Origin of the sequence: Streptomyces sp. NPDC052016 (assembly GCF_044548445.1) — a bacterium.
In the GTDB taxonomy this organism is placed as follows: Bacteria; Actinomycetota; Actinomycetes; order Streptomycetales; family Streptomycetaceae; genus Streptomyces.
The window spans coordinates 115,344-172,286 of sequence record NZ_JBIUBX010000013.1; the positions used below are offsets into that span (position 1 = coordinate 115,344).

A 56,943-nucleotide genomic window follows, 5' to 3' on the forward strand; every position below is an offset into this window, starting at 1 on the left:
TCGCCGGCCGTCTGCGCACCGGCATCGTGCACGTCAACGACCAGTCCATCGCGGACGAACCGCAGGCCCCCTTCGGCGGCGTGAAGAGCTCCGGCTACGGCCGCTTCGGCGGACAGGCCGGCGCCGAGGCCTTCACCGACACACGCTGGGTCACCGCACAGGCCAGGGGCCACGCGCACTTCCCGATCTGACGGGCGAGAGCCTGGCGGGCCCGTCGGCGGACACCGGCGGGCCGGTCGGCGGACCTACCGACCATGACCATCGGTCATGGCTCCGGTGGGAAGGAGCCGCCGTGATGGTGCGGCGGCTCATGACCGCGGCCGTCCGTCCTCCGCCGCGGGACAGTACCGGGGTCAGCGGACGAGGGGGCGAACTCGCGCCACCGGTCCAGGGAAAGGCCGCTGTGGGTGGTGATGGCGTGGAGGGCGACGTCGGCGTCGGCGTCGTGGTGGGCCCTGGATGCGCCGGCCGATGGAGTCGGGATCGCCCCAGGCGACGACGGCGTCGTTGAGGCGGTCGCTGCCTCCGTGTGCGAGGTCGTCCTCCGTGAAGCCCTGGCGCCGCAGGCTGTTGGCGTAGTGGCCCGATCCGATGAGGGGGCGAGGAAGCCCCGGGCGGTGTTGCGGGCGCGCTCGGGGACACGGTCGACGACGACAGCCTGGCAAGGACCCGGCAGGGGGCCGGGCCCAGGACGGCGCGTGCGGTGTGGGTGAGGTCGGGGGTGACGGGGAAGGGTCCCGGCGCTGCGTCGTCCGGCGAGTCAGGGTGAGTTGGGGCCCCATCGCGGCGACGAGGCGTTCGTCGGCGGGGACGGGCTCAGGGGCCTGGTCGCCCTCGCCCGGTGAAGGGCGAGGGCTTCGGGTCCTGCTGACTCACCGCGTCAGGCGAGAGACACCTCCACCGGAAGCTTCTTGATGCCGTTGACGAAGTTGGAGCGCACGCGGGGGACGTCTCCGGCGAGGCGGATGTCCGCCAGGCGCGGGATGAGCTCCTCGAACATGATGCGGATCTCGGTGCGGGCCAGCAGGTTGCCCAGGCACAGGTGGGGGCTGCCCTTGCCGAAGGTGACGTGGTCGTTGTCCCGCCGGGTGACGTCGAAGTCGTAGGGGTTGCCGAAGACCTCCTCGTCGCGGTTGCCGGAGGCGAACCACATGACGACCTTGTCGCCCTCCTTGACCTGCTTGCCGCCGAGTTCGACGTCGCGGGTGGCGGTGCGGCGGAAGTGGTAGACGGGGGAGGCCCAGCGCAGGAACTCCTCGACCGCGGTGGGGATCAGGGAGGGGTCGTCCTTGAGGCGGGCGAGCTGTTCGGGGTGCTGGAGGAGGGCCAGCATGGAGTGGGTGATGGTGTGCCGGGTGGTCTCGTTGCCGGCGACGACCAGCAGCAGGAAGTAGTTGTCGAAGTCCTGGGGGGAGAGCGGGACGCCGTCGCGCGGGGTCTCGTTGACGAGTTTGGAGATCAGGTCCGTGCCGGTGCCGCCGCGCCGCTGCCGGGCCAGTTCCCGGCCGTACTCGAAGACCTCCAGGGAGGCGGGGGAGCGGAACGGCAGGTCGCGGTACTTCTCGCTCTCGTCGCTGTGCAGCAGGACGTCCGCGTAGTCGGGGTCGGTGTTGCCGATGATGCGGTTGCCCCAGTCGATGAGCTGCTGGTTGTCCTCCGGGGGCACGTCGAGCAGGCGGGCCAGGACGTTGATGGGGAAGTCGGCGGAGACCTCGCTGACGAAGTCGAAGGTGCCCTTGGCCAGCGCGGCGTCCAGGGTGGTGGCGGTCAGGCCGCGCAGGAAGTCGGCGTAGCTGTTGATGACGCTCGCGCCGAACTGCCGCTGGAGCAGGCTGCGCAGGGCGCGGTGGCGGACGCCGTCCAGCTCCAGGATGGAGGCGCGCTTCTTGATCTGGTCGTCGTCGACCTCTTCGAGGTTGACGAACCGGGTGGAGGTGAAGGTGTCGGCGTCGCGGTCGACGCGGGCGATGTCGGCGTGCCGGGTCACGGCCCAGAAGCCGGAGTTGGGAGCCTCCTCGGGCTGCCAGTGGACCGGGTCCTCGTGGCGCAGGGTGTGGAACATGCGCCAGGGCGTGACGCCGTCGGCGAAGTGGTCGAGGTCGGCGAGGTCGACCTGTTCGAGCGGCAGCGGCTCGGCGAGGCGGGCGCGCAGCTCGGCGCCGGTGGTGGGCACGACGGGGAGGGTGGGGCTTGTCATGGTGGTTCCTTAAGAATGTCCTGGGCGGTGACGGCGGGGTGATGGCTTCGGGCGGCCGGGGCCTGTCGTTCGGGTCGGGTCGCGGGGAGGCGACGGTGCTGCGGCGCTTTCTCGGTGCCGGGGAGCGGGGCCTGGTGCGGCCGACTGCAAGGGCGGAGGAGGCGGACGAGGCAAGGAGGCGGCGACGCGGGGCATCGACGACCGGCGGCTACGCAGCAGAGGTGCGTGCCGGATCCCGCGTCCGCGGCGTGGCCCGGACGGCAGGCCCTAGAGGTGGTAGGCGTACTCCGTGAACTCCCAGTCGGTGACGTGCCGTTGGAAGCGGGCGACCTCGTCGCGCTTGTACGAGAGGTAGGAGGCGGTGAAGTCCTTGCCGAGCACCTCGGTCAGCGCGGTGTCCGCCTCCAGGGCGTCCAGGGCCGCGGGCAGCGTCATCGGCAGCGCGGCGGCCTTCGTGGTGTCGTAGCCGTAGCCCTCCAGCGGAGCGGGCGGCTCCTCGCCGGCCAGGACGCCCAGCAGGGCCGCCGCGATCGTGCCCGCGATGAGCAGGTAGGGGTTGGCGCTCGCGTCGCCCAGACGCAGTTCGAGGCGGGAGCCGGAGCCGCGCTCGGGCGGGATGCGGACCATGGCGCTGCGGTTGTCCATGCCCCAGTCGATCAGCCAGGGCGCGAGGGTGTCGGGGCCGAAGCGTTTGTAGGAATTGACCGTGGGGTTGGCCAGCGCGGCGAGTGCGGGGGCGTGGGCGAGGACGCCGGCCACCGCGTGGCGGGCGGTGGCGGACAGGCCGTAGGGGGCGGACGGGTCGTCGAAGGCGTTGTCGCCCCGGTCGTCCACGCAGGACAGATGGAGGTGGAAGCCGGATCCGCCCGCGCCGTTGAACGGTTTGGCCATGAACGTGGCGAGGCGGCCCTCCTTGCGGGCCAGTTCCTTGACCGCCGCCTTGAAGCGGAAGGCGCGGTCCGCGGCCCCGACGGCGTCCGAGTGGGTCAGGTTGATCTCGAACTGGGAGCCGTCGAACTCGTGGTTTCCGCTGCTGACGCCGATGTTCAGGTCGCGCAGCCGGCGCAGGGTGCGCAGCAGGTGGTTGTCGTCGTCAGCGCGCAGGCCCGCGGTGTAGACGACACCTTGGGCGTCGCTGTAGCGGCGCCAGCCCGCGGCGGTGTCCGGGGCGGCGTCACACAGGAAGTACTCCAGCTCCGGGCCCACGACCGGGTGCAGTCCGTGCTCGGTACAGCGGTCGATGACGGCGCGCAGCAGGTCGCGAGGGGACTCCGGCGCGGGCAGCCCGGTGGCCGGGTCGGTGACCTCGCCCAGACAGGTGGCGACGCCGGACTCCCACGGCAGGGCGGTCAGGGTGTCCAGGTCGGGGCGCACGCAGATGTCGGGCAGGCCGGCGTCCAGTCCGCCGGCCACGGGGACCACGTCGCCCTGGGGGCTGGTGTGGTAGACGGCGCGGCAGAAGGCGAGGCCGTGGTCGACGGCCGAGGGCAGGTGGTCCAGCAGGACGTCCCGGGCCCGCTCGGTGCCGATGAGGTCGGGATAGGTCACCCGGACCACGTCGATGCCCTCGGCGGCCAGCCACTCCATGTGCTGGCGGACGGTCGGGGTGTCGGATGCGCTCACCGGTGTCTCCTCCAGGGGGAAAGGGGGCGCCTCCCGGAGCGCGGAGCGCTGGGGGAGAGGGAGGGGGCGCGGCTTCGGACTGCGAGGGGAGTGCGCAGGACGCCGTGCTTGTTTGGTGCCAAACGGTATGGACGCCTCCACCTTCCCGCAAGGGGTCTGTCGCAAAAATTTATCCATCCGGATAGCTATTGACCAGGCCCTCGCCGCTTCCTATGTTGTTTGAAGCCAAACGAGTCAGGGGTCGGCGTCAGCCCACCCCTTTGGCCGGGGCCCGGCCCCCGACGGTCCGGGCCCCTTCACCTCTCTCCCCGACGCCCCCTCAGTACCAGGAGGACCGGCCATGAAGGTCGTCGTCGACATGAACAAGTGCCAGGACCACGGCCAGTGCGTCTTCGCCGCACCCGACGTCTTCAGCTTCGACGACGCCGGCCGCCTGGCTTACGTCCCCGACCCCGACGAGGCGCTGCGCGACGAGGTCGAGGAGGCCGCCGACGTCTGTCCGCTCCAGGCCATCCGGATCGAGGACTGAGCCCGTGAGCGCGTCCGTCGTCGTCGCCGGCGCCTCCATGGCCGGCCTGCGCGCCGCCGAGCAGCTGCGCGCCGCGGGCTGGGGCGGGCCGATCACCCTGATCGGCGACGAGCCCCACATGCCCTACAACCGGCCTCCGCTCTCCAAAGAGGTCCTGGCCGGCAAGGCGCCCTTCGAGTCGCTCGCCTTCCGGCCCCGTGCCAGCGTCGCCGACGCCGAGTGGCGGCTGGGGACGAAGGTCCTCCACGCCGACCTCGACCGGCGGATCGTCGAGCTCGACGACGGCGAGGCGCTGGCGTACGGCGGCCTCGTCGTCGCCACCGGCATGCGTCCCCGCCGGTTGCGCTGCCCCGGGCCCACCGCCGGCCGGCACACCGTCCGCACCCTGGCCGACGCCCAGGGGCTGCGGGAGGCGCTGACCCGGCCCGGCGCACGCGTCGTCGTGGTCGGGGCCGGCTTCATCGGCTGCGAGGTGGCCGCCACCGCCGTGGCCCTCGGCGCCGCCGAGGTCACCGTGGTCGACCCGCTGCCGCTGCCGATGGTCGGACCCCTGGGCGACCTGCTCGCCAGGGCGCTGCTCGACCGCCACGAGCACAGGGGCGTCCGCTTCGCCCTCGGCACCGGCGTGACCGGCTTCGAAGGCGACGACCGGGTCACCGGAGTGGTCCTGGCCGACGGCACGGTGCTTGCCGCGGACGTCGTCGTCGAGTCCGTCGGCTCCGTCGCCAACACCGAGTGGCTCGACGGCAACGGCCTCGACCTGACCGACGGCGTCCTCACGGACGAGCACCTCCGGGTCGGCGGCCGCCCCGACGTGATCGCCGTCGGCGACGTCGCCCGCTTCCCCAACGCCCGCTACGACGGCGTGCCCCGCCGCGTCGAGCACTGGTGCATCCCCACGGACACCGCCAAGCACGCCGCCCGCGTCCTCGCCGCCCACCTGAACGGCACGGAGGCCGGCCCCGCTCCGTTCGCACCGCTGCCCACCTTCTGGAGCGACCAGCACGACTTCCGGCTCCAGTCCTTCGGTGCCCCCGCTCTCGGCAAGGAGGACGTACGCGTCCTGGACGGCGACCTCGACGGGGACGTCCTGGTCGGCTACCACGCAGCCGGTCGGCTGGTCGGCGTCGTCGCCCTCGGCGGTCAGGCCGCCGCTGCCGCCGCCGCCCGCCACCGCGCCGAACTGCTCGAGCAGCCCGCCCTCACCGCGTAACCACTCCGCGCAACCACCTAAGGAATCCCAGTGACCCGTGTCCGTGGATACTTCCACCCCAAGACCGCGACGGGTGCCTCGTCGCTGATCCCCTCACCGCCGTGGCGCTACTCCGGCGACCTGCTCACCGTCGAGTACCGCACCGACCCGGCACGGGTACGCGAGCTGCTGCCCGAGCCGCTCCAGCTCGCCGACGAGGACCCCGGCGCGGTGGCGCTGATCTGGGCCGACTGGCAGTCCTGCTCCGCCGCGGGCGACGAACTGCTGGACCCGGTGCTCGCCCAGTACAAGGAGGCCTTCGCGGTCGTCCGCTGCACGTACAGGGGACAGACCTACACGCGCTGCGTGTACATCTGGGTCGACAAGGACTTCGCCATCGCCCGCGGACTGCACCAGGGCTACCCCAAGAAGCTCGGCTCCATCCACCAGACCCGCCCGCACCCCTACGGGCCCGCCCCGCGCATCGAGGCCGGCGCCCGCTTCGGCGCGACCCTCGCCGCCGCCGACCGGCGCCTGGCCCAGGCCGTCGTGACCCTGCGGGAGCCGTCCGAGACCAACGGCTTCGTCAACGGTCACCCCATGGCGCACCACCGCTGGCTGCCCTCCATCGAGAAGGGCGAGGGCCTCGCCCTCGACGAGCTGATCGAATCCGGCGCCGCCTCCTTCGAAGGCGGACAGCCCTGGGTGGGCGACGCCGAGCTGGAGCTGTTCGAGGCGCCCACCGAGGAGCTGGCCCGCCTGGAGATCCGCGAGCCGATCGCCGCGTACTACCGGCAGGTCGGCGTGGTCTGGGACGGAGGCCGGCTGCTGGAGTCCGGCACGTCCGGCGTCGAGTGAACCCGCCCCCCACCACCCCAGGAGCCCTGCGATCATGAGCGAACACCTCACCACCGTCGCCGGCGTCGCCGTCGACACCCGGCACTGGATCGGCGGCGAGCGCGTCGCCTCCACCGAGACCTTCACCGACGTCTCGCCCATCGACGGCAGCACACTCGGCGAGATCTCCCGGGGCACCGCGATGGAGGCGGCCGCGGCCGTCGCCGCCGCCAAGGCCGCCTTCCCCGGCTGGGCCGCCACCCCCCGCGCCGAGCGCGCCCGCATCCTCCACGCCATCGCCGACGGCGTCGAGAAGCGCCTCGAAGAGCTGGCCGTCGTCGAGACCACCGACAACGGCGCCCTGCTGCGCTCCCACCGCCGTGGCGTCATGCCCCGCGTCGCCCACAACTTCCGCTTCTTCGCCGACTGGCTGCTGACGCTGGAGCACGAGGACTTCACGACGTACACGGGCGGCTCCGCCGCGGGGCGCGGGCACACCAACCACGTCAGCTGGGACCCGGCCGGACCCTGCGTCCTGATCACCCCGTGGAACGCGCCTCTCATGCTGGCCACCTGGAAGGTCGCCCCGGCGCTGGCCGCCGGCGACACGGTGATCCTGAAGCCCGCCGAGTGGACACCGCTCACCGCCTCGCTGCTCGCCGACATCGCCGCCGAGGCCGGTCTGCCCGCCGGCGTCCTCAACGTCGTCCAGGGCTACGGCTCCGAGATCGGCGACGCCCTCACCTCCCACCCCGACGTGCGGCGCATCAGCTTCACCGGCTCCGTGCCGACCGCCCAGCGCATCTCGGCGTCGGCCGCCGCCAACCTGACGCCCCTGAGCCTGGAGCTCGGCGGCAAGTCCCCGCTGCTGGTCTTCGCCGACGCCGACCTCGACCTCGCCGTCGACCTCGCCGTCGAGCAGTACGACAACGCCGGCCAGGTCTGCCTCGCCGCCACCCGGATCCTCGTCGAGGAACCGGTCGCCGAGGAGTTCACCCGCCGCTTCGTGGAGAAGGCGGCGCGGCTGCGGCAGGGCGATCCGCGCGACGAGGCCACCGACATCGGCCCCAACATCCACCCCCGCCAGCTCGAGAAGATCGACGGCTTCGTCCAGCGGGCCCTCGCGGCCGGCGCCCGCGCGGTCATCGGCGGCCACCGGGGCGACGGCCAGTACTACGCGCCCACCCTCCTCACCGACGTCGCCCAGGACTCCGAGATCGTCCAGGAGGAGGTCTTCGGCCCCGTCCTGACCCTCCAGACGTTCACCGGAGAGGACGAGGCGGTCCGGCTCGCCAACGACACCCGCTTCGGTCTGGCCGCCACCGTCGCCACCGGCGACCCCGATCGCGCCGAACGCGTCACCGCACAGCTGGTCGCGGGCACCGTCTGGGTCAACTGCTTCTTCGTCCGCGACCTCCAGGCACCCTTCGGCGGCTCCCGCCACTCCGGCGTCGGCCGCGAGGGCGGCACCTGGAGCTTCGACTTCTACTGCGACCTCAAGAACACCGTCACCGCGCCGAAGGGATGGAAGAACCATGGGTGAGATCGTCGGGGCGGGGCTGCTCGCCCACGTCCCCACCATCGTGCTGCCCGAGCAGACCCGGCTGGAGTTGAACGAGGGCAAGGAGATCACCCTCGTCACCGGCCTCCAGCAGCTCCGCGAGGACGTCTTCGCGCGCGACGACTACGACACCGTCGTCGTCCTCGACTCCCACTGGGCCACCACCGTCGAGTTCGTCGTCACCGCGCAGGACCGCCGGGCGGGCCTGTTCACCTCCGAGGAACTGCCGCGCGGCATGTGCCGCATGCCCTACGACTTCCCCGGCGACCCCGAACTCGCCCACAACATCGCCTCCTTCGCCGACAAGCACGGCACCTGGATCACCGCGATCGACGACGCCTGCCTGCCGATCTACTACGCCACGATCAACCTGTGGAAGTTCCTCGGCGAGGGCCTGCCCGACAAGCGCTGGGTGACCATCGGCGTCTGCCAGACCGGCGACATGGAGGATCATCTGCGCCTGGGCCGCGCGCTCGCCGACGGCATCGCCGCCACCCCCGGCCGCCGCGTGCTGCTGATCGCCTCCGGTGCCCTGTCGCACACCTTCTGGCCCCTGCGCGAGCTGCGGGACCACGAGGCCAGCGACCCGGCGCACATCTTCACCCCCGAGGCCCGCGAGGCGGACCACGAGCGCATCGCCTGGTTCAAGGAGGGCCGCCACGACAAGGTCCTCGACACCATGGACGAGTTCTGGAAGTACAAGCCCGAGGCCAGGTTCTTCCACTACCTGATGATGGCCGGCGCCCTCGGCGAGCAGGCGTGCATCGCCAAGGCCCGCCAGTACGGCGCGTACGAGAACTCCATCGGCACCGGCCAGGTCCACCTCTGGTTCGACCGCCCGGCCGACGGCTGGACCGGCAGCAGCACCACCACGACATCCCAGGAGCCTTCCCATGCCTGAGTACCGCCGCATCCTCCTCGACGGCGCGGCCGTGGAGACCGTCCGCGACGGCGACGAGCTGGTCGCCGGCGACGGCCGTCGCGTCAAGATCGAAGACGCCCAGCACCTGCCCCCGGTGGTCCCCTCCAAGGTGATCGCCGTCCACCTGAACCACCGCAGCCGCGTCGACGAGTTCCGGATCGGACTGCCCGACACCCCGACCTACTTCCACAAGCCGACCTCGTCGCTCAACAGCCACCAGGGCGCGATCGTGCGGCCCGAGGGCTGCAAGTGGCTCAACTACGAGGGCGAGGTCGCCATCGTCATCGGCAGGACGGCCCGCAACATCTCCCCGGCCGAGGCGGGGGAGTACATCGCCGGCTACACGGTCGCCAACGACTACGGCCTGCACGACTTCCGCGACACCGACGCCGGCTCGATGCTCCGCGTCAAGGGCTCCGACACGCTGTGCCCTCTCGGTCCCGGCCTGGTCACCGACTGGGACTTCCACGGGAAGCGGCTGCGCACCTACGTCAACGGCGAGGTCGTCCAGGACGGCTCCACCGACGAGATGACCTGGGACATGCACTACCTCGTCGCCGACATCGCCCGCACGATCACCCTTTGCCCCGGCGACGTCCTGCTGTCCGGCACCCCGGCCAACTCCCGGCCCGTCCAGCCCGGCGACGTCGTCGAGGTCGAGGTCGAGGGTCTGGGCCGCCTGACCAACCATGTCGTCACCGGCCCCACCGCCATCCGCACGGACGTCGGCGCCCAGCCCACGGAGTCCGAGGAGGTGCTCTCCACCGCTCTCGGCGGCGACTGGGAGTTCCGGGGCATCAGGCCGCCGAAGCGCTGACCGGAGCCGCCGGTAGGGTCGTCGGCATGACCGACTCCGCCGAGCCCGCCGGTGAGCGCCGTACCCGCAAGCGCGTGACGAACTACGGGACGGGGCGGGCCGCCCTGCTGGACGCCGCCGTCCGTGTGGTGGCCCGGGGCGGTCTGCGCAAGCTCACCTACCGGGCCGTCGCCGAGGAGGCCGGGGTCACCCACGGGCTGGTCGTGCACCACTTCGGTTCGCGGGACGCTTTGATCGAGGAGGCCGTCACCCACGCCGTCCGCTCCTCGCTCAGCAACAGCACCCTCGGGCTCGGCACCGGCAAGCCCGCCGAGTTCGCCACCGGCCTGACGCAGATGGTCGAGTCCGGTCCCGAGCTGCAGGCCTTCCAGTACGAGCTGCTGCTGGAGGCGCGGCGCAGGCCGGAGCTGCTGCCGCAGCTGCGGAGCCTGTACGAGGAGTACTTCGAGGCCACGAGGCGTGAGCTGTCCCGCATGCTGCCGGGACCCGTGGAACGCGGCACGTCGCGGCTCGTCTTCGCCGCGCTGGAGGGCCTGGTCCTGCACCAGCTCGTGTTCGGTGAGCGCGAGGTCACAGAAGAGGCGCTGACGGAGCTCCGGACCCTGTTGGAGAGGCTGGCCGAGGGCCACCACGCCGAGAGCTGAATCAGGACTTCTCCGAAGTCGCTGTCGCGTACCCGCGCCCCGCTGCCGACGTGCCCGGATCACGGCGTCGTAAGGATGCGCGGCGCGGCTGGATTCCCTGTTCCCACCCCCTTGTCAAACGGATAGTTCGGCCCCAGGATGAGGCAACTCGTTTGGCCTGAAACGACCCTTCTCTCTGGCAGGTGATCCGAGTGGACAGTCAGACGGCTTCCGCCCAGCGGACCGTACGGGACGCCCCCACTGCAGCCACACTCAAGCCCAACGCCCTGGGCGTCCTCGGCATCCTCTTCTTCGTACTGTCCGGTCAGGCTCCGCTGACGGGTATCGCCGGCGCCGCCCCGATCTCGGTCGCCATCGGCAACGGATCCGGCACCCCGGCCGCCTATGTGGTGGCGGGAACCGTGATCCTCCTCTTCTCCGTGGGGTTCGTCGCCATGGGCCGGCACGTCGTGGACGCCGGCGCCTTCTACACCTACATCGGCACGGGCCTCGGCCGGGCGGCCGGCGCGGGCAGCGCGAGCGTCGCCCTGTTCGCGTACTGCGTCATCCAGGCGTCGATGTACGGTCTGTACGGCTCGATCGTCAGCGGTCTCGTCGCCGACCACACCGGGGTCGACCTGGCGTGGTGGGTGTACGCGCTGGCCACGATGGCCGTGGTCCAGGCCCTGGGCGCCGCCGGCATCGAGATGGGAGCCAGGATCCTGGCCGTCTTCGTGCTCGCCGAGTTCAGCATCCTGCTGGTCTTCGCCCTCGTCACCCTGTTGGAGGGCGGCGGCCCCGAAGGACTCGGCGTGGCCGACAGCTTCTCCGCCTCGGCGGCGCTCCAGGGCGCGCCCGGGGTCGCCGTGATGTTCGCCGTGGCGTCGATGTTCGGCTTCGAGGCCACCGCCATCTACGGCGAGGAGGCCAAGGAGCCCAAGAAGACGGTGCCGCGGGCCACCTACCTGTCGGTGATCGTCGTCACCGTCTTCTTCGCCCTCACCTCCTGGACGCTCATCTCCGCGCACGGTGCCTCACAGGCGCCCGCGGCGGCGGGCGAGGCACTGGCCGCCGGGGACTCCGCCGGTTTCGTCTTCGCCCCCATCGCCGACCAGTTCGGCGGCTGGGTCAACGACGTCCTGCCGATCCTGCTGGCCACCTCCCTGTTCGCCGGTGTGCTCACCTTCCACAACTCCGCCAACCGCTACCTGTTCTCCCTCGGCCGCGACGGACAGCTCCCCGCGGGCCTGTGCCGCCTCAACACCCGGCACGCTCCCTGGGTCGCCGGCTGTACCCAGACCCTGATCGCCGCCGCACTGGTCGTGCCGTTCGCGCTGGCCGGCGAGGACCCGGTGCTCACCCTCTTCTCCTGGTTCAGCGGCCTGGCCGTCCTGGCGATGATGCTGCTCTACCTGCTGACCTCGGTGTCGGTGGTGGTGTTCTTCCGCCGCCGGCGCGTCGACTCCCGGACGTGGAACACCCTGGTCGCCCCGGTGCTGGGCGCGCTCGGCATCGCGGGCGCGATCTGGCTCATCCTCGCCAACTTCACCACCCTGATCGGCGGTGAGGCGAGCACGGCCGTGTGGCTGGTGCTCTCCGTGCCCGTCGTCATGGCGCTCGGCGTGCTCAACGAACGGATCCGTCGCCGGCGCGCCGCACCCGCGACCGTCTGATCTCCCCGTCCACGGCGCGCGCCCGCACTCCGGGCACGCGCCCGGGCGGAACCCCGTCCCCCTTCCTCTCCCGTTCCCTACCGCTTCACCGACGTGGTCTGGAGGACCGCATGACCACCGCCACCCACGACGACTGGCTGCACCGCGCCAAAACGTTCGCCCCGCGCAGCACCCATCTGATCGACGGTGCCGACGAGCCCGGGGGCGGCAGCACGTTCTTGGCCGTCTCGCCCCGCGACGGCCGGGTCCTGGCCGAGGTGGCCGACGCCGGCGCGGCCGAGGTGGACGCCGCCGTCGCCGCCGCACGCCGCGCCTTCGACCACGGCCCCTGGCCACGCCTGGCCCCCGCCGACCGCGGTCGGGTCCTGACCCGCCTCGCCGACCTCCTCGAAGAGCACAGGCAGGACCTGGCGCTCACCGTCACCCTGGAGATGGGCAAACCGATCACGGACGCCCACGACATCGAACTGCGCGCCGTGACCAACACGTTCCGCTGGTACGGCCAGCTCGCCGACAAGCTCACCGACGAGTCCCCGCACACCGCGCCGGACGCGCTCGCCCTGGTCACCAGGGAACCCGCCGGGGTCGTCGGCGCGGTCGTGCCGTGGAACTTCCCGCTGACGCTCGCCGGGTGGAAGGTCGCCCCGGCCCTGGCCGCGGGCTGCACGGTCGTGCTCAAGCCCTCGGAGAACTCGCCGCTCTCGGCGCTCCTGCTCGGCCGGCTGGCCCTGGAGGCAGGTCTGCCGCCGGGCGTACTCAACGTCGTGGCGGGCGACGGCCCGGTGGCCGGCCGCGCCCTCGGACTCCACCCCGACGTGGACGTCCTGGCCTTCACGGGCTCCACCGCGGTCGGCCGCCACTTCCTGCGCTACGCCGCCGACTCCAACCTCAAGCGCGTCTGGCTCGAACTGGGCGGCAAGTCACCGAACATCGTCCTGCCCGACGCCCCCGACCTGGAGAAGGCCGCGGCCACCGCCGCCTGGGGCATCTTCTTCAACCAGGGCGAGATGTGCACCGCGCCCTCCCGGCTGCTGGTGCACTCGTCCATCGCCGAACAGGTCACCGAGGCCGTCGTGGCGCGCGCCCGCGCCCTGCGCGTCGGCGACCCCCTCGACCCCGCCACCGAGATGGGCGCCCTGGTCGGCCGGGACCACCTCGACCGCGTACTCGGCCACGTCCACGCCGCGGTCGACGACGGCGCCCGGCTGCGCGCCGGCGGCGCCCGCACCCTCACCGAGACCGGCGGCGTCTACCTCGAACCGACCGTCTTCGACCAGGTCGACCCGGCCGGCCGGCTGGCCCGCGAGGAGATCTTCGGACCCGTGCTGTCGGTCCTCACCTTCGACGACCTCGACGAGGCCGTCGCCCTCGCCAACGCCACCGAGTACGGCCTCGCCGCCGGGCTGTGGACGTCCGACCTGTCCACCGCCCACCAGGTCTCCCGGGCCCTCAAGGCCGGCACGGTCTGGGTCAACTGCTACGAGGAGGGCGACCTGACCGTCCCCTTCGGTGGCATGAAGCAGTCCGGCAACGGGCGCGACAAGTCCGCCCACGCCCTGGAGAAGTACACCGAACTGAAGACCACCTGGATCCAGCTGTGACCCACCGCCCCCTGATCGCGATCCCCGCCCGCTTCTCCGCCACCACCTCCGCCCTGCGCTACGCCGCCGAGGTCAACGCCCGTGCCTTGATCGACGCCGTCTGGCGGGCGGGCGGCGAGCCCGCCACCCTCCACCCGCACGCCCCCGGCGGGACCGCCGACCCCGCCGAGGTCGCCGCGCGCCTCACCCGCTTCGACGGCCTCCTGCTCCCCGGCGGCGGCGACCTCGCCCCCCACCGCTACGGCGCCGGCGACACCCACGAGGCCGTCTACGACGTGGACGAAGAGCAGGACGCCTTCGACCTGGAACTCGCCCGGCAGGCCCTGTCCCGCGGCCTGCCGACGCTGGCCGTCTGCCGCGGCCTCCAAGTGGTCAACACGGTCCTCGGGGGCACCCTGCACCAGGACATGGGCGGCCCCGAGCGCGAACACCGGCACGTCCGGCACCCCGTCTCCTTCGCCCCCGGCTCCGCCCTGACCCGGATCACCGGCGCCGACAAGGCCGAGGCGTCCTGCTACCACCACCAGCACGTGGACCGGCTGGGCGAGGGACTCACCGTCACCGCCCGCGCCGCCGACGGCACCGTCGAAGCCGTCGAACTCGCCCACGGCCGGGCCTGGTTCGTGGCCGTGCAGTGGCACCCCGAGGACACCGCGCACGAGGACCCCGCCCAGCAGCGTCTCTTCGACGCGCTGGTGCGGGCCGCGCACGGAACACACTGAGAGCACACTGAGACGAAGGCACCTTTCGACGGCGCTCTTCCGCCGCCGCACCGCCGAAGCCCCCCGTCTGGCGCCGGAGCTCGAGGACGCGGCGCTCGGCCGCGTCCTGGGGGCACTGGCCGGCGCACCCGCCGCGGGTCCCCAGGACATCCTGGTGGCCCGGACCGAGCGGCTTCTGCGAGACGCGGGCGGCGACTGGGACCGGCGCGGCCACCGCGTCACCGTGCTGGCCGGGGCCGCGCCCGCGCCGGCCCGGCGGTGGCGGCTGAAACATCCGCGCAGTGCCGACGCACTCGTCCTGCACGCCTGGGCGGACGTGCTCACCGCGCGTCTCACCGGTCGGCTCGACGCGGCCGCCACGCTGGACACCTGCCGGCGCGCCGCCGACGCGGCATCCGCCGACCCCACGCCCTGGGTCGCCCTGCTCGCGGCCCTGTGCGTCGAGGGCCGGACGAGTGCCGCGCTGACGCCGGTCCGGAAGGAGATCGCGGCGCGTGACCCCTGGAACCGCGAGGCGTACCTGACGATCCTCGTCCACCTGTCGCCGGACGGGCAGGGCAGCCAGGCGGCGCGACGGGAATTCCTCGACGACGTGCTCACGGTCATGCCGCCGCACATGCCGCCCGCTTGTCTGCCGCTCGCGGCAGCCGTCGACCAGTACCACCGCGAGCTCCCCGGAAGCGGGCTGAGCGCGCTGGTCGCCGCCCGCTACTGGGAGCAGCCGCAGAACGCGCGCCTCCCGGACCGGATCGCGGCGCAGTGGCTCCAGCCCGGGCACCTGCGCCACGCGGCCCGCGTCGCCGACCTCAACCTGCTGGCCTACGCCCTCGCGAATGCGGGCCGGACCGAGGAGGCCGGACGGGCTTTCCACGCCACGGAGAACCTGGTGTGCCCCTCGCCCTGGCGACACGAGGGCGACCCGGTGGAACGCTACGCCCACTGGAGACGACGGTGCGGATGACGGGCGGGCGGGGGAGCGGGCGGGGCGGGCCGGGGTGCGCCGTCCGCTGCGGCGAGAGCGAGCGTGCTCACAGGCGGCCCCGTTCCTGCTCGGACAGGACGTGACGGGGATCTCGGTGCACGGTGAAGGCGGCGATCCCTAAGCTGATGCCGCCTGGCGCTCCGGCCGAGAGGAGCCGCACCGTGATCCAGCCGCGGGTCCTGGCCGGCAGGGCGTCAGCGCACTCAGCAAGCGGTCAGCAGCAATGGCTCAAAGACGGCCCCGTCAGCCGAAGACGAGCCGTTGTACGCTGAGGGAACAGCCCTTGACCTGCGAAAAAGCAGGCAGGGAGCCGCATTCAGGGAGCCCTTATGCTGCGCACCATGTTCAAGTCCAAGATCCACCGCGCCACCGTCACCCAGGCCGACCTGCACTACGTGGGATCCGTGACGATCGACGCCGATCTGCTGGACGCCGCCGATCTTCTGCCCGGCGAGCTCGTGCACATCGTCGACATCACCAACGGGGCGCGGCTGGAGACGTACGTCATCGAGGGTGAGCGCGGTTCGGGCGTCGTCGGGATCAACGGTGCCGCCGCCCATCTCGTGCACCCCGGCGACCTGGTGATCATCATCAGTTACGCTCAGGTGACCGACGCCGAGGCACGCGCCCTGAAACCGCGGGTGGTGCACGTGGACCGCGACAACCGCATCGTGGCCCTGGGCGCCGACCCCGCCGAGCCGGTGCCGGGCTCCGGCCAGGAGCGCAGCCCGCAGGCGGCCGTGTCCTTCTGACCGCCCCAGCCACCGCACCCCATCACCGAGGAGCGCGCCCATGAGTGACATCCGGATCCGCGACGACCGGGCGGCCGGCCGCCTCGAAGCCCTCGACGAGGGCGACGAAGTGGTGGGCCGCATCGAGTACTTCGTGCTGGAGTCGCCCGGGCGCGCCCTGGTCCCGGTGCACACCATCGTCGAGCCGGCCCACGAGGGCAAGGGCATCGCGGGCTCCCTGGCCCGTGAGCTGTACGTCATGTCCGCGCGCGAGGAGACCCCCGTCGCGCCGCTGTGCCCGTACGTCGTGAAGTGGGCCGGGCGCCACCCCGAGGAGGCCCCGGCGGCCGACCCCGCGCTGCTCGCCGCCGCCAAGGACTGGCTGCGCGCCCACCCCGGACGGTTCTAGCCGGTGCTGGCCCTGCTGCACACCTCGCCCCTCCACGTCCCGGTCTTCGAAGCCCTGCGCGACGAGGACCAGCCGGGCCTCGAGCTACGGCACTTCGTCGACGAGGACCTGCTCTCCCGGGCCCGGGCGGCAGGCCCCGAAGCGGTCGCGGCCGACGTACGGGGCGTGCTCGACCGTGCCGTGGCCGAGGGGGCCCGGGCGGTGCTGTGCACCTGCTCGACCCTCGGCGCGGTCGCCGAGGCGGCCGGGGCGCCGGTCCCGGTGGTGCGCGTCGACCGCCCGATGGCCGCCGCCGCGGTGGCGGCCGGCTCCGGCGTGGTCGTCCTGGCGACGGTGGCGAGCACCTTCGGCCCGACCACCGCTTTGATCGAGGAGGAAGCCCGCCGCGCGGCCCGGTCCGTCGCCGTCCGCACCGTCCTGGTCGACGGCGCCTGGGCCCGCTTCGAGTCCGGCGACACCGAGGGCTGCGACCGTCTCGTCGCCGACGCGGCCGACGCGGTCCGCGACGCCGACGCGATCGTCCTCGCGCAGGCTTCCATGACCGGGGCCCAGCGGCTCACCCGGACTCCGACACCGGTGCTGAGCAGCCCTCGGCCGGGTCTGGCGGCGGGGGCGCGGGCGGCTCTCGGCGGGGCTGACCCCGCGACCCGAGAGGCCCGGGCGGGCGCACCCACTGCCACCACCGGGTGACTGTCCGCGCCAGCCCCGGGTACGCGGGGGAGTAGTCCAGAGCCACGCTTCATCACTGGCCGGAGGACCCGATGACGAACCCCTACCCCGACCCCGTCCAGCCCCCGCCGACCCCTGGTCCGGAGCCGTACCCCACCCCGGTGCCGCCCCCCGAACCCCCACCGGGTCCGGAGCCCACCCCGCAACCCCCGGCGCCCCCGCACCCGGGTCCGCCACCCCCGGAACCCTCCCCCTCTCCGATCCCGCCGGGCCCCGAGCCGGTCCCGAACCCGGAACCGGGCCCTCCGCTGACCTGAGGGAGGGAACAGAAGGGAAGGGCACAGAGGCGAAAGCGGTGGGCGCCCACCGGAACCGCCCACCGCAACGCCGTAGGGGGCGGGTCCCAGCCGATACGGGGTTCGGCCGTGGGGGTGCGGCCGGCGTCTTTCGACCCCGCACCCCCGACGACCCCCGCACCCGCAGCGGCGACGCCCCCGCACCCGCCCCACGGCCGAGCCGCCCGAAACAGAAACAGAGGACGTTAAGCGGTCACCTCCGACCGGTCCCCGCCCCACAGGGTGTGGAACGCTCCCTCCCGGTCCACCCTCCGGTACGTGTGCGCCCCGAAGAAGTCCCGCTGCCCCTGCGTGAGCGCCGCCGGCAACCGCTCCGCACGCAACGCGTCGTAGTACGCGAGCGCCGCCGCGAACCCCGGCGCGGGCACTCCCTGGAGGGTCGCCGAGACGAGCACCTCACGCCACGAGTCCTGCGCGGCCGCGATCTCCGAGGCGAAGGTCTCGTCGGACAGCAGGCTGGGCAGGTCCGCGCGCGCGTCGTACGCGGCACGGATGCGGTCGAGGAAGGCCGCCCGGATGATGCAGCCACCGCGCCAGATCGAGGCGACGGCGCCGAGGTCGATGTCCCAGCCGTACTCCTCGCTGCCCGCGGCGATCTCGTGGAAGCCCTGCGTGTACGACACGATCTTGGAGGCGTACAGCGCCTGCTCCACCCGGTCCGCGAAGGCCTGCGCCTCCGCCCTGTCCAGCGCGCTCGGCTTCGGTCCGGCCAGCCCCCGCGAGGCCTCCCGCAGCGGCGCGTGGCCCGACAGGGAGCGCGCGAAGACGGCCTCCGCGATGCCGGAGACCGGCACGCCCAGGTCCAGCGCGATCTGCACGGTCCAGCGTCCGGTGCCCTTCTGCTCCGCCTGGTCCATCACCACGTCGACGAACGGCTTCCCCGTCGCCTCGTCCACGTGCGAGAGCACCTCGGCCGTGATCTCGATCAGGTACGAGTCCAGGCGGCCGGTGTTCCAGGTGCGGAAGACGTCGGCGATCTCGGCGGGGGAGTACCCCGCGACGTCCCGCAGGAGCTGGTACGCCTCGCCGATCAGCTGCATGTCGGCGTACTCGATGCCGTTGTGGACCATCTTCACGAAGTGCCCGGCGCCGTCCGGACCCACGTGCGTCACGCACGGCGCCCCGTCCGCCGCCTTCGCGGAGATCCGCTCCAGCATCGGCCCCAGCGACCCGTACGACTCCGTGGAGCCGCCCGGCATGATGCTCGGGCCGTGCAGCGCGCCCTCCTCGCCGCCGGAGATGCCGGTGCCGACGAAGTGGATGCCGCGCTCGCGCAGTTCGCGTTCCCGGCGCCGGGTGTCGGCGAAGTGCGCGTTGCCCCCGTCGATGATCATGTCGCCGGGCTCCAGGAGCGGGGCGAACTCCTGGATCACCGCGTCGGTCGGCTCCCCGGCCTTCACCATGATCACCAGACGGCGGGGCCGCTCCAGCGCCGCCACGAACTCCTTGGGGGTCTCGGCCGCGACGAAGCCGCCCTCGTGGCCGAATTCCTCCACCAGGGCGTGCGTCCGCGCCGACGTCCGGTTGTGCACGGCGACCGTGTAACCGTTGCGCGCGAAGTTCCGGGCGAGGTTGCGGCCCATGACCGCGAGCCCGGTGACGCCGATCTGGGCTGAAGTGCTCATACGGTTGGCTCCTCAAGATCCTGTGTTCGGTAGTGCGGGTCGTTGCCGCCAGTCTCGCCCCGCCGACCATCCTGACGCGCCGGTACGCCGACCGCACGTCCTGGCGGCGCGCCGTCCCGGCAGCGGATACGCACCGCGGGCCCCCTTGTCTCACGCGGGCCCCCTCCCGTCCCGGGGGTCGCGCAACAGGGGTGTGTTTACGGTCGAGTTGAGACAGGGCGGCCGATTGTCGTCTTGTCCCGGCCGGTCGGCGGCCCTTACTTTTGCCCCTCCTGACGCACGTCGAGGGGGATCTTCCATGGCCGTACGCGGCCGGCACCGCCGGTATCAGCCGAACAGGATCAACCGAGCCTCGCTCACCGTCACGGCGGGCGGCGCCGGCATGGCCCTCCCGCTCATCGGTACCGGCACCGCCCAGGCGGCCGACGTGGACACCTGGGACAAGGTCGCCGCGTGCGAGTCGAGCAACGACTGGGACATCAACACCGGCAACGGCTACTACGGCGGACTGCAGTTCACCCAGTCCACCTGGGAGGCGTACGGCGGCACCCGGTACGCGCCCCGTGCCGATCTCGCCACCAAGGACCAGCAGATCGCGGTCGCGGAGAAGGTGCTGGAGGGCCAGGGGCCCGGCGCCTGGCCGGCCTGTTCGGTGCGCGCCGGTCTCACCCGGGGCGGCGACACCCCCGACATCCAGCCAGGCGGCACGTCCGCGAAGCCGGCCAGGAGTTCGCTGAAGGACGTACAGCCGCAGACCACGCCCCAGTCGCGGGCGGGCACCGCCGAGATGTACACGGTGGTGCGCGGCGACACCCTCTCCGGCATCGCCGACGAACAGGACGTCCGCGGCGGCTGGCAGCGGCTGTACGCCGCGAACCGGGCGACCATCGGCGCCGACCCCGACCTGATCATGCCGGGCCAGCGGCTGTCACTGCGCGGGCGGGCCACCCCGGCGCCCACGACTCCGAGCGGTACCTCCGGCTCCCGGACGGAGAAGTCCTCCTCCGGCACCGGCGAGGACACCACGGAGAAAGCCACCGACAAGGCCACGGAGAAGGCCACGGAGAAGGCCACGGAGAAGGCCACGGAGAAGGCCACCGAGAAGAAGACGTCGGCCGGCCGCTCCCTGGTCGCTCCCGTCAGCGCCGGCGCCGGTACGCCGTACCACGCGACGGGCTCCTCCTGGTCGAAGGGCTACCACACCGGCGTCGACTTCCCCGTGCCCACCGGCACGTCCGTGAAGGCCGTGGCGGCGGGCAAGGTCGTGACCGCGGGCTGGGGCGGCTCCTTCGGCTACCAGGTGGTCATCCGGCACTCCGACGGCCGCTACTCCCAGTACGCGCACCTCTCGGCCATCTCCGTACGGGACGGGCAGTCGGTCGGCGCCGGTCAGCGCATCGGCCGTTCCGGCTCCACGGGCAACAGCACGGGCCCGCATCTGCACTTCGAGGTGCGGACGGGGCCCGGTTTCGGCACGGACATCGATCCGATGGCCTATCTGCGGGCCGGCGGCGTCAAGATCTGATCCGCACGCGGTGCCGGCCGCCGGGGACGGGCAGGGGCACGTACGGTCCGCCGTAGAACGGTCCGTACAGATGCAGCGGTTCGGGAGCGGCGGACGATGACGCCGCCGCCACCGCGGTCTCCTCCTGGCTCTGCGCCGGTACGAAGACCTCCTCCCGGGCGTCCGCCCGGACCCGGTCCTCCGCGCGGACGTCCGCGCGGAGGTCTTCGAATGCATCCTCCAGTCGCGCCGCGACCGGCTGCCGCGCGGAACCGCCCGGCCGTTCGGCCTCGCGCTCCGGCTCCGCCGTCGTCCCCGCGGACTCCGGTTCCGGCTTCCGCTGCGGCCGCGGGTCCGCGAGCCGCTCGGTCGTCAGCAGGATCAGGCCACCGGCCGCCACCACACCGCAGCTCAGGGCGAGCGCGGTGCCCGTGCTGCCGTAGCGGAACGTCTCCCCGAACATCGTGATGCCGACCGCGGCCGCCACCACCGGGTTCACCACGGTCAGCGTGGCCAGCGGAGCCGCCAGGCCACCGCCCTTGTAGGAGGCCTGAGACAGCAGCATGCCGGCCGTGGCCAGCACGCCGATCACGGCGAGCGAGGGCAGGTCGGCCGCGGAGACGCCGCCGGTCCAGTCGACCGCGACGGTCTTGGTGAACACCGACGACATGCCGAAGGCGATACCGGACGCGGTCGCCAGCAGCATGCTGCGCACCGCCGGGTGCCGGTGCGCCGCCCGCCCCGCGATCATCAGGGCCACGACCGCGCCGCCGGTGACGAGGGCCGTGCCCACCCGCTGCGCGGTGTTCAGCGACTGCGCGTCGGCCGCGCCCACCAGGGACAGCAGACCGGCCAGACCGACCGTGGCCATGAGGGCGCCCCGCCAGGCCGTCGCCCCGGCCCTGCGCCCCACGAACAGGGCCGCCATCGGCAGCGCGACCACGATGGTCAGCGCGCCCAGCGGCTGGACCAGACTGAGGGGACCGTAGGCGAGGGCCACGACGTGCAGCAGCCCGCCGAGGCCGTTCAGCGCGACCGCCGCCCACCAGCCCGGCCGGCGCAGCGGCGCGTACTGCTCGTCGGGCGAGGACACCGCGACCCGCTCCTGCACGATCGCCCCGGCCGCGTAGGCGACGGCGGACACGAGCGACAGGACCACGGACAACGCGAGGGCACTCATGAGCTGCTCCTCTGCGTGAGGAGGGGCGCCCGGCCCCGGCGCGGCGAACGGTCGGATTCCATGAACAACACGATGCCCTGTCGATCTGTTCCCGTCGTCGTCCCTGAGCACTCAATGCGTCCTACTGCCGATGGAGTACGCCGGGACGCCCCTCCTCCCCAGGGTGGGTGGTTTTCACCGGATCCCGCCGAACACCCGTCCTGCCCTCCTTGGTACTACTGCCCCTCGTGGACCTCGACCCCGACCTCGCCGCCCTCCGCCCGCTCGGCGGCTACTTCGTCCTGCGCACCGCGCCCCCCACGGCCTCGGCACCGTCCCTGCCGACGCTCGCAGAGGCCTACGGTGACCGGCCGCCGGATGCGGACGGATCCCCCCGGGCCCACCCCCAAGCGCCCCCGACCATCCCCGAAGCTCCCCTGACCGTCCCTGATTTTCCCCTGACCGTCCCCGGACCTCCGCTGACCGTCCGCCTGCGCAGGGTCGCCGGAGCCCTGCGCGCGCCCGAGGCGCGCGTCGCCGCCTCCGTGGCCCAGCAGGGCCTCGCCGCCCGCCTGTGGTCGGTGGCGCTCGGCTGCGCGGCCCTGTACGGCGGGCTTCCCGACCTGGACCCCCGGCTGCTGCTCTGGGACCCGGACGGCAGCGCCCCGGACGACCTCTGGCTGACCGAGGTCCGCGCCCGGCCGGGGGACGCGGCGACCCTGGCCGAGTCCGTGCTCCACGGTCACCTCGAACCGCTCGCCGAGGCCCTGCGCGCCCGCCACCCGGTCGCCCCGGGACTCCTGCGCGGCAACGCCGCGTCCGCGCTGGCCGGTGCGGCCCGCCAGCTCGACCACTGGGCGCTCGCCCACGGCCGTACGGACGTCTCCGCGCGCTCCCGCGCCCTCACCGCGTTGCTGTTCACCCACCCCCTGCTCGCCGGGACGGGCACCCTCACCGGCACCGCCTTCCGCCGCCGCAGCTGCTGCTTGTACTACCGCGTGCCGGGCGGGGGCGTCTGTGGCGACTGCTGCTTCACACGGCCCCCGCGCTCTTCCCCGCGCGGCCCGTCTGGGTGACCATGAAGGAACCGGTCACGGAGAATGGGGGGTTCCGGGTGCGAGTGGGACTGCTGACCCGGGAGTATCCCCCGGACGTGTACGGCGGCGCGGGTGTCCATGTCGAGTTCCTCGCCCGCGAGTTGCGGCACCTCGTCGACCTCGAGGTGCACTGCTGGGGCGAGGTCACCTCGGCGGAGCGGGCCGCCGGCGTGCTGCGCCACCGCCCCTGGTCCGCCCTCGACGGCGCCAACGACGCCCTGCGCACCTTCTCCGTCGACCTGGCCATGGCCGCCGCCCTGGAGGGCCGCGAACTGGTCCACTCCCACACCTGGTACGCCAACCTCGCCGGCCATCTGGCCAAGGAGCTGTACGGCGTCCCGCACGTGCTGACCGCGCACTCGCTGGAGCCGCTGCGCCCCTGGAAGGCCGAGCAACTCGGCGGCGGATACGCCCTGTCGGGCTGGGCCGAGCGGACCGCCGTGGAGGCCGCCGACGCGGTGATCGCCGTCTCCGGCGCGATGCGCGACGACATCCTCGCCTGCTACCCGGCGCTGGACGCGGAACGGGTGCACGTCGTGCACAACGGCATCGACACCGTCCTGTACCGGCCCGACCACGGCACCGACGCCCTCGCGCGGATCGGCCTCGACCCGGACCGTCCGTTCGTGCTGTTCGTCGGCCGCATCACCCGTCAGAAGGGCGTCCCCCATCTGCTGCGCGCCGTCCGGGACATCGACCCTGCGGCGCAGGTCGTGCTGTGCGCGGGCGCGCCCGACACCTCCGAGATCGACCGGGAGTTCCGCGAGCTGTTCGAGGAGCTGAGCCGTGCCCGCGACGGCGTGCACTGGATCCCGCGGATGCTGCCGCGTCCGGAAATCATCCAACTCCTCACCCACGCGGCCGTGTTCGTCTGCCCGTCGGTGTACGAACCACTCGGCATCGTCAATCTGGAGGCGATGGCCTGCGGGACGCCCGTCGTGGCCTCGCGGGTCGGCGGTATCCCCGAGGTCGTCGACGACGGCGTGACCGGTGTCCTGGTCCCGGCGGACGACGACTTCGAGGCCGGTCTCACGCGGGCGCTGGACGCGGTCCTCGGCGACCCGGAGGCCGCCCGCCGCATGGGGGAGGCCGGACGAGCCCGCGCGGTGGGCGAGTTCGGCTGGGACGCGGTGGCCCGGCGCACGGTCCGGCTGTACGAGGAGATCCTCAAACAGGCGTAGGGAGCCCCGCACCGGGGCAGCCCCATGGGTATCAACCAGGGTGAGGGGAGCCGGCCATGCGTCGTGGGGGACCTTCGGTGCTCGGGATCGTGCTGGCGGGCGGTGAGGGCAAACGCCTGATGCCCCTCACCGCGGACCGCGCCAAACCAGCGGTCACCTTCGGCGGCACCTACCGGCTCGTCGACTTCGTGCTCTCCAACCTCGTCAACGCCGACATCCTGCGGATCTGCGTGCTGACGCAGTACAAGTCGCACTCGCTGGACCGGCACATCACCACCACCTGGCGGATGTCCAGCCTGCTCGGCAACTACGTCACCCCGGTCCCGGCCCAGCAGCGGCTCGGACCGCGCTGGTACCTCGGCAGCGCCGACGCCATCCTGCAGTCGCTGAACCTGATCTACGACGAGCGGCCCGAGTACGTCGCCGTGTTCGGCGCCGACCACGTCTACCGCATGGACCCGCGCCAGATGCTCACCCAGCACATCGACAGCGGGGCGGGCGTGACGGTGGCGGGGATACGGGTGCCGCGCACCGAGTCGTCGTCCTTCGGCGTGATCACGCCGGGCTCGGACGGGCAGACCGTCGAGCGGTTCCTGGAGAAGCCGGCCGACCCCCCCGGACTCGCGGACGACCCGGAGTGCGTGTTCGCCTCGATGGGCAACTACATCTTCACCACCAAGGCCCTCGTCGAGGCGCTCCAGCGGGACGCCGAGGACGAGAGCTCCGTGCACGACATGGGCGGCTCGATCCTGCCCCAGCTCACCCAGCGCGGCGAGGCCCAGCTCTACGACTTCAGCGACAACCACGTACCCGGCGAGACCACCCGCGACCAGGGCTACTGGCGGGACGTCGGCACGCTCGACGCGTACTACGACGCCCACATGGACCTGATCGCCGAGCGCCCCGCCTTCAACCTCTACAACCGCAGCTGGCCCATCTACACCCACTCCAACCAGCTCTCCCCGGCCCGCTTCAACGCGGGTGGCATCGCCGGCGAGTCGATCATCAGCGCGGGCTGTCTCATCCGCGGACAGGTCACGCGGTCCGTGCTGTCACCGGGCGTCGTGGTCGATCCCGGGGCGGTCGTCCAGGGCTCGGTCCTGCACGACAACGTCCACATCGGACGGGGCGCGGTGGTGCGCGGGGCGATCCTGGACAAGAACGTCGAGGTCCCGCCCGGCGCCACCATCGGTGTGAACCCGGAGCGGGACGCGGAACTGTACTCGGTGTCCAAGGACGGGGTGATCGCCCTCGGGAAGGGCCAGCGGGTGTCCTAGGAGTCAGCGGGTCTCCCAGCGGCCAGCGGGTGTCCTTAGGGGCCGGCGGGTGTCCCTGGGCCCGCCCGTCGGGCTTCTCCGGGGCTCGTCGGGTGCCTGGCCGCTCCGTCGCTTCGGCGCCCTCCCTGCCGTGCGGCCGCACGCACCGAGCCCGCCCCCCGGTGGCGCTCAGGGCGCGCGGTTCCGGGTCGGTCCGAGCGTGGGACACGCCCGGGGCGCGGGCCCACTCTTAATCGACAGTTAACTGTACGTAGCCTGATCGTACTTGACCGTAATCGCCTGGAGGCGATTGACTGCTGCCTCACCCGTCGTCGACGCGAGGCAAGCCCGTGACTCCTGATGATCTGCTGGCACCCCTCGACCTGGCGTTCTGGAACATCGAGTCACCCGAGCACCCCATGCACCTCGGCGCGCTCGGCGTCTTCTCCGCGCCCTCGCCCAGCGCGGGCGCCCACGCCGCCGACCTGCTCGCCGCCCGGGCGGCCGCCGTCCCCGGACTGCGCATGCGGATCCGCGACGTGTGGCAGCCGATCGGCTTCGGCGGCGCGGTGCGCGAGCCCGATCCCGGCTTCGACCCCCAGGACCACGTCCGGCTGCACCCGCCCGCCGCGGACTTCCAGGCAGAGGCCGGCCGGCTCATGGAGCGCCCGCTGGAACGCGGCCGCCCGCCGTGGGAGGCGCACGTCCTGCCTGCGCAGCAGGGCGACCGGTTCGCCGTCCTGTTCAAGTTCCACCACGCCCTCGCCGACGGCCTGCGCGCCCTGACGCTGGCCGCGGCCGTCCTCGACCCCATGGACCTCCCCGCGCCCCGGCCCCGGCCGGCCGAGCCGCCCCGCGCGCTGCTGCCCGACGTACGCCGCCTGCCCGGGCTGCTGCGCGGCGCCCTGTCCGACGTGAGCCGCGCCCTCGACATCGGCGCCTCCGTCGCCGTGCACACCCTGGCCCGGCAGTCGACCACCGCGCTCACCGCCGCGCCCACCGGCACGCGGCGCACCGCCGGGGTGGTCCTCGACCTCGACGACGTGCACCGCGTCCGCAAGGTCGTCGGCGGCACCGTGAACGACGTCCTGATCGCGGTCGTCGCGGGGGCGCTGCGCCGCTGGCTCGACGAGCGCGGCGACGGCAGCGAGGGAGTCGCGCCGCGCGCCCTCATCCCCGTCTCCAAGCGCCGCCCCCGCACCGCCCATCCGCAGGGCAACCGGCTCTCGGGCTACCTGGTGCGGCTCCCCGTCGACGATCCGGACCCGCTCGGCCGGCTCGCCGCGGTCCGCGCCGCCATGGACCGCAACAAGGACGCCGGACCCAACCGGGGCGCGGGCGCCGTCGCCCTGCTCGCCGACCACGTCCCGGCCCTCGGCCACCGTCTCGGCGGCCCGCTGGCCGGCCAGGCGGCCCGCCTGTGGTTCGACATCCTGGTCACCAGCGTGCCCCTGCCCAGCCTCGGCCTGAAGCTCGGCGGGAACCCGGTCACCGAGGTCTACCCCTACGCCCCGCTCGCCCGCGGCCAGTCCCTGGCGGTCGCGGTCTCCACGTACCGCGGCCGCGTCCACTACGGCCTGGTCGCCGACGCGCAGGCGGTCCCCGACCTCGACCGGTTCGCGCGGGCGCTCTCCGAGGAGGTGGAGACGCTCATCACGGCCTGCGGCTCTTGACCTGCGCGGGTTTGGAGGTGTGGCCGGGCGCTCCGTAGACTTCCCCGTTCGAAAGCGGGCGCGGTCCGAGCGCCGCACGGGTGAGCAGGGAACACAGCGCGATGACGGTGACAGAGGACGGCTCGGCGATCACGGACGAGGCCGTGGACGAGGTCGTGTACGGACCCGGCATCGACCCGGAGCGGCTCGCGGTCTGCCTCAGCGTGCTCGAGGAACTCGACAAGCTGGAGGTCGACCACCCCGACGCGATCGCCGTGCGCCGGGCCACCGCCGGCATCTACCGCGTCGTCAAGCAGCGCCGCCGCCAGGAGCGCCGGGCCGCCAAGACCGCCCACGACAAGGCGGTCACCGAAGCCACCGCGACCGGCTCCGCCCAGCGCATCGACGACGAGACCGAGGGCATCCTGCCGTCCTCGATCACCGAGGAGGGGCAGATCGCGGGGATACTCCAGCGCCCCCGCTCCTGCTACACCTGCAAGACCCGGTACGTGGAAGTCGACTACTTCTACCACCAGCTCTGTCCGGACTGCGCCCGCGTGAACCGCTCCAAGCGCGACGCGCGCGCGGACCTCACCGGCAAGCGCGCCCTGCTCACCGGTGGCCGCGCCAAGATCGGCATGTACATCGCGCTGCGGCTGCTGCGCGACGGTGCGCACACGACGATCACCACGCGCTTCCCGAAGGACGCCATCCGCCGCTTCAAGGCCATGGACGACTCCGCGGACTGGATGCACCGCCTGGAGGTCGTCGGCATCGACCTGCGCGACCCGGCGCAGGCCGTGGCCCTCGCCGACCAGGTCGCCGAGGCGGGACCGCTCGACATCCTCGTCAACAACGCCACCCAGACCGTGCGCAGGCTGCCCTCCGCCTACGCCGCCCTGGTCGAGGGCGAGAGCGCCCCGCTGCCCGCCGGCGAGCTCCCCGCCCACCACGTCATCGGCGCCTTCAACTCCGGCGCCGTCGACGGCCTGGCCGCGCTGCCGCCGGGCACCAGCGGTCTCGACGCGCAGAAGGTCGCCGACCTCGCCCTGGTGGCGGGCAACGCCAGCGTCGCCCGGCACCTCGACGGCACCGCCATCGACGCGGGCGGCCTCGTCCCCGACGTCGTCGAGTCCAACACCTGGGTGCAGACCATCGAGCAGATCTCCCCGGTGGAGCTCCTCGAGACCCAGCTGTGCAACTACACGGCGCCCTTCATCCTGATCAGCAAGCTCCGCCCGGTCATGGCCGACGCCGCCCGGAAGGCGGCGAGCGGACGCGCGTACGTCGTGAACGTCTCGGCGATGGAGGGCGTCTTCGGCCGCGGCTACAAGGGCGCGGGCCACCCGAACACGAACGCCGCCAAGGCCGCGATGAACATGGTGACGCGGACCAGCGCGCAGGAGATGTTCCAGACCGACGGCATCCTCATGACGTCCGTCGACACCGGCTGGATCACCGACGAGCGCCCCCACTTCGACAAGCTGCGTCTCGCCGAGGAGGGCTTCCACGCCCCGCTCGACCTGGTCGACGGCGCGGCCCGCGTCTACGACCCGATCGTGCGCGGCGAGGGCGGCGAGGACCTGTACGGCGTGTTCCTGAAGGACTACGCGCCCGGCAAGTGGTGACGGCCGCCCGCCGGGTGTCGGCCGGGGCCGGGCCCGACGGGGCGTGAACGGGCTCGCCGGGCCCGACGGGGCGTGACCGGGGGGCGCTGGGTCCGACGGCGCGTGAACGGGGGGCGCCGGGACGGCGGCGCCCACCGGCCGTCGTACTCCGTCCGGGTGAAGCTCAAGAGGTGTGCGGCCGGGTGAAAAGGTTCAATTCACCTGCGGGGACACATGGGTGACATGCCATGGTTACCCAAAATTTTGAGCCCTATCGAGCGCCCCCCCGCTCATTTGGTTAATCTGTAGCGGACGGACAGCAGCACGGAGTGCCACCCACACCCACCGTCCGTCATGGGACAAGCCGGTTGACAACGGCCTGCTTCCTCGCAGTTACCGGCGCCACCGCGTCCGAACCGCCTTCAGACAGACCCGAGGACGCCTCGAGAGCCGGAGCGCAGAGTGACCGGCACGCCCCGAGGGTGACCCGACACATAAGGAGTGCGCGGTGACACCGGAGAAGACGAATCGCGAAACACGCCCGAAGGAACGCGCGGAGAGCGCGGGCCGCCGGCCCGGGGAGATCGGCAGCCTGGACGTGTGGGCCCGCTCCGCCCCCATCCGCCTCGCCGGCTATGAGGAGGACCTCGCCGAACCCCACATCCTGCCCAGCGTGGACTGATTACCGGACCGCAATCCGCCGGGGTCGCCCACGGCATGGGCGTGCGTGTGACACGCCCATGCGCATGCCGACCGCCCCTCCTCAGGCGAGCGGCGCCGTCCGCCGCCACGGACACAGCTCCTCCAACTGCTCAGCGACTCGCAGCAGTTGCGCCTCCGACCCCGGCAGCCCCACCAGTTGCACGGCGGTCGGCGCGCCCGACGGCAACGTCCCCATCGGCACCACCGCCGCCGGCCAGCCGGTCAGGTTCCACGGCGGTGTCAGCGGCGAGTAACTCGTGTTCGCCAGGAGGTTGCTCAGCCACCCCCGCTCGTGCCACCGCACCGACTTCGGCGAGCGCCGCGCGAGCGCAGGCGTGAGCAGCACGTCGTACTCCGCGAAGAACGGCTCCAGCCGGCGCCGCAGCTCGTCGCGTGCGGTGCCGCCTCGGACCTGGTTCAGAAATCGTCGGCCGACAGCGGCGTGCACCCGGGTGCGCCGGGTCAGCAGCCGCACGTCCAGCCCTCGCGCGTCGACGGCCGTGCCCGCCGTCCAGTGCGCGAGCGCGGTGACGCCCAACGACAGCGGATACGGCGGATCGGCCCGCCGCACCCGGTGCCCCGCCCGCGCCAGCGCCCCGGCCGCCTCGCGCGCCGCGGCCACGTACGGCCTGCCGACGGTGACACCGGCGAGGGGGCTGCGTACGGAGACGGCGATCCGGCGGACGCCGGGCTCCTCCGCCCGTACGACCTCCGTGCCGGCGAGGACCGACAGCATCAGGCGGGCGTCCTCGACCGTCGTCGCCAGCGGACCGTTCTCCGACATGCCGAACCAGTCGCCCTCGCCGATGCCCGCGGGCACCACCCCGTGACCCGGCTTGACGGTGACCAGGCCGCAGTTGGCCGCCGGTATGCGCAGCGAGCCCATGCCGTCGTTGCCGAGGGCGATCGGCACCATCCCGGCGGCGACCGCGGCCGCGCTGCCCCCGGACGAACCGCCCGCCGTGCGCGCGGTGTCCCACGGATTGCGGGCCGTGCCGTGCACCCCCTCGGTCGTCCCGAACACGCACAGCTCCGGCACGTTGGTCAGCCCCACGACCACCGCGCCGGCCGCCCGCAGCCGGGCCACCGTGACGTGATCGTCCCCGGCGGGCGTGTCCGGGGTCGCCGCCGAGCCCACGCGCATGGACTCGCCCCGCACGGCGAGGTTGTCCTTGACGGCCACCGGCACGCCGGCCAGGGGCAGTTCGGCCAGGTCCGCGCGGGCGCCCACCTCGTCCGCCTCGGTGAGCGCCGCCCGCGCCCGCACCGTACGGAACGCCCCCACGCGGCCGTCGAGCCGCTCGATCCGCGCGAGATGCGCGGCCACCACCTCACGGGGCGTGGCCCGCCTCTCGCGTACGGCGGCGGCGATCTCGACGGCGGTCCGGCCGACCCACTCGGTCACAGGTGCTCCTCGGTGCAGGGTGCTACTGGTGAGTACGCAGGGAGAACTGTGCCCGCGCGGAGCGCTCCGCGTCGAGAGGGGGAGCGGGCCTCGTCATGTTCAAGAGTCGAGCTGTGCCCGCAGCCACTCCTCGACCGCGCCCACGTGCGCGGCCGCCGCAGCCCGGGCGGCCTCCGGATCCCGGGCGGCCAGGGCGCGGTGGATCGCGGCGTGCTCCCGGCGGGTGCGGGCGAAGGCGCCCTCCTCCCGGTGACCGCGCCGGACGCGGGCGCGGAAGGTGCGCGACGACAGGCCGTCCAGGATCGCGGCCATGGTCTCGTTCCCGGCGGCCGCCGCGATCTCCCGGTGGAAGGCCAGATCGTGGGCGAGGATCTCCTCGGGGTCGTCGGTGGCGTTCATCGCCGCCAGATGGCCCTCCACCGCGGCCAGTCGCTCCGGGGTGATGCGCGCGGCGGCCAGCGCGGCCGCCGTCGACTCCAGGGCCCGCCGCACCTCCAGCAACTCGACCAGCCGCGGCCCGCGCGAGAGGCCGGCCACCACCCCGAAGGTCTCCAGAAGGTCGCCGGCCTGGAGCCGCGTGACGTAGATGCCCGAACCGTGCCGGGCCTCCAGGACGCCCAGCACCGTGAGCGCCCGGATCGCCTCGCGCATCGAGCTGCGGGAGATGCCGAGCTGTGCCGCGAGCTCCCGCTCGGTCGGCAGCCGCTGGCCGGGCTCCAGCAGACCGTCGGCGATCATCGCCTTGATCCGCTCGATGGCGCGCTGCGTCACCGTGCCCCTCGGGCCGGCGGGCCCGCTGGGCGGAGTTTCGTCGGCCTCGTCCACGTCACCTCTTCCGTCACCGGGTGCGCCGCTGCGGCCGGGGCGCCTCTTCGCCGGTGCGCCGCAGTCTAACGAGCGAGGTGGTCGGACCACTCGGGTCGCAAAGGCTTCGCGCACGGGATGAGGGGTGTCGTGAGCGGCAAGTGGTCTGATAAATATGCGGCACGGGGTCTGTGACCACCGTGGAGACGCACATGAGGGCGCGGCGGGAGGACGGGACGCTTGAACGACGTCGACGGCCTCAGTGCCCTGGTGACGGGCGGCGCCCCCGGCGTCGGCCGGGCCACCGCCGGGCTGCCGGCCGGGCGCGGCGCCCGGGGCGCCGTCCTCGACCTGGACCCGTCGGGCGCCGGCGAGCCGCTGCTCGGCTACCGCGCCGACGTCACCGACGACCCCTCCGGCCGTGCGGCCCTCGCGGCGGCCGCCGCCGACCTCGGCGGCCTGGACGTGCTCGTCCACGACGCGGGCATCGGCGCCCAGGGCAGCGTCGAGGACGCCGAGGACTACGACGACGCCGAGTGGCACCGCGTCCTGGACGTCGGCGTCTGCGGCCTGGTCCGCGTGGCCCGCGCCGCCCATCTGCGCCGCTCCGCGCGCGCCGCGATCGTCGACACCTGCTCCACCGCCGCCACCGCCGGCCTGCCGCGGCGCGCGCTCCGCGGCGCGGCCAAGGGCGCCGTGCACTCCCTCGCCCTCGCCGCGCCCGCCGACCACGTCCGCGAGGGCATCCGCGTCGACCGCCTCGCCCCGGGCACGGCGGACACCCCCTGGATCGGCCGCCTCCTCGACCCCGCCCCTGACCCGGCCGTCGAACGCGCCGCCCTGGAGGCTCGCCGGCCCACCGGCCGCATGGTCGACGCCGCCGAGGTCGACGCCGCCGGGGTCGTGGGCGCCGTCGCCCACCTGGCGGGCCCCCTGTCCGGTGCCACCACCGGCACCTCGCTCGCCGTCGACGGCGGCATGCAGGGCCTGCGGCCGCGCCCGGCGGCGGCCCGGTGAACGCCGCAGGCCGCAGCGGCGCCGAGGTCACCGGCCTCCGCCTCGGCGCCACCGGCAGCGCCCGTCCCGGCCGGACAGCCGTCGGAGCCGCCGTCCGGGGAGCCGCCCGAACACCCGCCCGTAGAGCCTCACGGGAAGTCGTCGGAGACCATGTCGCAAGTGCCGTCGGAGGAGCCGTCATGAGAACCGTGCCGCACACCAGGATCCGCTCCGCCCGCGTCACCGCCCACGACGGCGCCCACCGTGAGCTGCCCGACGAGCTCACGGCGGCCCACGCGGGCCTGCCCGTCGTGCGGGAGCTGCCGTGACCGTGGACGCGCACCACCACGTCTGGGACCTGTCCATCCGCGACCAGGACTGGATCACCGGCCCCGAACTCCAGCCGCTGCGGCGAAACTTCACCCTCGACGACCTCGCACCCGAGGCCCGCGCGGCCGGCGTCGACCGCACGGTCCTGGTGCAGACGGTCACCGTGGCCGAGGAGACCCCCGAGTTCCTCGCCCTCGCCGCCGGACACGACCTGGTCGCCGGCGTGGTCGGCTGGACGGACCTGACCCGCCCCGACGTGGCGGACGAACTGGCCCGGCTGCGCGACCTCCCCGGCGGCCGCCACCTCAAGGGCATCCGCCACCAGGTCCAGGGCGAGCCCGACCCGGACTGGCTGTCGCGCGCGGACGTACGGCGAGGGCTGGCCGCCGTGGCCGACGCGGGACTGGTCTACGACCTGGTCGTGCTGCCGCACCAGCTGTCCGCCTGTGTGCGGGCGGCGGCCGCGCTGCCCGGCCTGACCTTCGTCCTCGACCATTTGGGCAAGCCGCCCATCGCCTCCAGCGAGCTGGAACCCTGGGCCTCGGACATCCGGGCACTGGGCGGGCTGCCCAACACGGTGTGCAAGGTGTCGGGCATGGTGACGGAGACGGACCGGGCACTCTGGGGGAGGACCACCTGGCCCCTCGCGCCGCTGCGCCCCTACTGGGACACCGTGCTGCGGGCCTTCGGGCCCGGCCGTCTGATGTTCGGCTCGGACTGGCCGGTCTGCACGCCGGCGGCGACCTACTCCCAGGTCGCCCACCTCACGGCCGGTCTGGCGGCCGACCTGAACCGGGACGAGCGCGAGCAGCTCTTCGAGGGCACCGCCACCCGCGTCTACGGCCTCTGAACCACGGTCGCCAGCCGGGTCGGCGGCAGATACTCCCGCACGAAGGTCCGTTCCCAGCACGCGCCGGTCTCCCGCAGCTCCCGCCAGGTCGTGTACCGGTAGCGGAAGAGGCGGGCGCGGACATGGCGCGGCGGCCGGTCGGGCGGGAACGGGGAGCGGCGCAGCAGGCGGAGCGTGGCACGGTCGTTCTCCAGGAGCCGTTCCACCAGCGCGCCGAACCAGGCGCCGGCGTAGGCGGGGGAGAGCGCGGCGAACCACATCATCCAGTCCAGCCGCAGGTGGTAGGGGGCGAACTGGCGCGGCCAGTGCCGTGGATCGCCCGGCTTGCCGCGGAACTCGTACTCGCGCCAGTCGGAGTCCTCGCGCGGCACCTCGTCCAGCGTGCCCTCGACCACGACCTCGTAGCGGATCCGGCTCACGCTGCCGAACGCGCCGTAGGTGTTGACCAGGTGGAGCGGGTCGAAGGAACGGTTCATGACCTGGCCGCGGGAGAGCATGTTGAGCACCGGGCGGTGGCTGAGGAACAGCAGGAACGCGCCCACGGCGAGCACCACCACCACGTACCAGAGCGGGGCCCCGGGCACGGACGGCGGGTCGGCGGGCAGGGCGAGGGCGGGGACCGCCAGCACGATGGTGATCCAGTTCAGCCAGGCGAAGTTGCCCGACAGCACCAGCCACAGCTGGGTCAGGATCATCAGGGCGGCGGCGGCCGTCGCGATCGGCTGCGGGGCGAACAGGAGGAACGGCACGACCAGCTGGGTGACGTGGTTGGCGGCCACCTCCACCCGGTGCAGCGGCTTCGGCAGATGGTGGAAGTACCAGCTCAGCGGGCCCGGCATCGGCTGTGTCTCGTGATGGTGGTCCAGGCACGTCAGCTTCCGCCAGCACGGATCGCCCCGCATCTTGATCAGGCCCGCGCCGAACTCGACCCGGAAGAGGATCCAGCGCAGCAGGAACAGCACGACGATCGGCGGGGCCACCTCGTCGTTGCCGAGGAACACCGCGAGGAAGCCGGTCTCCAGCAGCAGGGACTCCCAGCCGAAGCCGTACCAGGTCTGGCCGACGTTGACGATCGACAGGTACAGCGCCCAGGGCACCAGCCACAGCAGCATCGCGCCCCACAGCGGCAGGTACCCGTCCAGCCCCGCGAGCAGCGCCACCGACACCGCGCAGCCCGTCCATGCGCAGACCGCGAAGAACCGGTCGGAGTAGTGCCAGTGGAACAAGCTCGGCGCCCGCCGGAAGGGCACCCGTGCCGTGAAACGCGGCACCGGCAGCATGCCCCGCTCACCCATCAGTGCCCGGAACTGCAGCGCCGCCGTCAGGAACGCGACCAGGTACACACCGGCCAGGGCCCGCTGGAAGACCAGCCGGCTCGTCCAGTACTCGGGTGCGGTGAACCAGTCCACGGCGTGCGCTCCTCTCTCCAGTCTGAGGCCGATCACGGTGCGTGTTCCTCGCCCCGGCCTGCGTAACCCGGGGCACGGGTCCGCGCAACCGGGCCACTGGCAGCCGTCCGGGTCGAAGAATCGGACAAATGCTGGCAAGGTGGCCCCATGTCTGATCGGGGAGCGAGCGCGCTGTCCCTCCCGGCCGACTGGCCCGCCCACCCGGATCCGATCCTGGCGCTCAACCGCATGGGCAGCTTCGACTGGGACCTGGACTCCGGGCTGTTCCACATGGACGCCCGCGCCCACGAGATCTTCGACATGCCGCCCGAGGAGTACGACGGCCGCCCCGAGAGCCTGTCGGCACGTGTTCCGCCGTCCGAGGCCATCCGCCTGGACGCCCTGGTCGCCCAGGCCATCAAGGACGGCAGCGAGAACTACGGCGCCTACTTCCGCGTCCGGCGCCGCGACGGCGGCCTGTGCTGGACCCACACCCAGGGCTACATCCGGCGCGACGGGACCGGCCGCCCCCGCCGGATCATCGGCATCGTCCGCGACGCCACCGAGGAGCTGAAGGACCTCGCGGTCCGCCGTGACGACGCCGCCCGCGACGGCGCGCTCCGCGAACAGACCAACGTCGTCCAGCTCACCACCGCCGCCCTGGCGCACGCCCGGACCGTGCGGGACGTCATCGACGTCCTCAAGGACACCCACGGCCTGACCCACCTCGGAGCCACCAGTCTCGTCATGGGCCTGGTCGAGGCCGGCCGCATCCGGCTGATCGCCGAAGGCCCCGAGGGCAGCTTCGTGCCCGGCACCCTGGTCACCCGGATCGACGAGCCGTACCCCATGAGCGAGGTCGTCCGCACCCTCACGCCCCGCTTCATCGAGTCGCCGGACGAGTTCGCCGCCGGATACCCCGTGCTGTGGCCGCACATCACCGACCTGAAGATCACCTCGGCCGCCTACCTGCCGCTCATCGTCCAGGCCCGACCGATCGGCGCCGTGGGCCTGCTCTACGGCGACCGGCGCGGCTTCACCCCCGAGGAGCGCAACATCCTCGTCGCCCTCGGCAGCAGCATCGCGCAGTCCCTCCAGCGGGCGATGTTCTACGAACAGGAGAAGGACATCGCCCAGGGCCTCCAGCAGGCCATGCTGCCCCGCACCATCCCCAGCGTCCCCGGCGCCGACGTCGCCGTCCGCTACCGCGCCGCCACCATCGGGGGCTCCCTCGGCCGGGACATCGGCGGCGACTGGTACGACCTGATCCCGCTGCCCGGGGGCACCCCCTCCGGGGGAGGCCGGGTCGGCGCCGTCATCGGCGACGTCCAGGGCCACGACACGCACGCCGCCGCCGTCATGGGCCAGCTGCGCATCGTCCTGCGGGCCTACGCCGCCGAAGGCCACACCCCGGCCGCCGTGATGGCGCGCGCCTCCGTCTTTCTGGACGAACTCGACACCGACCGCTTCGCCACCTGCCTGTACGCGGAGGCGGACCTGTCCACCGGCGTGGTCCAGGTGGTCCGGGCCGGCCACATCGACCCCCTGGTCCGGGACACCGACGGCACCTGCCGGCGCGTCCCGGTCCCGGGCGGTCTGCCGCTCGGCCTCTCCGCCGAGTTCGGCAGCCTCGACTACCCGGTCACCACCCTCGAACTCGATCCCGGCCACACCCTGCTGCTGCTCACCGACGGCCTGGTCGAACAGCCCGGCGCCGACCTCGACGACGGCATGCGGGCCCTCACCGCCCTCGTCGCCGCCGGCCCCGGCGACGTGCGCGGACTCGCCGACCGCCTGATCGAGGTGGCCGAGGAGCGCGGCGGCGACGACGACGTGGCCCTGCTCCTGCTGCGCCGCCGGGGCGCCGAGACCCCGCGGCCCGGCGGCAGGCTCCAGCAGCACGTCGCTCCGGGAGAACCCGCGGCCCTCACCGGGGCCCGGCACATGATCCGCGCCGCCGTCCGCGCCTGGGGCGCCCGTGACCGCGCCGACGAGATCGAACTGGTCGCCGACGAGCTCATCACCAACGCCCTCATGCACACCGAGGGGGCCGCGATCGTCACGGTACGGGTCCTCAACGGCGCCGCCCCGGTCCTGCGCGTCGAGGTCGAGGACTCCTCCAGCGCCCTGCCGCGCCGCCGTGAGGCCGGGGAGTCGGGCGTCTCCGGGCGGGGCCTGCTCCTGGTCGACCTGCTCGGCGACGGGTGGGGCGTGGAGGCGCGCGGCAGCGGCAAGTGCGTGTGGTGCGAGTTCGCGGTGGAGCGGCGGACCTGAGCACGTCGGCCCCGGATGGCACCCTGGACGTATGCCGGAACTCCCCGAGGTCGAGGCGCTCAAGGACTTCCTGACCGAGCACGTGGTCGGCCACGAGATCGTCCGTGTGATGCCCGCCGCGATCAGCGTCCTGAAGACCTACGACCCGCCGCCGTCCGCCGTCGAGGGCCGGGAGGTCACCGCGGTGCACCGGTACGGCAAGTTCCTCGACCTGGAGACGGCCGGCGGACTCCACCTCGTCACCCACCTGGCCCGCGCGGGCTGGCTGCACTGGAAGGACCGCCTCCCCGACGGCCCGCCCCGCCCCGGCAAGGGGCCCCTCGCCCTGCGGGTCGCCCTGGAGACCGGCGAGGGCTTCGACCTGACCGAGGCCGGCACGCAGAAGCGGCTCGCGGTGTACGTCGTACGGGACCCGCGAGAGGTCCCCGGGGTCGCCCGTCTCGGGCCCGACCCGCTCGCCCCCGACTTTGACGAGGACCGCTTCGCCGCGCTCCTCGCGGGCGAACGCCGGCGGCTGAAGGGCGCCCTGCGCGACCAGTCCCTGATCGCGGGCGTCGGCAACGCCTACAGCGACGAGATCCTGCACGCGGCGCGGATGTCCCCCTTCAAGCTCGCCGCCTCCCTGACCCCGGAGGAGACGCACACCCTCTACGAGGCCCTGCGCACCACCCTCACGGACGCGGTGGAACGCTCCCGGGGCCTGGCGGCAGGCCGTCTCAAGGCGGAGAAGAAGACCGGCCTGCGGGTGCACGGCCGCACCGGCGAGCCCTGCCCGGTCTGCGGTGACACCGTCCGCGAGGTGTCCTTCAGCGACTCGTCGCTCCAGTACTGCCCGACCTGCCAGACCGGCGGGAAGCCGCTGGCCGACCGGAGGATGTCGAGGCTGCTGAAGTAGCCCCGGCGGGCCACCGGGGCGGTCCGGTCGCCGGAGTGCCCTGGCCGTCGCGACGGGGCTCTCAGGGCGCGGAGTGGGCCCGTCGGTGACTCCACGTCGGCATCTTCAGTCTCGGTCCGCGGCCGGCCGACGGCACATCAACCGAGGAGCCGGAGCGGTTACCGCGGCTCCAGTCCCACCAGCAGCTCCCCCTGCTTGGTCCGCACCTCGTAGCGGGCGATCTCGTCGGGGTGCAGGGCGGCGCCGCCCTTCATCGTGTTGGGGCGGGCGTCGTGGTGCGGGGCGCTCCAGCTCGTGACCGTCTGTTCCGAGCCGTCGCGGCCGATGACCACGAGGTGGCAGGCGCGCGGGCCCGCGGCGTCCTTGACCTTCAACTCGACCTCGCTGCCCCACACCTCGTTCTCCGTCGTCACCTGCGCCCACACCCCCGACTTCTCGTCGGTCGCGGTGACCTGCACGGGCCGGTCCTCCCCGGCGCCCGCCGTCATCGCGATCGCGGGTCCGGCGAGGGCCACCACCAGGGACGCGGCCACCGCGTACAGCAGCCGGCGTTTGGCGGCCCGGTGCCGGGCGGCCACCTCTGCGAGGAGCCGGTCCAGCAGCCGCGGTCCCGGTCCGGCGAAGGGGTGGACCGTACGCGGAGTCGCCCGCCGGTAGAGCATCAACTGACGGGTGGTGGGGCCGAACTCGGTGACCTCCGCCGCGCAACGAGGACACTCCATGAGGTGGTCCTCGAAGCGGAAGGCCTCCGCTTCGTCCAGCACGCCGAGCGCGTACGCGCCGACGTCGCGATGCCTCTCCAGGGACCTCATGCCGAAACCTCGTGCCGTTGAGTGCCAGTGGGGTTACTCCTTGCTCCCACCGGTACGCACCGGGCAGAGGAATCACTCAAGGCCCATACCAAATCGTGACCCAGATGTTCGGAGCGGCCGGGACCGCGGATTGGTCGGACTTCAGAAAAGATGGATCGCGAGATGTCCGAGGGGCAGTCCGAGCTGCCAGGCGGGCGTCCAGACCTTGGGCCCGTCCTCCTCGCCGACGCCGGCGGCGCCGCCCGGCACCGCGTTGAGGTCGGGGGCGAGCAGCTCGGTCTCCTCCAGCCAGCGCCAGGCCGCGGACGCCAGTTCGAGATCGGGTGCGGGTTCGCCGGACTCGACCGCCTCGGCGGTCAGTTGGGCCATGCGCTCGTCCACCCAGTCCTGCCAGGGCTGGTCGTACGCGGTGAGCGACAGCCAGGTCTCGAGCTGGGTGACGACCCGGATGCCCGGGAGTTCCCCGTCGGTGTCGGACAGGAAGATGGTCAGTGCCAGGGCGTCGCGCCCGGCGCGGAACTCGAAGGACGTCGGCGGCATCAGATCGCCGGTCCGCAGCAGTTCGTCGGCGATGTACTCGGCGTACAACCAGGCCATGGGGACGGTCAGTTCGCCGCCGCCGGCGCCGTCCGTGCTCTGATGACCTCTGTGCAGCATCCCTTCCTGCCTTCCTCCGGTGCGTGCGCGTCACCCGGCGCCGGGAACTCCTCTCCGGAACACGGATAAGGACACCCGATTACTCAACCGAGGTGGTCGGCAAGGCGCTTTACGGAGGTTTGACTCGACCGTGGGTTTCAGCCCAGGTCGGGCGCGTAACCGGGCAGCACCCGGCGCAGGGCGCGCAGCGCGTAGTACGCGCGGGACTTCACCGTACCCGGCGGGATGCCGAGGGCCTGGGCGGCCTCCGCCACGCTCGCCCCTTGGAAGTACACCAGCACCAGGACTTCACGGTGCTCCGGAGTGAGTGTCTTCACAGCCTCGCGCACGTCGAGGGTCGCGGCGGCCCGCTCGGCGTGGTCGGCGCAGACCGGCGCGTTCTCCAGCACCGCGTCGCCGACCTCGGCGGGCCGGGCCTGCCGGGCCCGCCGCGCGTCGATCGCCAGCCGCCGGGCGACGGTGAGCAGCCAGGGTCGTACGGAGTCGAAGGCTTCGGCGCGCAGTGCCTCGGGGTGCTGCCAGGCGCGCACCAGGGTCTCCTGGACGAGGTCCTCGGCCCGCTGGCGGTCGCCGTCGCACAGCCTCAGCAGCAGCGCGTAGAGCGGCCGGCCGTGCTCGCGCTGCAGCGCGGCGAGCTCGTGCTCGGCGGTCGTCGTCCTGGTGGCGAGGGCGGTTCCGGCGGTCATGGGCGTATGGCACCGCAGGGCGGCCGGGAGGGACAGGCCGCACACACGGCTCTGCGACGGACGGTCGATCGCGTCGACGAACGGTTCGACGAACGGTCCCGGCTTACGCCGATCGCGCGCATCGCGCCGGGGCGACGGGAGCGCCGGGGCCGCGCGCCCGGCTCCATGGATTAGTAGTAAGGCGTGCGTAAATATGACAATCCGTATGTGGTGGGGTGATCCCGTGATCGCACGCAGACACCTGGTGGCCCTGGTCATCACGGCCATCCTGGCGGCGGCCGCCGCCTGTCAGGCCGACGAACACGAGCCGGCCGGGCTGCCCGGAGCACCCGCCCCCGCCGCCCGCAGTTTCACCCTCGTGGCCACCGGTGACATCATCCCGCACACCCCCGTCATCGAACGGGCGCGCTTCGACGCCGGGGGCGCCGGTCACGACTTCCGCCCGATGCTCGAGGGCGTCGCCTCCGTCGTCTCCGGCGCCGACCTCGCCCTGTGCCACCTGGAAACCGTCGTCGGCACGAACGGCGGCTACACCGGAGGCCCGCTCTTCAGGTCCCCGCCCGAGATCGCCGACGCGCTCGCCGCCACCGGCTACGACGGCTGCGCCACCGCCTCCACCCACAGCCTCGACGACGGGGCCGCCGGCATCCGCCGCACCCTCGACGCCCTCGACGGCGCCGGCGTACGCCACGCGGGCACCGCCCGCACCGAGGCCGAGGGGACCTCCGTCACCCTCCTGCCCGCGGGGCCCGCGAAGGTCGCCCACCTCTCCTACACCGCCGACACCAACGGCCGCCCGCTGCCCGCGGGGCAGCCCTGGGCCGTCCACCGCATCGACGAGAACCGGATCATGGCCGATGCCAAGGCGGCCCGGGCAGCGGGCGCCGACGTGGTGGTCGTCTCCCTGCACTGGGGCACCCCGTGGCAGGACGCGCCCGACGTCGTCCAGCTCGCCCTCGCCAGGTCCCTCACCGCCTCCCGCACGGACGGCCGTCCCGACATCGACCTCATCCTCGGTACCCGCGCCCGCGTCCCCCAGCCGTACGAGAAGGTCAACGGCACCTGGGTCGTCTACGGCCTCGGCGACCTGGTCACCGGCGAGACGGTGAACAAGCAGCGCCGGCCCGACCCGCGCGGCAACCAGTCCAGCGCCGCCCGCTTCACCTTCGCCGCGCCCGCCCGCCCCGGCGGCCGCTGGCAGGTGACCAAGGCCGCGTTCGTCCCGCAGATGTTCGACATCGACGCCGGCCGGGCGGTGAACCTCAACAAGGCCCTCGCCCAGGGCGCCGACGTCCGGGGCGCACGCGACCGTATCGAAGACGTCGTGCTCAGCCGGGGCGCGGCCAAGGACGGGCTGACGATGGGCGAGTGACGGGTCGCGACGGCCGGCTGACGATGGGCGAGTGACGGGCCGCGACGGCGGCTCCCGACGCGATGCGTATGCTCCCCGCCGAGGGGCGCGAGGGCGCGGGGCGAAGGGTGGCGCGGGGGCGCGGGGCGCGGGGCGAAGGGTAGCGCGGGGGCGCGAGGGTGGCGGGGGTCGCGGCGCCCGCGCGGCGAGGGGTGAAAGAGGCGCGCGGGAGGCGCGCGAGGTGACGCCGCCTGTCCGACGGAGCCATGAGACTCCGGACCGGTCGGTCCGCGGATGGTCGTGAGGGACTTCGGGGCTCCGGATCGGTCGGCTCCCGGATGCGCGAGGGAGCCTTCGGGCTCCGGATCGGTCGGCCCCCGGATGCGCGTGACGGCTGCCGGCTACCCGCCGTCGGCCGGCGACGGCGCCGACGGGCCGGCCGCCGAAGCCGCCGGGAAGAAGCGGGTGTCGCCGGCGCTGGTGCACGGCGGCGTGGCGCCGGAGCTCGCCTGCGGGGAGGTGTGCCGGCTGCTGCCGGGGTCCGGTCGCCGGCTGCGGTCCGACGCCGCCGGCGGCGGCCTGCGGGAGCGACGGGACGGGGAGTCGGCCGTCCCGAACCGCGGTCACGTACCGACCGGCGCCGGAGCGCGTGCCCTCGACCCCCCGTAAGGGGGCGGCGGGGTGCTACGGCACCACCGTCACCGGCCACCTCCCCGCCTTGACCAGCCGCACCGCCACCGACCCCACGATCCGGTGCCCGGCCTGCTCGGAGGCGCCCACCACCACCGCGTCGGCCTTGAGTTCGTCCGCCGCCTTCACCAGGCCGTTGTAGGGGTCACCGCGGAACGTGTGGAACTCCCAGCGGATGTCGAAGGTCCCGCGCATCCGCTCGGTGGCCTCCCGGATCTGCGCCACCAGGTCCTCGGCGATCGCGTCGGTCGTGTCCGCGACCGGTACCCCGAGCGCCGCGCCCGCCGCCATGACCGGTTGCACGTACACGACGGCGAGAAGCGCGCGCTGGCGCCGGGCCAGCCCGGCGGCGTAGGCGGCGGCCCGCAAGGAGGAGTCGGATCCGTCCACCCCGGCCACGATGACCTTGGGGCCGTCCGTACCCCGCTCGAACCGGTACGCGTGCTGTTCCGTCACGATGCCGAGGCTATCGGAACCCGCAGGTCCGGCCCTGCGCGGGCCGCTCGGAGGGCAGGCCGCGCGGAGGAGCGGCGCGTCAGCCCGGCCGGAGGCGACCCGTCGGCGACGCGAGCCCCGGTTGCTGCGCCGGGCGGGTGGATTCGTGCCGCCGCCCCGGTGCCGGCGGGGGGCGTCGGCGGCCTTCCGGGCGACGGATGACTCATGCAGAAGGATCAGTTGTTCACGCGTCGCCGGATGCTCGTCGCCGGCGCCACCGCCGCCGCCGGGGCGGTCGGCACGGCCGGACTGTTCGCCTGGGGAACGGGGGGCCAGCCCGTCCGCGGCCCCGCACCGGCCGCCGGCCCCCCGGTGCACAGCGTCCCGATGGAGGCGTCCGCCTACCGCCTCCATCCGCTCGCCGGGCACGGCCCGCACGGTGCCGTGCCCGCCCGCACCCCCGTGCGGCGCAGGCCGCTGCTGCGGATCTCCGGCCGCGGCCGGACCATGGTGCTGACCTTCGACGACGGTCCCGACCCCCGCTACACCCCCGCCATCCTCGACACCCTCGCCGAGTACGACGTCCGCGCGATGTTCTTCGTGTGCGGGGAGATGGCCGCCTCGTATCCGCACCTGCTGGCCAGGATGGCCGACGCGGGGCACGTCGTCGGCAACCACACATGGTCCCACCCCCTCCTCACCCGGCTCACCCGCCGAAGGATCCGCTCCGAGATGTCCCGCACCAGCGACGTCATCGAGGACACCTACGGCGAGCGGCCGCGCTGGTTCCGCGCCCCCTACGGCGCCTGGAACCGCGCCGCGTTCCAACTCGGCGCCGAACTCGGCATGGAACCGCTGGCCTGGACGCTCGACTCCCTCGACTGGACCACCCCCGGCACCCGCACCATCGTCGACCGGGTGGAGAAGGGCGCCGGCCCCGGCGTCGTGGTGCTCTCGCACGACGCCGGGGGCGACCGCTCGCAGAGCGTGTGGGCACTGCGCGAGTACCTCCCGCGACTCCTGGACTCCGGCTACCACATCTCCGTCCCGTACCGGCGGTACGCGTGACCGGACACCGGGCGGGCACGCCCGCCCGCCCGGAGTCAGCGGACCGCGGCCAGGCGGGCGAAGACCACCACGTTCCCGTCGTATCCGTGCACCTTGGAGAAGCCGCCACCGCAGGTGATCACCCGCAGTTCCGGAGAGCCCTTCGAGGTGTAGACACGGTCGCCGGGGAAGTCGTTCTTGGCGAAGACCTCGACTCCGTAGATCTCGAAGACGGCGGTCTTCCCGTCCTGGCGGACCACCTCGACCTGCTGCCCCTTCTTCAGGGCTCCCAGGCCGTAGAAGACGGCGGGTCCCTGGGTGTTGTCGACATGGCCGACGACGACGGCGGTCCCCTTCTCGCCGGGCGACACGGCGCCGGTGAACCAGCCGGCCAGGTTCGGGTCCTCGGGGGGCGGCGCGGCGACCCAGCCGTCCGTGTCCAGACCGACCGGGACGACCGGGGCGTCCACCTGGATGGCGGAGATCCGCACCCGGTTCGGCACGCCGTGCGGCAGCGGCGCAGGGGCCCGGCCGAGGGCGTCCTGGGCGGCTTGGGCGTCGGCGGCGGCCGCGGAGGCGGGCTGCGGCGGGCCGACGTCGAACTCGCCCGAACCATTCCGGATGAGCGCGAGGCCGGTCAGCAGAACGAGAGCTATCACGCCCCAGGGGGCTCGCTTCTTCGGCCGCTCCTCCTCTTCCGTCATCCCGGACAGCTCGTACCCATACATTCGCCATCCCCTTTCGACGCGGCCGTCGCCACGTCCTTTCGCGCATACCAGAACGCTAAGTCCCGCATCGTCAACCGGCGACGGGACGGAGGCGAACGGGTGGTCCCCGCGTTGATCGGTGCGCCATCCGAGTCGCCGCGGGCAGGAAATTTCCGACGCTCCGTGACCTGCGGCGATATCCCATGGTGAGCTGTTCGCCCGGCGTGTCGCCTCACCGGGACGGACCATTCCCGAAATGCGGGCCTGCGCAGGGCATCTGAGGGTCGTTCCGGAAGGCGTTTGCTCGCCGACATGCCGGGGACGGGCCCCGGGGCGCCTTCCGCGGAGGATCACATGAGAAACCCACGTGCCCTGGCGGCCGCAGCCACCGCGGTCGCCGTCCTCGGGCTCACCGCCCCCGTGACCGTCGCGGACGGCATGCCCAGTCCGGGCAGCCTGAGCGACAACGGCTTCGGTGGCAACGGCGACAACGGCGGAGGCCGGCCCGGCAACGACTCCGGCGGCAACGGTCACAACGGCGGGGGCCGCCCGGGGAACGACTTCGGCGGCAACGGCAACGGAAACGGCCACGGAAACGGGAACGGTAACGGATTCGGCGGTAACGGTAACGGCAACGGCAACGGCTACGGAGGCAACGGGAACGGTAACAACGCCGGTGGCAACGGAAATGACAACGGCCACGGCAATGGGAACGGTAACGGCAACGGCAACAATGCCGGCGGCAATGGCAACAACGGCCACGGCAACGGCAATGGGAACGGCAACGGCAACGGATTCGGTGGTAACGGGAACGGCAACGGCAACGGCTTCGGAGGCAACGGAGACGGAAACGGGAACGGCAACGGCTACGGAGGCAATGGGAACGGCAACGGGAACGGTAACGGGAACGGATTCGGCGGCAACGGGAACGGGAACGGAAACGGATTCGGCGGGAACGGGAACGGCCACGGGAACGGGAACGGCAACAACGCCGGTGGCAACGGGAACGACAACGGCCACGGGAACGGCAACAACGCCGGTGGCAACGGGAACGACAACGGCCACGGGAACGGGAACGGCAACAACGCCGGTGGCAACGGGAACGACAACGGCCACGGGAACGGGAACGGCAACAACGCCGGTGGCAACGGTAACGGCCACGGGAACGGCAACAACGCCGGTGGCAACGGGAATGGAAACGGCCACGGGAACGGCAACGGCAACAACGCAGGCGGCAACGGCAACGGCGGCGGGGGCCGCCCGGGCAACAACGCCGGTGGCAACGGGAACGGCAACCACAACGGGGGCGGCAACGGCAACAACTTCGGTGGCAACGGCGGCAACAACCACTTCGGCCCGAGCAACATCGCCGCCCTGCCCAACATCGTCGCCCGCGGCGGTCAGCTGACCGTCAGCGTCGACGGCTGCCGCAACGGCGGGACCATGAGCTCGGACTCCTTCCGCACGGTCAGCCTGAGGGCGGCAGGCTCCGGCGGGAGCGCGAGGGGTACCACCACGGTCAGCACCAACGCCGGCCCGGGTTCGCACAGCATCACGGTCAACTGCGGCGGCCGGACCCTCACCAACCCGACCGCCTTCACCGTCCTCGGCGGTGTCCGCGGTGGTCTCGGAGGCAGCAGCACCAGCGGTGCCACGCCGATCGACATGGCCATCGGCGGCGGACTCGTCGCCACGGCCGTCCTCGGCGGGGGAGTGTTCTGGTTGCGCCGCCGCGCCGAGTGCCGCGCCTGAGCCCGGCTCCATGGGGTGCCCCTACGACAGCGCGTACGCCACACGCAGGTCTTCGCCACGGTCGCTTTCCGCGGACCGGGGCGAAGACCTGCCATGCCGCCGTTCCGGGGGCCGGCGTCAGCCCTTGATGCCCGGGAAGAGGGCCAGGAAGGGCTCGGTGGTCGCGGTGATGCCCCGGCTGTACGGCGCGTCGAAGTCCCAGATCAGGAAGAGCAGGAAGGCGATCAGCGCGGAGAAGAGTCCCGCCAGGATCAGCTCACGGCTGGTGCGCCGGATCTGGAGCGCGAAGACCATGCCGACGGTGATGACGGCCCCGGCGATCAGACCGAACCACACCACCCCGGGCATGGTGGGGTCGACGGAGCCGGCGCGGGCGTTGCGCGCCTGGTCGGCGGCGCTCATCTGGTCCAGGAGCGGCTGGTAGGCCTGCGCCTCGAAGTCGGACTTCGGCTCGTAGTCGGTGAGGTCCACGCGCAGTTTCCGCAGGAGTGCGTCCCCCCGCTCGGTCACCCGGCCCTCGTCGGCCATCGCCTTCCACTCGGTGCTGACGACGTGTCCGACATAGGCGTTGACATCCGCCCGAATGCGGTCGCGCACGTCCGGCGGGTACACCCGCACCCGCTCCGAGATCTCGTGCAGCGCCTGGGCCTCCGTCTGGACGTGGTCCTGGGCGACGCCACGGGCCTCCCAGACCCCGGCGATGGCCAGGCCCAGGACGATGGCGTACACCACACCGATCCACATGGTCATGTACTCGATGACGTCAGGGGTCTCGGAGGGGTCCTCGTCGTCGGCCGCCCTGCGGTGCCGGACCAGGGTGATGACGACCACCACCGCGCAGGCGGCGAGCATTGCGAGGGTGAGAACAAGCCATTCCGGCAAGGGATGCCTCCAGGATCGGCGCTAGCGCGGCCGCAGCGCGGCGACGGCGACCACCGCGGGCGCGGTGATGAGCAGGACGTAGGTGACCGGTGAGGGGCCACCGCGGGTGGGGTGCCGGCGCGGCGGCGCGTGGTACGCGGGGTAGTGCACGGGGGTGACGGAAGGACGTGGTGTGGGTTTCGGCGGCGTCGGGGTGGGCGCCGGAGGCGGAGCCGGTGCGGGCGGCGGCGGGGGGAGCGGTGCCACGCGCCGGGGCGGTGCGGGGGCGGGTGGCGGCGGAGGCGGTGGGAGAGGCCTCGCGGGGGGCTTCGGTACGGGGGCCGGGCTCGGCGGGGGCTCAGGAGCGGGCGTGGGCGTCGGTTTCGGCGGCGGCGGCGTGGGCGTCGGCTCGGGCGGGGGCTTCGGCTTCGGCGGTGTGGGGGTCGGCGTGGGCGTCGGTGTCGGTACCGGGCACTGGGGCGGCGTCGGCCACGGGGACTTCCCCGCGACCGCGATCGCCTCGGTTCCGTCCGGGCCCGTCGAGGCGTACGCGCAGGCGTCGGCCACGGCCACCCCGGCCGGCGCGGCCGCGAGGATCCACGCCGCGGTCACCAGGGCCAACCCTCGTGCGACAAGGGCCGATCGGGTCGTTTCGGGTCCATGCACGACGGAGATCATGGGGCTTTCCACCAGCGCGTACGGCCGCGCGCGGGGGTGAATGCCCCGAAGGGGGGAAGTCCCGCTCCGGCGGTTTGGCCCGCGGGCGTTCGTGCGTCCGGCCCGCCGTACGCGTGTGCGAGCGGAGTGGTGTGGAGCGAACCCGTCACAGGCGCCGGAAAGATTTTTTGTGCCGCGTTTGAACGCAACGCCCACCGGCATGCGTACCCATGGCCGTGCGGCGGCGCAGCAGGGCGCTGCAACACCCTTGTGATGATCGGGGAGTTGTTGACGATGAAGACCTCCTGGCGGAGCGCCTCACTCGTGGCGAGCGCTGTGTCCGTTCTGGCGCTGACGACGGCGTGCGGTCAGGAAAGCGGTACGTCGAACGCCAGCCAGAACGTGGGGGTCACGGCCCCGGCCGGCACCGTCGCGGGTGTGGGCAGCGGCACCGGCGGGGTCGGCGCCGGCGTCGGCGCGGGCGCCACCCCGGCGGCGACGGGCGGTGCCGGGGCCGGCACCCAGACCGGCGCCGGCCAGCTGTCCGTCTCCGCCAACGCGGAGCTCGGCAAGGTGCTGATCGACGCCAACGGCATGACCCTGTACCGCTTCGACGCGGACACCGCGGAACCGCCCAAGTCGAACTGCGACGGCGACTGCGCGAAGACCTGGCCGCCCGTGCCCGCCGACGACGCCACCGCGGGCGACGGCATCGACAAGTCGCTGCTCGGCGAGGTCACCCGGACCGACGGCACCAAGCAGCTGACCGTCGACGGCTGGCCGGTCTACCGCTACGCCAAGGACACCAACGCCGGTGACGCCAACGGCCAGGGCGTGGGCGGCAAGTGGTTCGCGCTCGCCCCCGACGGCAAGAAGGCGAAGGCGGCGTCCGACCTGCCCGGGCTGTCCGTCCGCAAGGACCCCAACCTCGGTGAGATCGTCGTCGACAAGAACGGCATGACGGTCTACCGCTTCCTCAAGGACAAGGCCTGGCCCGATCCGGTGTCGAACTGCAACGGCGCCTGCCTGGAGAAGTGGCCGGCCGTGGCCCCGGTCGCCACGAACGACACCGAGGGCGTCCAGAAGAAGGGCCTGATGAGCTTCACCCGGTCCGACGGCAAAAAGCAGATGACGGTCAACTGCTCGCCGATCTACACCTTCTCCGGTGACAAGGCGCCGGGGGACATCAACGGTCAGGGCGTGGGCGGTCAGTGGTACGCCGTGGCCCCCGACGGAAAGCTGGTCGGCGCGCCCGAGCAGTAGAGATCGCCTCCCCAGGGCTGATCCCCGCAAGCTGCGACGGCACGTACGACCCCCGGTCCGCCCCCTCCGCGCCGCACGGAGGGGGCGGACCGCTGTGCTGTCGGCGACGCCGTCCTTCGGGTACTTTTCGTGCTCCCCTTCGGGGAAGCCAATCCGGCACGTTCCGCAGGCAGTGACCGGGAACGGACGGTCAATTTCCGTTTCCACTCGCCCGTTTGGCGGGCGATCAGTAGCCTCTGCTCGAACACCGGATCGCCTACGCCTTGGAGAGAGACAGATGGAGCGTCCCGCCTGGGCCCCACGGAGCATCGACGTCTCCGTGCCCAGTGTCTCGCGGATCTACGACTACTACCTGGGCGGTTCGCACAACTTCGAGGTCGACCGGGAAGCGGCCCGCAGGGCCATGGAGTTCATGCCGGGACTCCCGAAGATCATGCAGGCGAACAGGGCGTTCATGCGTCGCGCGGTGCGCTACGCGGCCGGTGAGGGCATCACCCAGTTCCTCGACGTCGGCTCGGGCATCCCGACCTTCGGCAACGTCCACGAGGTGGCCCAGGCGGTCAGCCCCGGCGCCCGGGTCGTCTACGTCGACCACGACCCCGTCGCCGTCGCGCACAGCCAGGCCGTGCTCGCGGGCAACGAGGACGCCGACGTCGTCGCCGCCGACCTGCGCAAGCCGCAGGAGATCCTGACGAGCCCGCAGGTGGAACAACTCCTCGACCTGGACCGGCCGGTGGCTCTGCTCCTCGTTGCCATACTGCATTTCGTGGAGGACGAGGACGACCCGTACGCGGCGGTGGCCGAGCTGAGTGCCGCGCTCGCGCCCGGCAGCCTGCTCGTGCTCACGCACGCCTCGTACGAGGGAATCCCGCTGCCGGCCCGGAGGGCGGAGGGCGCGGTGAACGTGTACAAGGACATTCGCAACCCGCTGATCATGCGCTCGCGTGACGAGATCGCGCGGTTCTTCGAGGGGTACGACATGGTGGAACCGGGACTGGTGCCGATGCCGCACTGGCGGCCGGAGACGGCGCCGGAGGACGAGGATCCCTATGCCTTCTCCGGGTTCGCGGGCGTGGGGCGTACTTCGTGACCGCCGTGCCGGACGGGCCGGAGGACAGACTGCGGAGGTTCGCGACGATCTGGAGCCGGGCGGTCTTCCCGGTGACCTCGACGTCGCTGACCCGGCCGGAGTTCGAGGAACGACTCCTGCCGCTGGCCCGGCGGCTGAGCGAGGCACTACTGGCCAGGACGTTCGACGCCGAGGCCGGCAAGGAGGTCGGGGCCGCGCTGGTCGGCGCGCACTGCACCGACCCGGACGCGCTCAGCCGCAGCCTGGACTGCGTCGACGCCTACCTCGTCCTCTACTGCGGCGAGGACGGCCCCCAGGAGGACCTGCGCACGCGCTGCTCCCGGCTCCAGCACGCCATGGCCGCCGGATACGCGCAGGCGCTGCGCGAGCGCACGCTCGCCGAGCAGGAGGCCATCGCCCAGGCCGCGTTGCGGGCGCAGGGCGTGGTGGCGCAGGCGCTGCACGCGAGCGAGGCCCGCTTCCGCGCGGTCTTCGAGGGCGCCGCCATAGGCATCGGCATCGCCGACCTGGACGGCAACGTGCTCCAGGTCAACGGGGCGATGCTGCGCATGTTCGGCGGCGGCGAGCAGACGGTCCGCGGCCGCAACGTCCGCGAGTGGACCCACGCCGAGGACGCGCCCCAGGTCTGGCGGCTCTACGACGAGCTGGTGCGCGGCGAACGCGAGCACTACCACGTGGAGAAGGCGTTCTACCGCCCTGACGGAACGGTCCTGTGGACCAACCTGACGGTCTCCCTGCTCCGCGACGCGGACGGCGACCCGCAGTACCAGCTGGCCCTCATGGAGGACACCACCGAGCGACGCCTGCTCAACCTGCGGCTGCGCTACGAGGCCACCCACGACGCCCTCACCGGCCTGCCCAACCGCACCCTGTTCTTCGAACGCCTGGAGAAGGTGCTGGCCGCCGGCGAGAACCAGCGCTTCGGCCTGTGCTACCTCGACCTGGACGGCTTCAAGACCATCAACGACAGCCTCGGCCACGCGGCCGGCGACCGGCTGCTCGTCGAGGTCGCCGACCGGCTCCAGTCCTGCGCCACGGCGCCGGGCGAGATGGTCGCCCGGCTCGGCGGTGACGAGTTCGTGGCGCTGACCACCGGTCCCGACACCCACCGCGAGGTCGACGAGCTCGCCGCGCGCATCATGAACGCCCTGGTGGCGCCGGTGCGCATCGACGGCCGGGAGCTGACCGTGCGCGGCAGCATCGGCATCGTGGAGGGCGCGGCGGGGGAGCGCAGCGCGGCCGAGGTGCTGCGCAGCGCCGACATCACCATGTACCGGGCGAAGTCGGCGGGCGGCAACCGCTTCGAGCTTGCCGACGCCGAGGCCGACGCCCGCGCGATCACCCGGCACGGCCTGACGACCGCCCTGCCGGCCGCCCTGGAGAGGGGCGAGTTCTTCATCGAGTACCAGCCCCTCGTCCACCTGGGCGACGGCAGTGTGCGCGGCGCGGAGGCCCTGGTGCGCTGGCTGCACCCGCAGCACGGGGTCCTCGGCCCCGACCGGTTCATCCCGCTCGCCGAGCACACCGGGCTGATCGTGCCGCTGGGCCGCTGGGTGCTGGAGCAGTCGGTGCGCCAAGCCCGCTCGTGGCGAGAACGCAGGGGGGACACCAGCCCGCTGCGCATCAACGTCAACCTCTCCCCGTGCCAGCTCACCCACCCCGGTCTGGTGCAGGACACCGTCGACATCCTGGAGCGCGCCGGCGTCGAGCCCGACGCCCTGTGCCTGGAGGTCACCGAGTCGGCCCTGATCGGCGCGGACGACGACCTGCTCAAGCCGCTGCGCCGGCTCGCCGAGATGGGCGTCGACATCGCCCTGGACGACTTCGGCACCGGCTACTCCAACCTCGCCAACCTGCGCCGGCTGCCGGTGAGCGTGCTCAAGCTGGATCGGTCCTTCACCCGGAGCATGCAGCAGTTCCCCGCCGACCCCGTGGACCTCAAGATCGTCGAGGGGATCGTCTCCCTGGCCCACAGCCTCGACCTCGCGGTGACCGTGGAGGGCGTCGAGACCGGCGCCCAGGCCGAGCAGCTGCGGATACTGGGCTGCGACACGGCCCAGGGCTGGTACTACGCCCGCCCGGGCCCGCCGGACCGCCTGCACCAGCTGGCGCTGGTGGACGCGACAGGCTGACCACGGGGGCGGGCGTACCCCCGGCCCCGATGAGCCGTCGCCCCACCGCTTCCTACGCTCTCCCGCGGCCGCCCCTCCTGAGGGGCGTGGGCCGCCCTGAGGGGCGCGGGGAACGGCGCGACCGGCCACGACGGCGCCGCGCCCCCGAACGGCGCGCGCCGGGACGGCGATGACGGGCACCGCACCCCGCTTCACCGCGCGAGCAGCGTCCACTGCACGTCCCGCGCGGCATGGCCGGTACTCCTCGGCGGTGCGGGGGACGGCGCCCTGAGGGGCGCGGGGAACGGCGCGACCGGCCACGACGGCGCCGCGCCCCCGAACGGCGCGCGCCGGGACGGCGATGACGGGCACCGCACCCCGCTTCACCGCGCGAGCAGCGTCCACTGCACGTCCCGCGCGGCATGGCCGGTGCTCCTCGGCGGGGCGGGGGACGGCGCCCAGAGGGGCGCGGGGAACGGCGCGACCGGCCACGACGGCGCCGCGCCCCCGAACGGCGGGCACGTGGACGGCGACGACGGGCACCGCCCCCCCGTCTCACTGCTCGGGCAGCATCCACTGCAGCTCCCGGCGTCCTGCCGCGGCCGCCTTTCCTGAAAGGCGTGGGGAAGTGCGCCCTAAGGGGCGCGGGGAACGGCGCGACCGGCCACGACGGCGCCGCGCCCCCGAACGGCGGGCACGTGGACGGCGACGACGGGCACCGCCCCCCGCCTCACCGCTCCAGCAGCATCCGCTGCAGCTCCCGCGCGGCCCGAGGCGGAGCCGCATCGCTGCGGTGGGCCAGCGCGATCGTGCGGTTCAGTCCGGGCCGGGCCAGCGGGGTGACCCGCAGCCCGCGCCCCGACCGCGCGGCGACCATGCGCGGGACGACGGCGACCCCCAGCCCCGCCCGCACGAACCCCAGCACCGCGTCCATCTCGCCGCCCTCGACCGCGAAGTCCGGCTCGAAGCCTTCGGCGCGGCACGCGGCCACGGTGAGTTCCCGCAGGTCGTAGCCGTGGCGGAACATCACCAGGCGTTCGCCCTCCAGGTCGGCGACGTGCACCGTGCGCCGGCCCTGACCCGGCCGCGGAGCCTCCGGGGAGGACACCACCACCAGGTCCTCCCGCAGCAGCTCCACCGTCGTCAGCGCGGGGGAGGGCGTGGGCAGCGGCAGCACGACCAGGGCGAGATCCAGCGCGCCGCGGGCCAGCTCGCGGACCAGGTCGTGGGAGCCGCCCTCCTCGATCAGCAGCCGGATGCCCGGGTAGCGGTCGTGGAAGGCGCGCAGGACGTCCGGCAGCAGGCCCGTGCACAGACTCGGCGTCGCGCCGAGCCGTACCCGGCCGCTGCGCAACTGCACGAGCTCCTGCACCTCGTACCGGGCCGTCTCCGTGTCCGCCAGGATGCGCCGGGCCAGCGGCAGCAGCGCCTCGCCCGCGTCGGTGAGGGTGATGTTGCCGCGCGCCCGCAGGAACAGATCCGCCCCCAACTCCCGCTCCAGCGCCTTGATCTGCTGCGACAGGGACGGCTGCGCGACGTGCACGAGCTCGGCGGCGCGGGTGAAGTGGCGGGTCTCGGCCACCGCCACGAAGTACTGGAGCTGCTGGAACTGCATACCGCCAGGATAGGGGTGCCGATAGGAACCATCTATCGAAACGAGCCGGACCATGTCTTGGACTGATGGGGTCCGCGGGACCTAGCGTCGTGTGCCATGGCTCTGGCAACGCGGACGGACCGACGGCCGTCGATGGCGCGCACCGTGTGGGACTCCTCCGTCGGCAAGAAGACAGTGATGGCCGTCAGCGGCCTGATCATGCTGCTGTACCTGGTCGCCCACATGATCGGCAACCTGAAGATCTTCTTCGGGCCGGGCGAGTTCAACCACTACGCGCACTGGCTGCGCACGGTCGGCGAACCGTTCATGCACTACGAGTGGACCCTGTGGCTGATCCGCGTCGTGCTGGTCGTCGCCGTGGTCGCCCACGCCACCTCCGCGTACCAGCTCAGCCGCCGCGACATCAGGGCGCGCCCGAGCAAGTACGTCCACAAGAAGCCCAGGGCGAGCTACGCGACCCGCACCATGCGCTGGGGCGGGATCATCCTCGCCCTGTTCATCGTCTGGCACATCCTGGACCTGACGACCGGCACCGCGCACCCCGGCGGCTTCCAGGCGGGCCACCCGTACCAGAACGTCGTGGACACCTTCTCCACCTGGTACGGCAACGTCGTCTACATCGCCGCGGTGCTCGCCCTGGGCCTGCACATCCGCCACGGCTTCTGGAGCGCCGCCCAGACCCTCGGCGCCGGCAGCCGCACCCGCGACCGCGCCCTGAAGACCGTCGCCAACGTCCTCGCGCTGCTGCTCACGGCCGGTTTCATCGCCGTGCCCGTGGGCGTCATGACCGGAGTGGTGAGCTGAAGATGACCTACACCGACTACACGACCGGCGAACCCGCCGTCGACACCAAGGCCCCGTCCGGCCCGGTCCACGAGCGCTGGGACAAGCGCCGTTTCGAGGCCAAGCTGGTCAACCCGGCCAACCGGCGCAAGCACACGGTCATCGTCGTGGGCACCGGCCTCGCCGGCGGCTCCGCCGGCGCCACCCTCGCCGAACAGGGCTACCACGTCGTCCAGTTCTGCTACCAGGACTCCCCGCGCCGCGCCCACTCGATCGCCGCGCAGGGCGGCATCAACGCGGCGAAGAACTACCGCAACGACGGCGACTCCGTCCACCGCCTGTTCTACGACACCGTCAAGGGCGGCGACTTCCGCGCGCGCGAGTCCAACGTCCACCGCCTCGCCCAGATCTCCGTCGAGATCATCGACCAGTGCGTGGCGCAGGGCGTGCCCTTCGCCCGCGAGTACGGCGGCCTGCTCGACACCCGCTCCTTCGGCGGCGTCCAGGTGTCGCGCACGTTCTACGCCCGCGGCCAGACGGGCCAGCAGCTCCTGCTCGGCGCCTACCAGGCGCTGTCCCGGCAGATCGCGGCCGGGAACATCGAGATGCACCCGCGCACCGAGATGCTCGACCTGATCGTCGTGGACGGGCGGGCCCGCGGGATCGTGGCCCGGGACCTGATCACCGGGAAGATCGACACCTACTTCGCGGACGCGGTCGTCCTGGCGAGCGGCGGCTACGGCAACGTCTTCTACCTGTCGACGAACGCCATGAACTCCAACGCCACCGCCGTCTGGCGGGCCCACCGGCGCGGAGCCTGGTTCGCCAACCCGTGCTTCACCCAGATCCACCCGACCTGCATCCCGCGCACCGGCGACCACCAGTCCAAGCTGACGCTGATGAGCGAGTCCCTGCGCAACGACGGCCGGATCTGGGTGCCGAAGGCGAAGGGCGACACCCGCCCGGCGCACCAGATCCCCGAGGACGAGCGCGACTACTACCTGGAGCGCATCTACCCGTCCTTCGGCAACCTGGTCCCGCGCGACATCGCCTCCCGCGCCGCGAAGAACGTGTGCGACGAGGGGCGGGGCGTCGGCCCCGGTGGGCAGGGCGTGTACCTCGACTTCGCGGACGCCATCAAGCGGATGGGCCGCAAGGCCGTCGAGGCCAAGTACGGCAACCTCTTCGACATGTATCAGCGGATCACCGACGAGGATCCGTACGAGGTGCCGATGCGGATCTACCCGGCCGTGCACTACACGATGGGCGGCCTGTGGGTCGACTACGACCTGCAGACCACCGTCCCCGGCCTGTTCGCGATCGGCGAGGCCAACTTCTCCGACCACGGCGCCAACCGGCTCGGCGCGTCCGCGCTGATGCAGGGCCTGGCCGACGGCTACTTCGTCCTCCCGGCCACGATCAACGACTACCTCGCCCGCAACCCGCACCAGGGCGAGGTCACCGACGACCACCCGGTCGTGCAGGAGGCGCTGGCGGAGACCCATGACCGCCTCAACCTGCTGCTGTCCGTCGACGGCGACCGCACCCCGGACTCCTTCCACCGCGAGGTCGGCGAACTGATGTGGGAGTTCTGCGGCATGGCCCGCACGGACTCCGGACTGCGCAAGGCACTCGAGCGCATCCCGCAGATCCGCGAGGAGTTCTGGCGGCGCATCAAGGTGCCCGGTACCGGAGAGGAGTTCAACCAGTCCCTGGAGAAGGCGAACCGCGTCGTCGACTACCTGGAGCTGGCCGAGCTGATGTGCCTCGACGCCCTGCACCGCTCCGAGTCCTGCGGCGGCCACTTCCGCGAGGAGTCGCAGACCCCCGACGGCGAGGCAGCCCGCAAGGACGAGGAGTTCTCGTACGCGGCCGCCTGGGAGTTCACCGCCACCGGCGAGGCCCCTGTCCTGCACAAGGAAGACCTGGTCTTCGAGTACGTCCACCCCACCCAGCGGAGCTACGCATGAAGCTCACCCTGCGCGTCTGGCGGCAGAAGAACGCCGACGCCGACGGCACCATGTCCACGTACGAGGTGGACGGCATCTCACCCGACATGTCCTTCCTGGAGATGCTCGACACCCTCAACGAGGAGCTCATCCTCAAGGGCGAGGACCCGGTCGCCTTCGACCACGACTGCCGTGAGGGCATCTGCGGCGCGTGCTCGCTCGTCATCAACGGCGACGCGCACGGCCCCGAGCGCACCACCACCTGCCAGCTGCACATGCGGTCCTTCCGGGACGGCGACACGATCGAC

At 72.8% G+C, this 56,943-nt stretch carries 52 protein-coding genes and 1 pseudogene (2 of these 53 running past the window's edge); 38 read left to right on the plus strand and 15 right to left on the minus strand.

Going from position 1 to position 56,943, the window contains the following annotated elements:
- Nucleotides 1–191 carry the 3' portion of an aldehyde dehydrogenase family protein gene (locus ACIHAR_RS17985; protein ID WP_400020298.1) on the plus strand. Its footprint begins 1,279 nt before the window's first position, so only the last 191 of its 1,470 coding nucleotides appear in the window; the start codon falls outside the window, past its left edge; the stop codon is at nt 189–191.
- Nucleotides 192–880: 689 nt separating this feature from the next.
- Here ACIHAR_RS17985 and ACIHAR_RS17990 read toward each other — a convergent pair.
- Together ACIHAR_RS17990 and ACIHAR_RS17995 are read right to left on the minus strand one after the other, a co-directional pair.
- Nucleotides 881–2,197, minus strand: coding sequence for a cytochrome P450 (locus ACIHAR_RS17990; RefSeq protein WP_365462370.1), 1,317 nt, complete (start codon nt 2,195–2,197; stop codon nt 881–883).
- 267 nt (nt 2,198–2,464) lie between these two features.
- Entirely contained in the window at nt 2,465–3,820 is a 1,356-nt protein-coding gene (locus tag ACIHAR_RS17995; protein ID WP_400020301.1) for a glutamine synthetase family protein, read from the minus strand.
- A 340-nt stretch (nt 3,821–4,160) separates the two neighbouring features.
- Here ACIHAR_RS17995 and ACIHAR_RS18000 point away from each other — a divergent pair, with 340 nt between their 5' ends.
- The 14 genes from ACIHAR_RS18000 (at nt 4,161) to ACIHAR_RS18065 (ending at nt 17,109) form a co-directional block, all read left to right on the plus strand.
- Nucleotides 4,161–4,349, plus strand: a complete 189-nt coding sequence (locus tag ACIHAR_RS18000) for a ferredoxin (protein WP_365462374.1) — start codon at nt 4,161–4,163, stop codon at nt 4,347–4,349.
- Nucleotides 4,350–4,353: 4 nt separating this feature from the next.
- On the plus strand, nt 4,354–5,562 hold the full coding sequence (locus ACIHAR_RS18005; protein WP_400020303.1) for an NAD(P)/FAD-dependent oxidoreductase: 1,209 nt from the start codon (nt 4,354–4,356) through the stop codon (nt 5,560–5,562).
- A gap of 30 nt (nt 5,563–5,592) precedes the next feature.
- Nucleotides 5,593–6,399, plus strand: a complete 807-nt coding sequence (locus ACIHAR_RS18010; protein WP_400020304.1) for an acetoacetate decarboxylase family protein — start codon at nt 5,593–5,595, stop codon at nt 6,397–6,399.
- 34 nt (nt 6,400–6,433) lie between these two features.
- Nucleotides 6,434–7,921: an aldehyde dehydrogenase gene (locus ACIHAR_RS18015; protein ID WP_365462380.1), complete on the plus strand. Its 1,488-nt coding sequence runs from the start codon at nt 6,434–6,436 to the stop codon at nt 7,919–7,921.
- Entirely contained in the window at nt 7,914–8,840 is a 927-nt protein-coding gene (locus tag ACIHAR_RS18020; protein WP_400020306.1) for a 3,4-dihydroxyphenylacetate 2,3-dioxygenase, read from the plus strand. The genes ACIHAR_RS18015 and ACIHAR_RS18020 overlap by 8 nt, the downstream gene beginning before the upstream one ends.
- Entirely contained in the window at nt 8,833–9,678 is an 846-nt protein-coding gene (locus ACIHAR_RS18025; protein WP_400020307.1) for a fumarylacetoacetate hydrolase family protein, read from the plus strand. Before ACIHAR_RS18020 ends, ACIHAR_RS18025 begins: the two co-directional genes overlap by 8 nt.
- 26 nt (nt 9,679–9,704) lie before the next feature.
- Nucleotides 9,705–10,322, plus strand: coding sequence for a TetR/AcrR family transcriptional regulator (locus tag ACIHAR_RS18030; protein ID WP_400020309.1), 618 nt, complete (start codon nt 9,705–9,707; stop codon nt 10,320–10,322).
- 191 nt (nt 10,323–10,513) lie between these two features.
- Nucleotides 10,514–11,974 carry an APC family permease gene (locus ACIHAR_RS18035; protein ID WP_400020310.1) on the plus strand — a complete coding sequence of 487 codons (1,461 nt, stop codon included), beginning with the start codon at nt 10,514–10,516 and terminating at the stop codon, nt 11,972–11,974.
- Between the two features lie 110 nt (nt 11,975–12,084).
- Nucleotides 12,085–13,575: an aldehyde dehydrogenase gene (locus ACIHAR_RS18040; protein ID WP_400020312.1), complete on the plus strand. Its 1,491-nt coding sequence runs from the start codon at nt 12,085–12,087 to the stop codon at nt 13,573–13,575.
- A complete protein-coding gene (locus tag ACIHAR_RS18045) occupies nt 13,572–14,297 on the plus strand; it encodes a gamma-glutamyl-gamma-aminobutyrate hydrolase family protein (RefSeq protein WP_365462391.1) in 726 nt (241 codons plus the stop codon). Before ACIHAR_RS18040 ends, ACIHAR_RS18045 begins: the two co-directional genes overlap by 4 nt.
- A gap of 154 nt (nt 14,298–14,451) precedes the next feature.
- Nucleotides 14,452–15,258 (plus strand): hypothetical protein, encoded by an 807-nt coding sequence (locus ACIHAR_RS18050; protein WP_400020314.1) that lies wholly within the window; start codon nt 14,452–14,454, stop codon nt 15,256–15,258.
- A 350-nt stretch (nt 15,259–15,608) separates the two neighbouring features.
- Nucleotides 15,609–16,031 (plus strand): aspartate 1-decarboxylase, encoded by a 423-nt coding sequence (gene panD, locus ACIHAR_RS18055; protein WP_400020316.1) that lies wholly within the window; start codon nt 15,609–15,611, stop codon nt 16,029–16,031.
- Between the two features lie 40 nt (nt 16,032–16,071).
- Nucleotides 16,072–16,419, plus strand: coding sequence for a GNAT family N-acetyltransferase (locus ACIHAR_RS18060; protein WP_400020318.1), 348 nt, complete (start codon nt 16,072–16,074; stop codon nt 16,417–16,419).
- 3 nt (nt 16,420–16,422) lie between these two features.
- Nucleotides 16,423–17,109: an aspartate/glutamate racemase family protein gene (locus ACIHAR_RS18065; protein ID WP_400020320.1), complete on the plus strand. Its 687-nt coding sequence runs from the start codon at nt 16,423–16,425 to the stop codon at nt 17,107–17,109.
- 520 nt (nt 17,110–17,629) lie between these two features.
- Here the strand turns inward: ACIHAR_RS18065 and gndA are convergent.
- Entirely contained in the window at nt 17,630–19,069 is a 1,440-nt protein-coding gene (gndA, locus tag ACIHAR_RS18070; protein WP_365462400.1) for an NADP-dependent phosphogluconate dehydrogenase, read from the minus strand.
- 298 nt (nt 19,070–19,367) lie between these two features.
- On the opposite strand from gndA, the gene ACIHAR_RS18075 reads away from it, so the two are divergent.
- Nucleotides 19,368–20,594 (plus strand): transglycosylase family protein, encoded by a 1,227-nt coding sequence (locus ACIHAR_RS18075; protein WP_400020322.1) that lies wholly within the window; start codon nt 19,368–19,370, stop codon nt 20,592–20,594.
- Here ACIHAR_RS18075 and ACIHAR_RS18080 read toward each other — a convergent pair.
- Nucleotides 20,584–21,753, minus strand: coding sequence for a DMT family transporter (locus tag ACIHAR_RS18080; protein ID WP_400020324.1), 1,170 nt, complete (start codon nt 21,751–21,753; stop codon nt 20,584–20,586). The two genes, ACIHAR_RS18075 and ACIHAR_RS18080, sit on opposite strands and share 11 nt — an antisense overlap.
- A 227-nt stretch (nt 21,754–21,980) precedes the next feature.
- On the opposite strand from ACIHAR_RS18080, the gene ACIHAR_RS18085 reads away from it, so the two are divergent.
- The 6 genes from ACIHAR_RS18085 (at nt 21,981) to ACIHAR_RS18110 (ending at nt 29,207) form a co-directional block, all read left to right on the plus strand.
- Complete coding sequence (locus tag ACIHAR_RS18085) at nt 21,981–22,808, plus strand: (2Fe-2S)-binding protein (protein ID WP_400020326.1); 828 nt, start codon at nt 21,981–21,983, stop codon at nt 22,806–22,808.
- A gap of 38 nt (nt 22,809–22,846) precedes the next feature.
- Nucleotides 22,847–24,010 carry a glycogen synthase gene (gene glgA / locus ACIHAR_RS18090; RefSeq protein ID WP_400020328.1) on the plus strand — a complete coding sequence of 388 codons (1,164 nt, stop codon included), beginning with the start codon at nt 22,847–22,849 and terminating at the stop codon, nt 24,008–24,010.
- A 56-nt stretch (nt 24,011–24,066) separates the two neighbouring features.
- Nucleotides 24,067–25,287: a glucose-1-phosphate adenylyltransferase gene (gene glgC / locus ACIHAR_RS18095; protein WP_365462410.1), complete on the plus strand. Its 1,221-nt coding sequence runs from the start codon at nt 24,067–24,069 to the stop codon at nt 25,285–25,287.
- Between the two features lie 329 nt (nt 25,288–25,616).
- The gene (locus ACIHAR_RS18100) at nt 25,617–26,939 is read left to right on the plus strand and encodes a wax ester/triacylglycerol synthase family O-acyltransferase (protein WP_400020331.1); all 1,323 of its coding nucleotides are present in this window, start codon (nt 25,617–25,619) and stop codon (nt 26,937–26,939) included.
- A gap of 101 nt (nt 26,940–27,040) precedes the next feature.
- Entirely contained in the window at nt 27,041–28,546 is a 1,506-nt protein-coding gene (locus ACIHAR_RS18105) for an SDR family NAD(P)-dependent oxidoreductase (protein WP_365462414.1), read from the plus strand.
- Between the two features lie 487 nt (nt 28,547–29,033).
- Nucleotides 29,034–29,207, plus strand: a complete 174-nt coding sequence (locus ACIHAR_RS18110) for a hypothetical protein (RefSeq protein WP_365462416.1) — start codon at nt 29,034–29,036, stop codon at nt 29,205–29,207.
- An 81-nt stretch (nt 29,208–29,288) separates the two neighbouring features.
- Here the strand turns inward: ACIHAR_RS18110 and ACIHAR_RS18115 are convergent, their stop codons facing one another.
- Both ACIHAR_RS18115 and ACIHAR_RS18120 read right to left on the minus strand, forming a co-directional pair.
- Nucleotides 29,289–30,632, minus strand: coding sequence for an amidase (locus ACIHAR_RS18115; RefSeq protein ID WP_400020334.1), 1,344 nt, complete (start codon nt 30,630–30,632; stop codon nt 29,289–29,291).
- A gap of 99 nt (nt 30,633–30,731) precedes the next feature.
- A complete protein-coding gene (locus ACIHAR_RS18120; RefSeq protein WP_400020336.1) occupies nt 30,732–31,457 on the minus strand; it encodes a FadR/GntR family transcriptional regulator in 726 nt (241 codons plus the stop codon).
- Between the two features lie 219 nt (nt 31,458–31,676).
- On the opposite strand from ACIHAR_RS18120, the gene ACIHAR_RS18125 reads away from it, so the two are divergent.
- From ACIHAR_RS18125 to ACIHAR_RS18135, 3 genes are all read left to right on the plus strand, one after another.
- Nucleotides 31,677–32,453: an SDR family NAD(P)-dependent oxidoreductase gene (locus ACIHAR_RS18125; protein ID WP_400020338.1), complete on the plus strand. Its 777-nt coding sequence runs from the start codon at nt 31,677–31,679 to the stop codon at nt 32,451–32,453.
- Between the two features lie 179 nt (nt 32,454–32,632).
- Complete coding sequence (locus ACIHAR_RS18130; RefSeq protein ID WP_400020340.1) at nt 32,633–32,761, plus strand: hypothetical protein; 129 nt, start codon at nt 32,633–32,635, stop codon at nt 32,759–32,761.
- Entirely contained in the window at nt 32,758–33,612 is an 855-nt protein-coding gene (locus ACIHAR_RS18135; protein ID WP_400020342.1) for an amidohydrolase family protein, read from the plus strand. Before ACIHAR_RS18130 ends, ACIHAR_RS18135 begins: the two co-directional genes overlap by 4 nt.
- On the opposite strand, the gene ACIHAR_RS18140 is transcribed toward ACIHAR_RS18135, so the two are convergent.
- Entirely contained in the window at nt 33,600–35,021 is a 1,422-nt protein-coding gene (locus ACIHAR_RS18140) for a lipase maturation factor family protein (RefSeq protein ID WP_365462568.1), read from the minus strand. The two genes, ACIHAR_RS18135 and ACIHAR_RS18140, sit on opposite strands and share 13 nt — an antisense overlap.
- Before the next feature lie 147 nt (nt 35,022–35,168).
- Between ACIHAR_RS18140 and ACIHAR_RS18145 the strand changes: the two genes are divergently transcribed.
- On the plus strand, nt 35,169–37,274 hold the full coding sequence (locus tag ACIHAR_RS18145; RefSeq protein WP_365462426.1) for a SpoIIE family protein phosphatase: 2,106 nt from the start codon (nt 35,169–35,171) through the stop codon (nt 37,272–37,274).
- A 31-nt stretch (nt 37,275–37,305) separates the two neighbouring features.
- Entirely contained in the window at nt 37,306–38,169 is an 864-nt protein-coding gene (locus ACIHAR_RS18150; RefSeq protein WP_365462428.1) for a DNA-formamidopyrimidine glycosylase family protein, read from the plus strand.
- A 158-nt stretch (nt 38,170–38,327) separates the two neighbouring features.
- Here ACIHAR_RS18150 and ACIHAR_RS18155 read toward each other — a convergent pair whose 3' ends face one another.
- The 3 genes from ACIHAR_RS18155 to ACIHAR_RS18165 form a co-directional block, all read right to left on the minus strand.
- Nucleotides 38,328–38,981 carry a zf-HC2 domain-containing protein gene (locus ACIHAR_RS18155; protein ID WP_365462430.1) on the minus strand — a complete coding sequence of 218 codons (654 nt, stop codon included), beginning with the start codon at nt 38,979–38,981 and terminating at the stop codon, nt 38,328–38,330.
- Between the two features lie 141 nt (nt 38,982–39,122).
- A complete protein-coding gene (locus ACIHAR_RS18160; RefSeq protein WP_365462432.1) occupies nt 39,123–39,638 on the minus strand; it encodes a hypothetical protein in 516 nt (171 codons plus the stop codon).
- A gap of 137 nt (nt 39,639–39,775) precedes the next feature.
- The gene (locus ACIHAR_RS18165) at nt 39,776–40,324 is read right to left on the minus strand and encodes a sigma-70 family RNA polymerase sigma factor (RefSeq protein ID WP_365462434.1); all 549 of its coding nucleotides are present in this window, start codon (nt 40,322–40,324) and stop codon (nt 39,776–39,778) included.
- A gap of 223 nt (nt 40,325–40,547) precedes the next feature.
- Between ACIHAR_RS18165 and ACIHAR_RS18170 the strand changes: the two genes are divergently transcribed.
- Together ACIHAR_RS18170 and ACIHAR_RS18175 are read left to right on the plus strand one after the other, a co-directional pair.
- Entirely contained in the window at nt 40,548–41,696 is a 1,149-nt protein-coding gene (locus tag ACIHAR_RS18170; RefSeq protein ID WP_365462436.1) for a CapA family protein, read from the plus strand.
- 366 nt (nt 41,697–42,062) lie between these two features.
- Nucleotides 42,063–42,344 (plus strand): hypothetical protein, encoded by a 282-nt coding sequence (locus ACIHAR_RS18175; protein WP_400020346.1) that lies wholly within the window; start codon nt 42,063–42,065, stop codon nt 42,342–42,344.
- Between the two features lie 15 nt (nt 42,345–42,359).
- On the opposite strand, the gene ACIHAR_RS18180 is transcribed toward ACIHAR_RS18175, so the two are convergent.
- Nucleotides 42,360–42,821: a universal stress protein gene (locus ACIHAR_RS18180; protein WP_365462440.1), complete on the minus strand. Its 462-nt coding sequence runs from the start codon at nt 42,819–42,821 to the stop codon at nt 42,360–42,362.
- A gap of 204 nt (nt 42,822–43,025) precedes the next feature.
- Here ACIHAR_RS18180 and ACIHAR_RS18185 point away from each other — a divergent pair, with 204 nt between their 5' ends.
- The gene (locus tag ACIHAR_RS18185; RefSeq protein ID WP_400020348.1) at nt 43,026–43,868 is read left to right on the plus strand and encodes a polysaccharide deacetylase family protein; all 843 of its coding nucleotides are present in this window, start codon (nt 43,026–43,028) and stop codon (nt 43,866–43,868) included.
- Between the two features lie 35 nt (nt 43,869–43,903).
- Here ACIHAR_RS18185 and ACIHAR_RS18190 read toward each other — a convergent pair whose 3' ends face one another.
- Nucleotides 43,904–44,575 (minus strand): class F sortase, encoded by a 672-nt coding sequence (locus tag ACIHAR_RS18190; RefSeq protein WP_365462444.1) that lies wholly within the window; start codon nt 44,573–44,575, stop codon nt 43,904–43,906.
- Between the two features lie 1,317 nt (nt 44,576–45,892).
- Here ACIHAR_RS18190 and ACIHAR_RS18195 point away from each other — a divergent pair.
- Nucleotides 45,893–46,306 (plus strand): annotated as a pseudogene (locus tag ACIHAR_RS18195) (hypothetical protein); the annotation flags it as partial.
- Between the two features lie 117 nt (nt 46,307–46,423).
- Here the strand turns inward: ACIHAR_RS18195 and ACIHAR_RS18200 are convergent.
- The gene (locus ACIHAR_RS18200) at nt 46,424–47,188 is read right to left on the minus strand and encodes a hypothetical protein (protein ID WP_365462446.1); all 765 of its coding nucleotides are present in this window, start codon (nt 47,186–47,188) and stop codon (nt 46,424–46,426) included.
- A gap of 21 nt (nt 47,189–47,209) precedes the next feature.
- Nucleotides 47,210–47,338 (minus strand): hypothetical protein, encoded by a 129-nt coding sequence (locus ACIHAR_RS18205; protein WP_365462448.1) that lies wholly within the window; start codon nt 47,336–47,338, stop codon nt 47,210–47,212.
- Between the two features lie 199 nt (nt 47,339–47,537).
- Here ACIHAR_RS18205 and ACIHAR_RS18210 point away from each other — a divergent pair, with 199 nt between their 5' ends.
- From ACIHAR_RS18210 to ACIHAR_RS18225, 4 genes are all read left to right on the plus strand, one after another.
- Nucleotides 47,538–47,885, plus strand: coding sequence for a hypothetical protein (locus tag ACIHAR_RS18210; RefSeq protein WP_400020351.1), 348 nt, complete (start codon nt 47,538–47,540; stop codon nt 47,883–47,885).
- Between the two features lie 233 nt (nt 47,886–48,118).
- Nucleotides 48,119–49,087 (plus strand): SCO0930 family lipoprotein, encoded by a 969-nt coding sequence (locus tag ACIHAR_RS18215; protein WP_365462452.1) that lies wholly within the window; start codon nt 48,119–48,121, stop codon nt 49,085–49,087.
- A 277-nt stretch (nt 49,088–49,364) separates the two neighbouring features.
- On the plus strand, nt 49,365–50,177 hold the full coding sequence (locus ACIHAR_RS18220; RefSeq protein WP_365462454.1) for an SAM-dependent methyltransferase: 813 nt from the start codon (nt 49,365–49,367) through the stop codon (nt 50,175–50,177).
- Nucleotides 50,174–52,309 (plus strand): EAL domain-containing protein, encoded by a 2,136-nt coding sequence (locus ACIHAR_RS18225; RefSeq protein WP_365462456.1) that lies wholly within the window; start codon nt 50,174–50,176, stop codon nt 52,307–52,309. The genes ACIHAR_RS18220 and ACIHAR_RS18225 overlap by 4 nt, the downstream gene beginning before the upstream one ends.
- Before the next feature lie 709 nt (nt 52,310–53,018).
- On the opposite strand, the gene ACIHAR_RS18230 is transcribed toward ACIHAR_RS18225, so the two are convergent.
- Complete coding sequence (locus tag ACIHAR_RS18230) at nt 53,019–53,903, minus strand: LysR family transcriptional regulator (protein WP_400020354.1); 885 nt, start codon at nt 53,901–53,903, stop codon at nt 53,019–53,021.
- A gap of 132 nt (nt 53,904–54,035) precedes the next feature.
- Between ACIHAR_RS18230 and ACIHAR_RS18235 the strand changes: the two genes are divergently transcribed.
- The 3 genes in view from ACIHAR_RS18235 to ACIHAR_RS18245 are tightly spaced (at most 2 nt apart) and all read left to right on the plus strand, a layout consistent with a single transcriptional unit that may run on beyond the window.
- Nucleotides 54,036–54,707, plus strand: coding sequence for a succinate dehydrogenase (locus ACIHAR_RS18235; RefSeq protein WP_365462570.1), 672 nt, complete (start codon nt 54,036–54,038; stop codon nt 54,705–54,707).
- 2 nt (nt 54,708–54,709) lie between these two features.
- Nucleotides 54,710–56,656, plus strand: a complete 1,947-nt coding sequence (locus ACIHAR_RS18240; protein ID WP_365462460.1) for a fumarate reductase/succinate dehydrogenase flavoprotein subunit — start codon at nt 54,710–54,712, stop codon at nt 56,654–56,656.
- On the plus strand, nt 56,653–56,943 hold the beginning of the coding sequence (locus tag ACIHAR_RS18245; RefSeq protein WP_365462462.1) for a succinate dehydrogenase/fumarate reductase iron-sulfur subunit. The gene runs 456 nt beyond the window's last position; 291 of the gene's 747 nt are visible here — the first part of the coding sequence; the start codon lies at nt 56,653–56,655; its stop codon lies off the right edge, out of view. Before ACIHAR_RS18240 ends, ACIHAR_RS18245 begins: the two co-directional genes overlap by 4 nt.

What these genes read in the sequence shown, in the direction of transcription:
- ACIHAR_RS18215 (WP_365462452.1), top strand. Translation starts at nt 48,119, where the DNA reads ATGAAGACCTCCTGGCGGAGCGCCTCACTCGTGGCGAGCGCTGTGTCC.
- ACIHAR_RS18015 (WP_365462380.1), top strand. Translation starts at nt 6,434, where the DNA reads ATGAGCGAACACCTCACCACCGTCGCCGGCGTCGCCGTCGACACCCGG.
- ACIHAR_RS18230 (WP_400020354.1), bottom strand. Translation starts at nt 53,903, where the DNA reads ATGCAGTTCCAGCAGCTCCAGTACTTCGTGGCGGTGGCCGAGACCCGC.
- ACIHAR_RS18060 (WP_400020318.1), top strand. Translation starts at nt 16,072, where the DNA reads ATGAGTGACATCCGGATCCGCGACGACCGGGCGGCCGGCCGCCTCGAA.
- ACIHAR_RS18130 (WP_400020340.1), top strand. Translation starts at nt 32,633, where the DNA reads ATGAGAACCGTGCCGCACACCAGGATCCGCTCCGCCCGCGTCACCGCC.
- ACIHAR_RS18155 (WP_365462430.1), bottom strand. Translation starts at nt 38,981, where the DNA reads ATGAGGTCCCTGGAGAGGCATCGCGACGTCGGCGCGTACGCGCTCGGC.
- ACIHAR_RS18000 (WP_365462374.1), top strand. Translation starts at nt 4,161, where the DNA reads ATGAAGGTCGTCGTCGACATGAACAAGTGCCAGGACCACGGCCAGTGC.
- ACIHAR_RS18160 (WP_365462432.1), bottom strand. Translation starts at nt 39,638, where the DNA reads ATGCTGCACAGAGGTCATCAGAGCACGGACGGCGCCGGCGGCGGCGAA.
- ACIHAR_RS18080 (WP_400020324.1), bottom strand. Translation starts at nt 21,753, where the DNA reads ATGAGTGCCCTCGCGTTGTCCGTGGTCCTGTCGCTCGTGTCCGCCGTC.
- ACIHAR_RS18165 (WP_365462434.1), bottom strand. Translation starts at nt 40,324, where the DNA reads ATGACCGCCGGAACCGCCCTCGCCACCAGGACGACGACCGCCGAGCAC.
- ACIHAR_RS18185 (WP_400020348.1), top strand. Translation starts at nt 43,026, where the DNA reads ATGCAGAAGGATCAGTTGTTCACGCGTCGCCGGATGCTCGTCGCCGGC.
- ACIHAR_RS18240 (WP_365462460.1), top strand. Translation starts at nt 54,710, where the DNA reads ATGACCTACACCGACTACACGACCGGCGAACCCGCCGTCGACACCAAG.
- ACIHAR_RS17990 (WP_365462370.1), bottom strand. Translation starts at nt 2,197, where the DNA reads ATGACAAGCCCCACCCTCCCCGTCGTGCCCACCACCGGCGCCGAGCTG.
- ACIHAR_RS18040 (WP_400020312.1), top strand. Translation starts at nt 12,085, where the DNA reads ATGACCACCGCCACCCACGACGACTGGCTGCACCGCGCCAAAACGTTC.
- panD (WP_400020316.1), top strand. Translation starts at nt 15,609, where the DNA reads ATGCTGCGCACCATGTTCAAGTCCAAGATCCACCGCGCCACCGTCACC.
- ACIHAR_RS18075 (WP_400020322.1), top strand. Translation starts at nt 19,368, where the DNA reads ATGGCCGTACGCGGCCGGCACCGCCGGTATCAGCCGAACAGGATCAAC.
- ACIHAR_RS18150 (WP_365462428.1), top strand. Translation starts at nt 37,306, where the DNA reads ATGCCGGAACTCCCCGAGGTCGAGGCGCTCAAGGACTTCCTGACCGAG.
- ACIHAR_RS18025 (WP_400020307.1), top strand. Translation starts at nt 8,833, where the DNA reads ATGCCTGAGTACCGCCGCATCCTCCTCGACGGCGCGGCCGTGGAGACC.
- ACIHAR_RS18105 (WP_365462414.1), top strand. Translation starts at nt 27,041, where the DNA reads ATGACGGTGACAGAGGACGGCTCGGCGATCACGGACGAGGCCGTGGAC.
- glgC (WP_365462410.1), top strand. Translation starts at nt 24,067, where the DNA reads ATGCGTCGTGGGGGACCTTCGGTGCTCGGGATCGTGCTGGCGGGCGGT.
- ACIHAR_RS18235 (WP_365462570.1), top strand. Translation starts at nt 54,036, where the DNA reads ATGGCGCGCACCGTGTGGGACTCCTCCGTCGGCAAGAAGACAGTGATG.
- ACIHAR_RS18020 (WP_400020306.1), top strand. Translation starts at nt 7,914, where the DNA reads ATGGGTGAGATCGTCGGGGCGGGGCTGCTCGCCCACGTCCCCACCATC.
- gndA (WP_365462400.1), bottom strand. Translation starts at nt 19,069, where the DNA reads ATGAGCACTTCAGCCCAGATCGGCGTCACCGGGCTCGCGGTCATGGGC.
- ACIHAR_RS18190 (WP_365462444.1), bottom strand. Translation starts at nt 44,575, where the DNA reads ATGTATGGGTACGAGCTGTCCGGGATGACGGAAGAGGAGGAGCGGCCG.
- ACIHAR_RS18030 (WP_400020309.1), top strand. Translation starts at nt 9,705, where the DNA reads ATGACCGACTCCGCCGAGCCCGCCGGTGAGCGCCGTACCCGCAAGCGC.
- ACIHAR_RS18145 (WP_365462426.1), top strand. Translation starts at nt 35,169, where the DNA reads ATGTCTGATCGGGGAGCGAGCGCGCTGTCCCTCCCGGCCGACTGGCCC.
- ACIHAR_RS18220 (WP_365462454.1), top strand. Translation starts at nt 49,365, where the DNA reads ATGGAGCGTCCCGCCTGGGCCCCACGGAGCATCGACGTCTCCGTGCCC.